General features: G+C 64.4%; 59 protein-coding genes and 2 pseudogenes (1 of these 61 running past the window's edge). 29 read left to right on the plus strand and 32 right to left on the minus strand.

The features are described 5' to 3' along the window. Positions 1-25: 25 nt before the first annotated feature. Positions 26-1,465: a YncE family protein gene (locus tag KZ820_RS17880; RefSeq protein WP_088368484.1), complete on the minus strand. Its 1,440-nt coding sequence runs from the start codon at positions 1,463-1,465 to the stop codon at positions 26-28. Between the two features lies 1 nt (position 1,466). Continuing rightward, on the minus strand, positions 1,467-1,832 hold the full coding sequence (locus KZ820_RS17885; RefSeq protein WP_206379054.1) for a DUF305 domain-containing protein: 366 nt from the start codon (positions 1,830-1,832) through the stop codon (positions 1,467-1,469). Positions 1,833-2,374: 542 nt separating this feature from the next. On the opposite strand from KZ820_RS17885, the gene KZ820_RS17890 reads away from it, so the two are divergent. Together KZ820_RS17890 and KZ820_RS22340 are read left to right on the plus strand one after the other, a co-directional pair. After that, positions 2,375-3,793: an ISNCY family transposase gene (locus tag KZ820_RS17890; protein ID WP_219750221.1), complete on the plus strand. Its 1,419-nt coding sequence runs from the start codon at positions 2,375-2,377 to the stop codon at positions 3,791-3,793. A 416-nt stretch (positions 3,794-4,209) separates the two neighbouring features. Further along, positions 4,210-4,566, plus strand: coding sequence for a phosphatase PAP2 family protein (locus KZ820_RS22340; protein ID WP_373369039.1), 357 nt, complete (start codon positions 4,210-4,212; stop codon positions 4,564-4,566). A 112-nt stretch (positions 4,567-4,678) separates the two neighbouring features. Here KZ820_RS22340 and KZ820_RS17900 read toward each other — a convergent pair whose 3' ends face one another. Then, positions 4,679-5,401 (minus strand): XRE family transcriptional regulator, encoded by a 723-nt coding sequence (locus KZ820_RS17900; protein ID WP_219750223.1) that lies wholly within the window; start codon positions 5,399-5,401, stop codon positions 4,679-4,681. A 104-nt stretch (positions 5,402-5,505) separates the two neighbouring features. On the opposite strand from KZ820_RS17900, the gene KZ820_RS17905 reads away from it, so the two are divergent. From KZ820_RS17905 to KZ820_RS17925, 5 genes are all read left to right on the plus strand, one after another. Continuing rightward, the gene (locus KZ820_RS17905) at positions 5,506-5,913 is read left to right on the plus strand and encodes a hemerythrin domain-containing protein (protein WP_219750224.1); all 408 of its coding nucleotides are present in this window, start codon (positions 5,506-5,508) and stop codon (positions 5,911-5,913) included. A gap of 133 nt (positions 5,914-6,046) precedes the next feature. Beyond that, positions 6,047-6,442, plus strand: a complete 396-nt coding sequence (locus KZ820_RS17910; RefSeq protein ID WP_219750225.1) for a hypothetical protein — start codon at positions 6,047-6,049, stop codon at positions 6,440-6,442. Between the two features lie 110 nt (positions 6,443-6,552). Next, on the plus strand, positions 6,553-6,915 hold the full coding sequence (locus tag KZ820_RS17915) for a hypothetical protein (RefSeq protein WP_219750226.1): 363 nt from the start codon (positions 6,553-6,555) through the stop codon (positions 6,913-6,915). Between the two features lie 119 nt (positions 6,916-7,034). Then, on the plus strand, positions 7,035-8,144 hold the full coding sequence (locus KZ820_RS17920; RefSeq protein ID WP_219750227.1) for a hypothetical protein: 1,110 nt from the start codon (positions 7,035-7,037) through the stop codon (positions 8,142-8,144). Between the two features lie 14 nt (positions 8,145-8,158). Then, positions 8,159-8,554 (plus strand): hypothetical protein, encoded by a 396-nt coding sequence (locus tag KZ820_RS17925; protein WP_219750228.1) that lies wholly within the window; start codon positions 8,159-8,161, stop codon positions 8,552-8,554. Between the two features lie 37 nt (positions 8,555-8,591). On the opposite strand, the gene KZ820_RS17930 is transcribed toward KZ820_RS17925, so the two are convergent. Then, the gene (locus tag KZ820_RS17930) at positions 8,592-9,737 is read right to left on the minus strand and encodes an MBL fold metallo-hydrolase (RefSeq protein WP_219750229.1); all 1,146 of its coding nucleotides are present in this window, start codon (positions 9,735-9,737) and stop codon (positions 8,592-8,594) included. Between the two features lie 36 nt (positions 9,738-9,773). Between KZ820_RS17930 and KZ820_RS17935 the strand changes: the two genes are divergently transcribed. Further along, on the plus strand, positions 9,774-10,925 hold the full coding sequence (locus KZ820_RS17935) for a hypothetical protein (protein WP_219750230.1): 1,152 nt from the start codon (positions 9,774-9,776) through the stop codon (positions 10,923-10,925). 15 nt (positions 10,926-10,940) lie between these two features. Here KZ820_RS17935 and KZ820_RS17940 read toward each other — a convergent pair whose 3' ends face one another. From KZ820_RS17940 to KZ820_RS17965, 6 genes are all read right to left on the minus strand, one after another. Beyond that, on the minus strand, positions 10,941-11,366 hold the full coding sequence (locus tag KZ820_RS17940) for an ion channel (RefSeq protein WP_219750231.1): 426 nt from the start codon (positions 11,364-11,366) through the stop codon (positions 10,941-10,943). 138 nt (positions 11,367-11,504) lie between these two features. Then, the gene (locus KZ820_RS17945; RefSeq protein WP_219750232.1) at positions 11,505-12,053 is read right to left on the minus strand and encodes a hypothetical protein; all 549 of its coding nucleotides are present in this window, start codon (positions 12,051-12,053) and stop codon (positions 11,505-11,507) included. A 166-nt stretch (positions 12,054-12,219) separates the two neighbouring features. Further along, positions 12,220-12,771 carry a lysozyme inhibitor LprI family protein gene (locus tag KZ820_RS17950; RefSeq protein WP_219750233.1) on the minus strand — a complete coding sequence of 184 codons (552 nt, stop codon included), beginning with the start codon at positions 12,769-12,771 and terminating at the stop codon, positions 12,220-12,222. 11 nt (positions 12,772-12,782) lie between these two features. Continuing rightward, a complete protein-coding gene (locus KZ820_RS17955; protein ID WP_219750234.1) occupies positions 12,783-13,460 on the minus strand; it encodes a hypothetical protein in 678 nt (225 codons plus the stop codon). 101 nt (positions 13,461-13,561) lie between these two features. After that, positions 13,562-14,425, minus strand: coding sequence for a hypothetical protein (locus KZ820_RS17960; RefSeq protein ID WP_219750235.1), 864 nt, complete (start codon positions 14,423-14,425; stop codon positions 13,562-13,564). A gap of 47 nt (positions 14,426-14,472) precedes the next feature. Continuing rightward, a complete protein-coding gene (locus tag KZ820_RS17965) occupies positions 14,473-15,471 on the minus strand; it encodes a L,D-transpeptidase family protein (RefSeq protein WP_219750236.1) in 999 nt (332 codons plus the stop codon). Positions 15,472-15,568: 97 nt separating this feature from the next. Here KZ820_RS17965 and KZ820_RS17970 point away from each other — a divergent pair, with 97 nt between their 5' ends. Beyond that, positions 15,569-16,240 carry a hypothetical protein gene (locus tag KZ820_RS17970; protein ID WP_219750237.1) on the plus strand — a complete coding sequence of 224 codons (672 nt, stop codon included), beginning with the start codon at positions 15,569-15,571 and terminating at the stop codon, positions 16,238-16,240. 505 nt (positions 16,241-16,745) lie between these two features. On the opposite strand, the gene KZ820_RS17975 is transcribed toward KZ820_RS17970, so the two are convergent. The 7 genes from KZ820_RS17975 to KZ820_RS18005 form a co-directional block, all read right to left on the minus strand. Continuing rightward, positions 16,746-17,096: a DUF3147 family protein gene (locus KZ820_RS17975; RefSeq protein WP_219750238.1), complete on the minus strand. Its 351-nt coding sequence runs from the start codon at positions 17,094-17,096 to the stop codon at positions 16,746-16,748. A gap of 93 nt (positions 17,097-17,189) precedes the next feature. Beyond that, positions 17,190-18,137: a cation diffusion facilitator family transporter gene (locus KZ820_RS17980; RefSeq protein ID WP_219750239.1), complete on the minus strand. Its 948-nt coding sequence runs from the start codon at positions 18,135-18,137 to the stop codon at positions 17,190-17,192. Further along, on the minus strand, positions 18,134-21,358 hold the full coding sequence (locus KZ820_RS17985; RefSeq protein WP_219750240.1) for an efflux RND transporter permease subunit: 3,225 nt from the start codon (positions 21,356-21,358) through the stop codon (positions 18,134-18,136). The genes KZ820_RS17980 and KZ820_RS17985 overlap by 4 nt, the downstream gene beginning before the upstream one ends. Positions 21,359-21,362: 4 nt before the next feature. Continuing rightward, on the minus strand, positions 21,363-22,526 hold the full coding sequence (locus KZ820_RS17990) for an efflux RND transporter periplasmic adaptor subunit (RefSeq protein WP_219750241.1): 1,164 nt from the start codon (positions 22,524-22,526) through the stop codon (positions 21,363-21,365). Beyond that, complete coding sequence (locus KZ820_RS17995; protein WP_219750242.1) at positions 22,523-23,785, minus strand: TolC family protein; 1,263 nt, start codon at positions 23,783-23,785, stop codon at positions 22,523-22,525. The genes KZ820_RS17990 and KZ820_RS17995 overlap by 4 nt, the downstream gene beginning before the upstream one ends. A gap of 54 nt (positions 23,786-23,839) precedes the next feature. Next, positions 23,840-24,172, minus strand: coding sequence for a hypothetical protein (locus KZ820_RS18000; RefSeq protein WP_219750243.1), 333 nt, complete (start codon positions 24,170-24,172; stop codon positions 23,840-23,842). 80 nt (positions 24,173-24,252) lie between these two features. Then, a complete protein-coding gene (locus KZ820_RS18005) occupies positions 24,253-24,885 on the minus strand; it encodes a cation efflux transmembrane domain-containing protein (RefSeq protein ID WP_219750244.1) in 633 nt (210 codons plus the stop codon). Positions 24,886-24,952: 67 nt separating this feature from the next. On the opposite strand from KZ820_RS18005, the gene KZ820_RS18010 reads away from it, so the two are divergent. Continuing rightward, positions 24,953-25,366, plus strand: a complete 414-nt coding sequence (locus KZ820_RS18010; RefSeq protein WP_219750360.1) for a MerR family transcriptional regulator — start codon at positions 24,953-24,955, stop codon at positions 25,364-25,366. 31 nt (positions 25,367-25,397) lie between these two features. Here the strand turns inward: KZ820_RS18010 and arsH are convergent, their stop codons facing one another. From arsH to KZ820_RS18035, 5 genes are read right to left on the minus strand one after another with little or no spacing between them, the layout of a single operon-like run. After that, on the minus strand, positions 25,398-26,144 hold the full coding sequence (gene arsH, locus KZ820_RS18015) for an arsenical resistance protein ArsH (protein ID WP_219750361.1): 747 nt from the start codon (positions 26,142-26,144) through the stop codon (positions 25,398-25,400). Further along, a complete protein-coding gene (arsN2, locus tag KZ820_RS18020; protein WP_308462273.1) occupies positions 26,144-26,578 on the minus strand; it encodes an arsenic resistance N-acetyltransferase ArsN2 in 435 nt (144 codons plus the stop codon). The genes arsH and arsN2 overlap by 1 nt, the downstream gene beginning before the upstream one ends. Next, complete coding sequence (locus KZ820_RS18025) at positions 26,575-27,861, minus strand: arsenic transporter (protein ID WP_219750246.1); 1,287 nt, start codon at positions 27,859-27,861, stop codon at positions 26,575-26,577. Before KZ820_RS18025 ends, arsN2 begins: the two co-directional genes overlap by 4 nt. Beyond that, entirely contained in the window at positions 27,861-28,289 is a 429-nt protein-coding gene (gene arsC / locus KZ820_RS18030; protein ID WP_219750247.1) for an arsenate reductase (glutaredoxin), read from the minus strand. The genes KZ820_RS18025 and arsC overlap by 1 nt, the downstream gene beginning before the upstream one ends. A gap of 11 nt (positions 28,290-28,300) precedes the next feature. Further along, the gene (locus KZ820_RS18035; RefSeq protein WP_219750248.1) at positions 28,301-28,633 is read right to left on the minus strand and encodes an ArsR/SmtB family transcription factor; all 333 of its coding nucleotides are present in this window, start codon (positions 28,631-28,633) and stop codon (positions 28,301-28,303) included. Between the two features lie 434 nt (positions 28,634-29,067). On the opposite strand from KZ820_RS18035, the gene KZ820_RS18040 reads away from it, so the two are divergent. Next, positions 29,068-30,498 (plus strand): ISNCY family transposase, encoded by a 1,431-nt coding sequence (locus tag KZ820_RS18040; protein WP_219750249.1) that lies wholly within the window; start codon positions 29,068-29,070, stop codon positions 30,496-30,498. Positions 30,499-30,617: 119 nt separating this feature from the next. Here the strand turns inward: KZ820_RS18040 and KZ820_RS18045 are convergent, their stop codons facing one another. After that, positions 30,618-32,192, minus strand: a complete 1,575-nt coding sequence (locus KZ820_RS18045; RefSeq protein WP_258048321.1) for an MFS transporter — start codon at positions 32,190-32,192, stop codon at positions 30,618-30,620. A 139-nt stretch (positions 32,193-32,331) separates the two neighbouring features. Further along, positions 32,332-34,032, minus strand: a complete 1,701-nt coding sequence (locus KZ820_RS18050) for a chloride channel protein (RefSeq protein WP_258048322.1) — start codon at positions 34,030-34,032, stop codon at positions 32,332-32,334. Positions 34,033-34,153: 121 nt separating this feature from the next. Here KZ820_RS18050 and KZ820_RS18055 point away from each other — a divergent pair, with 121 nt between their 5' ends. Then, positions 34,154-34,555, plus strand: a complete 402-nt coding sequence (locus KZ820_RS18055; RefSeq protein ID WP_219750252.1) for a MarR family winged helix-turn-helix transcriptional regulator — start codon at positions 34,154-34,156, stop codon at positions 34,553-34,555. Between the two features lie 107 nt (positions 34,556-34,662). Here the strand turns inward: KZ820_RS18055 and KZ820_RS18060 are convergent, their stop codons facing one another. Then, the gene (locus tag KZ820_RS18060; RefSeq protein ID WP_219750253.1) at positions 34,663-35,052 is read right to left on the minus strand and encodes a winged helix-turn-helix transcriptional regulator; all 390 of its coding nucleotides are present in this window, start codon (positions 35,050-35,052) and stop codon (positions 34,663-34,665) included. 91 nt (positions 35,053-35,143) lie between these two features. On the opposite strand from KZ820_RS18060, the gene KZ820_RS18065 reads away from it, so the two are divergent. The 5 genes and pseudogenes from KZ820_RS18065 (at position 35,144) to KZ820_RS22030 (ending at position 38,155) form a co-directional block, all read left to right on the plus strand. Further along, positions 35,144-35,869: an SDR family NAD(P)-dependent oxidoreductase gene (locus KZ820_RS18065; protein ID WP_219750254.1), complete on the plus strand. Its 726-nt coding sequence runs from the start codon at positions 35,144-35,146 to the stop codon at positions 35,867-35,869. A 12-nt stretch (positions 35,870-35,881) separates the two neighbouring features. Next, on the plus strand, positions 35,882-36,517 hold the full coding sequence (locus tag KZ820_RS18070; protein WP_219750255.1) for a DsbA family oxidoreductase: 636 nt from the start codon (positions 35,882-35,884) through the stop codon (positions 36,515-36,517). Positions 36,518-36,721: 204 nt separating this feature from the next. Next, positions 36,722-37,195 (plus strand): annotated as a pseudogene (locus KZ820_RS22370) (transposase); the annotation flags it as partial. Between the two features lie 141 nt (positions 37,196-37,336). Beyond that, positions 37,337-37,705, plus strand: a pseudogene (locus KZ820_RS22375) (transposase); the annotation flags it as partial. 9 nt (positions 37,706-37,714) lie between these two features. Continuing rightward, a complete protein-coding gene (locus tag KZ820_RS22030) occupies positions 37,715-38,155 on the plus strand; it encodes a transposase (RefSeq protein WP_258048337.1) in 441 nt (146 codons plus the stop codon). A 23-nt stretch (positions 38,156-38,178) separates the two neighbouring features. On the opposite strand, the gene KZ820_RS18080 is transcribed toward KZ820_RS22030, so the two are convergent. The 5 genes from KZ820_RS18080 to copC form a co-directional block, all read right to left on the minus strand. Beyond that, positions 38,179-38,823: a recombinase family protein gene (locus KZ820_RS18080; RefSeq protein ID WP_219750256.1), complete on the minus strand. Its 645-nt coding sequence runs from the start codon at positions 38,821-38,823 to the stop codon at positions 38,179-38,181. A 406-nt stretch (positions 38,824-39,229) separates the two neighbouring features. Beyond that, positions 39,230-41,062, minus strand: a complete 1,833-nt coding sequence (locus KZ820_RS22260; RefSeq protein ID WP_219750257.1) for a putative bifunctional diguanylate cyclase/phosphodiesterase — start codon at positions 41,060-41,062, stop codon at positions 39,230-39,232. A gap of 155 nt (positions 41,063-41,217) precedes the next feature. Next, complete coding sequence (locus KZ820_RS18090) at positions 41,218-43,911, minus strand: hybrid sensor histidine kinase/response regulator (RefSeq protein WP_308462274.1); 2,694 nt, start codon at positions 43,909-43,911, stop codon at positions 41,218-41,220. Positions 43,912-44,133: 222 nt separating this feature from the next. Then, positions 44,134-45,063, minus strand: a complete 930-nt coding sequence (copD, locus tag KZ820_RS18095; protein ID WP_219750259.1) for a copper homeostasis membrane protein CopD — start codon at positions 45,061-45,063, stop codon at positions 44,134-44,136. Continuing rightward, positions 45,064-45,435, minus strand: coding sequence for a copper homeostasis periplasmic binding protein CopC (gene copC, locus KZ820_RS18100; protein WP_219750260.1), 372 nt, complete (start codon positions 45,433-45,435; stop codon positions 45,064-45,066). Between the two features lie 120 nt (positions 45,436-45,555). On the opposite strand from copC, the gene KZ820_RS18105 reads away from it, so the two are divergent. The 9 genes from KZ820_RS18105 (at position 45,556) to KZ820_RS18145 (ending at position 52,395) form a co-directional block, all read left to right on the plus strand. After that, a complete protein-coding gene (locus tag KZ820_RS18105) occupies positions 45,556-45,828 on the plus strand; it encodes a hypothetical protein (protein WP_219750261.1) in 273 nt (90 codons plus the stop codon). Continuing rightward, positions 45,825-46,265 carry a periplasmic heavy metal sensor gene (locus KZ820_RS18110; protein WP_219750262.1) on the plus strand — a complete coding sequence of 147 codons (441 nt, stop codon included), beginning with the start codon at positions 45,825-45,827 and terminating at the stop codon, positions 46,263-46,265. Before KZ820_RS18105 ends, KZ820_RS18110 begins: the two co-directional genes overlap by 4 nt. Further along, positions 46,262-46,831 (plus strand): RNA polymerase sigma factor, encoded by a 570-nt coding sequence (locus KZ820_RS18115; protein ID WP_219750263.1) that lies wholly within the window; start codon positions 46,262-46,264, stop codon positions 46,829-46,831. The genes KZ820_RS18110 and KZ820_RS18115 overlap by 4 nt, the downstream gene beginning before the upstream one ends. Positions 46,832-46,902: 71 nt before the next feature. After that, on the plus strand, positions 46,903-48,870 hold the full coding sequence (locus KZ820_RS18120) for a copper resistance system multicopper oxidase (protein WP_219750264.1): 1,968 nt from the start codon (positions 46,903-46,905) through the stop codon (positions 48,868-48,870). After that, the gene (locus KZ820_RS18125; protein ID WP_219750265.1) at positions 48,867-50,078 is read left to right on the plus strand and encodes a copper resistance protein B; all 1,212 of its coding nucleotides are present in this window, start codon (positions 48,867-48,869) and stop codon (positions 50,076-50,078) included. The genes KZ820_RS18120 and KZ820_RS18125 overlap by 4 nt, the downstream gene beginning before the upstream one ends. A gap of 71 nt (positions 50,079-50,149) precedes the next feature. Further along, on the plus strand, positions 50,150-50,812 hold the full coding sequence (locus KZ820_RS18130; RefSeq protein ID WP_308462275.1) for a hypothetical protein: 663 nt from the start codon (positions 50,150-50,152) through the stop codon (positions 50,810-50,812). 35 nt (positions 50,813-50,847) lie between these two features. Beyond that, positions 50,848-51,450, plus strand: a complete 603-nt coding sequence (locus KZ820_RS18135; protein WP_219750266.1) for a DUF305 domain-containing protein — start codon at positions 50,848-50,850, stop codon at positions 51,448-51,450. A 74-nt stretch (positions 51,451-51,524) separates the two neighbouring features. After that, entirely contained in the window at positions 51,525-51,890 is a 366-nt protein-coding gene (locus tag KZ820_RS18140; protein WP_219750267.1) for a DUF305 domain-containing protein, read from the plus strand. Positions 51,891-51,987: 97 nt separating this feature from the next. After that, the gene (locus KZ820_RS18145) at positions 51,988-52,395 is read left to right on the plus strand and encodes a DUF411 domain-containing protein (RefSeq protein ID WP_219750363.1); all 408 of its coding nucleotides are present in this window, start codon (positions 51,988-51,990) and stop codon (positions 52,393-52,395) included. Positions 52,396-52,435: 40 nt separating this feature from the next. On the opposite strand, the gene KZ820_RS18150 is transcribed toward KZ820_RS18145, so the two are convergent. Next, positions 52,436-52,651: a hypothetical protein gene (locus KZ820_RS18150; RefSeq protein WP_219750268.1), complete on the minus strand. Its 216-nt coding sequence runs from the start codon at positions 52,649-52,651 to the stop codon at positions 52,436-52,438. Between the two features lie 405 nt (positions 52,652-53,056). Beyond that, the gene (locus tag KZ820_RS18155; RefSeq protein WP_219750269.1) at positions 53,057-53,824 is read right to left on the minus strand and encodes a glutaredoxin family protein; all 768 of its coding nucleotides are present in this window, start codon (positions 53,822-53,824) and stop codon (positions 53,057-53,059) included. Positions 53,825-53,887: 63 nt separating this feature from the next. Here KZ820_RS18155 and KZ820_RS18160 point away from each other — a divergent pair, with 63 nt between their 5' ends. The 3 genes from KZ820_RS18160 to KZ820_RS18170 all read left to right on the plus strand — a co-directional run. After that, positions 53,888-54,292: a MerR family transcriptional regulator gene (locus KZ820_RS18160; protein ID WP_219750270.1), complete on the plus strand. Its 405-nt coding sequence runs from the start codon at positions 53,888-53,890 to the stop codon at positions 54,290-54,292. Positions 54,293-54,440: 148 nt separating this feature from the next. After that, on the plus strand, positions 54,441-55,853 hold the full coding sequence (locus tag KZ820_RS18165) for an ISNCY family transposase (RefSeq protein ID WP_219750271.1): 1,413 nt from the start codon (positions 54,441-54,443) through the stop codon (positions 55,851-55,853). A gap of 42 nt (positions 55,854-55,895) precedes the next feature. Next, positions 55,896-56,117, plus strand: the 5' end (the start) of a protein-coding gene (locus KZ820_RS18170; protein ID WP_219750272.1) for a hypothetical protein. The gene runs 240 nt beyond the window's last position; 222 of the gene's 462 nt are visible here — the first part of the coding sequence; the start codon lies at positions 55,896-55,898; its stop codon lies beyond the right edge, outside the window.

The raw sequence follows: 56,117 nt of genomic DNA on the forward strand, positions 1-56,117 counted from the left end.
GATCGCGGCGGCAAGCGGGTCCATCTCAGTCGCGCTGCACCTGCACGATGCGCCCCGGCGCGCCGTTCACCACCTCCGCAACCGCCAGAAAGCGCCGGGGTGTCGCGGTGCTGCCCTGAACGATCTGCCGGATCGGACCCGATGCGTTGACGATCGCCGCACCTGCCGGGTTGCTCATGAAGTTCGCAAGCGGCTCTACCGCACCACTGCCGTCCGCATTGGCGGTCAGCACGAGCATGTAAGGCTTTTTGGGCTGCAAACCGGTAACGGCACTTTGCACGACCTGAATGATGCCCTGGTCGAAGAGGGTGATGCTGCTTGCTGTACCTTTGCCGCCGATCGGCCCCATGGTCAGATGCAACGCCTTGCCGGCCGTGCCGAGCGGCTGGAGATTGTCGGTGCCGGGGCCTGTCGGAACTGCGTTCGACACATAGGCGATCGCCTGCGGTGCCTGTCCGACCGGCACGGTGGCAACGACCGTGTTGCCAGCGGTGTCGATCGCGGCGAGCTCATCGGCATTCTCCAGCCCGACGTAGATGCGCCGGCCGTCGCCCGATGGCCAGACACCGTGCGGCATCTTGCCGACCGGGATGGTGGCGACGGGCGCGAAGTCGGATGTGCGGAACACCTTCACCGCATTCTCTCCGCCGACCGTCACATAGGCGAACTGCCCCTTGGCCGTGCGGGCGAAGTTGACATGGTTGGTGATCGGCCCGGTATCCAGCACCTTCAGGATCGCGAAGGGTGGTCTCGCATCGAATGCGACCGTCTTGCCGATGTCCTTCAGCGTGAACCACACCTGCTTGCCGTCCGGCGTCGCGGCAATATTGGGACAGAACGGGCTTGGCTGTGCCACCTGTCCGACCTGCGCGTGGGTCGCGACATCGAACACGGCCAGCACCGGATTGAACGACGAACAGACATAGCCGTACCGGCCATCGGGAGAGAAGATCGTCATGCCCGGACCACCGGGCGTCTTGATGCGCCCCGTCTCCTTGTACGTCGTAGGGTCGAGCACGGCGATATAGTCCTCGCCGCGTACCGTAACCCACACCTCCTTGCCGTTTGGCGTGAAGAACGCCTCGTGCGGACTGCGCCCGACATAGGTCGTGTGCTTGACGGTGTTGGTGGCGGTGTCGATCCACGACACGGCGTTCGATCCGATCGACACGACCGCCAAGGTCTTCCCGTCCGGCGAGAAGCCGAGGCCGTGGACCAGCACCTGTCCCTTGTAGAGCGGCGAAAAGTTCATCGGCTGGGGATCGCCCAGCTTGATGACGCCGAGCAGCCGGTTGTCGGCCGGGTCCGTCACCGACACCGTGTTGGAGAATTGTTCGGACGCATAGACGCGGTCGCGGTGGCTGACGGGTACGTCCCTGGCGTTCCATGGCGCCTGCTGGGCCATGGCGATCCCCGGTGCGGCGCTCATCAGCAAGGCGGCCGAGCGCAGGATGGTCCGGATCATGTCAGTGCTCCATATGGCTGTGGTGGTCGCCGCCCTGCGTCGGGGCTGGCGTCGAAGGGGGTAGCGGCTGACCGATCGCCAGCTTCATGGCGGCGATCTCCTGCTGCTGATCAATGATGATCTCCTGCGCGATGCGCTTGAGCTGCTCGTTGTGGCCGTAGCGAAGCTCCGCCACCGCCATATCGATGGCACCCTGATGATGCGGAAGCATCATCGTGACGAAGTCGCGGTCGACGTCGCCGGACGGCTTGACCATCATGCCCGCCATCATCCGGTCCATCGCGGCAGCCACCATGCTGGCGTAACCACCGGCAGGGGCGGCCGCGACTGCGCCTGTGAGCAGGGCCGAAGCAGTCAGACCGAGCATCCAATATCGTCTACGCATAAGCCTCCGGCGCATCAGTCCTGAAAGCATAGACGACGCTCGTCCGGGTTTATTCCATGGGTGAGCCGGTTATCAGCCTTCCCGATTGGGAAGGTCAATCGAGATCCTGGGCCGCAAACCGGCTACGCCTCGCGGATCGGGGGCTGATTTTCCCGAAATATGCTCCCGATTGCCTTTTCCCGAAATGCGGCATCGGAGACGGAGTTTCGGGAAAGCTCGAGCGCTCGAAAACTGGCGTGACCGAGCCCGCTGCTGGCGCAGCGGGTCCGGGGTCAGGAGCCGAGAGGTGATCGCATCAGCGGGGGCAGCGCTGCGCTGTTTGGATGGCTCCACGCTGCCCCCGCTGCTACCAAGGGGTGTCATTTCTATCTGGCGCAGGATGTGCCTTTTCTAACTAGCGGCAACACGTAGTGTAAGCGCTAAGTACAAATGGCACCAGCCCGCTAGATAGAAATGGCACTCTGCGGTGCTCTCAGCGGGTCGCCGGTGTCATAGCCGTTCTCGGCAACGAGGACGCGCATTGTATGACGGTGCTGGCAATGAGTGCTGCTGAGATCACCCGCTTCGACACGCTGATGCGGCTCGACCGCGGCGAGATCCGGGTTACGGGCGCAATGGAGCTGCTCGGCTTGGCCAGACGGCAGGTGTACCGGCTGCTGGGCCGCCTGCGAGAGGACGGCGCCAGCGGCCTGGTGTCGCGCAAGCGAGGACGCCCGAGCAACCGGCGCTACAGCGACGCCTTCCGCGCCCAAGTGGTCACGCTGGTGCGTGAGCACTACGCCGACTTCGGACCGACGCTCGCGCGCGAGTACCTCGCCGAGCGCCATGGCATCGGCCTGTCGTGCGAGACCCTGCGCCGCATCATGCTGGAGGCGGGACTGTGGCAGGACCGTGCGGCCAAGCGCCCTCGCCCGTACCAGCCGCGCTACCGGCGCGACTGCCGCGGCGAGCTCGTCCAGGTCGACGGCTCCAAGCACTGGTGGTTCGAGGGCCGCGGTCCGCAATGCACGCTCCTGGTCTTCATCGACGATGCCACCAGCGAGCTTATGCACGTCGAGATGGTCGAGAGCGAGAGCACCTTCTCCTACATGCGCGCGACGAGGACCTATCTCGAGCGGCACGGCAAGCCGGTGGCCTTCTACACCGACAAGCACAGCGCCTTTCGCAACAACACGGCCTCGGCGAAGGGTGACGGCATGACCCACCTCGGGCGTGCGCTGGACCGGCTCAACATCGAGCTGATCTGCGCAAACTCGCCGCAGGCGAAGGGACGCGTCGAGCGGGTCAACGCGACGCTGCAGGACCGTCTGGTCAAGGCGATGCGGCTACAGCGCATCTCCACCATCGACCAAGCCAACGCCTTCCTCCCCTCCTACATGGCGCAGCACAATCGACGGTTCGCCAAGGCGCCGTTCGACCCGCGCGACCTTCACCGGCCGCTTGCCATCCATGAAGACCTGGAAGCGGAGCTGGTCTGGCGCGAGCAGCGCACCGTCACCGGTGCCCTCACCTTGCACTACAACAAGGCCATGTTCATCCTCGAGCCCTCCCCTGCGTCGCAGGCGCTCGCGCGGAAGAAGGTCGACGTGTGCGAGTACCCGGATGGCCGGCTCGAGATCCAGCACGAGGGCACGGTCCTGCCCTATCGCATGTTCGACAAGATGCGCCGGGTGAACCAGGCCGCCGTGGTCGACAACAAGCATCTCGACGCGGCGCTGGCGCTCGCCCGCGTGATACAGCAAGCTCAGCCACACCATGCCAAGCGCAACAACAACGAGCCGGCGCGCACCGCGCAGCCCGTCGGACCGTTCAAGGCGCCCTCCCCGGCTTCATCCGCCCAGAAGCTCGACCGTCGTACGCTCGGCAACGGCAGGCTCAAGCGTGGGCCGCGTCTCTCCAACGAGGACCTGGTTGCGCGGGGCCTTAGTGAGTACGCTCGCTAGCGTCCGGACCCGCCCAAACACGGTCGCTCAAGGGTTTTCAGCCACGTCCCGAAACCTGCCACTCGTTCATGTGACACTATCAGACTTGTGCGTGGCGTGGTCGCCATGGAGCCGTTTGCAGCTCGAACTGCCTTCGCGGTGGACGCTTGACGCACGATCAGCCCTTCCCTTTCCGCACAGACAGGTCTCAAATGTAAGAGCACACTTCAGTGAGAGTGCAGTGGATGCGAGGCAATCTTAGATTTCCAATTTGCTCAGCGGCAGGTGCAACGCTGCTGCTCTCCACCCCGGTGTATGCTGGGCCAAGCGGTTGGGGCGCCGCGAGCGATATCGGCAGAGATGGGCTTGTAGTCGCAGCTTTGCTTACGCCTGCGATCAAAGCAGATTGGCGAGGCGACTTGGAGAACGGCGGCGCCATGCTTGCTGCGGGTTCGGCCACCTGGGCTCTTAAGGAGCTCGTTCACGAACGGAGGCCCGATAAGTCGGACAATCTTAGCTTTCCATCAGGGCACACCTCTGTTTCTTTCGCTGCGGCGATGGCCCTTAAAAGGAGATATGGCTGGCAGCTTGGCGCTCCAGCACTGGCTGTGGCCAGCTTTGTCGGCATTGCACGCGTGAGGGCGAACAAGCACTTTGTACATGACGTTATCGCCGGCGCTGCGCTAGGCAGTGCGAGCAGCCTTCTCATAGTCTCCAAAAGAAGCGACCCTATCTTAGTTTCGCCCTGGATCGAGCGCCGAGGCGGGGGGGTCGGCATCTCGGTAGCCTTCTGAGGATGTTGCGGCTCGAGCGAGCCGACGGGAACTACACCGACTTGGCGGTTGGTCTGTCGCGTTGCCAGGCAGCAAACGATGCCCCATGGTCAACCTTTTCAAGCGCCGATCTTCAGATGGAAGGTTTGCGGTCGAGCGCTCGAAGCAGATCTTCGTCCTCCGACCTCAACCACTCTTTGATAGTGTGATCAGGAACTTCATAGTGCGCGGCGAGCTGGTCCAATGACAGGCTGGTCGCTCGGTCGATGAAGTCTGGAGGTACAGATCGCGCACGATCGTCATCGTTAAGCGGGGCTGCTGCCACAGACGATGACCCGACCTCATGCGCGAAGGTCTCGCGGAACCAGCGCCGGGTCGCCGGCGGGGCGGCCTCAAGGCCGGGCTCCGCCAGCGTGATGAGAAGATCCAGCGCAAGCCTGGCATCGCGCAGCTCACGCAGGATCGCCAGCAGCTCCTGCGGGGTGATCAGATAGCCATGGTCGCTGTCGGCGTGCTGGGCTTCTACCAACCGGTGCAGCGCCGCCACGACGTCCAATATCGGATCCACGTCAGGCAGGCTATCCAGGAGCGGCGTCGCGCGCGAGCCACCCAGCGCCAGGAACGGATCGAGCGTCCCGGCTCCGAAGCGATGTTCCAAGCTCGCCAGCGTGACCGCATCGAGATTGCTGTGCTCCAACCTCGCATTTCGGACCGTGCCCGCGGAGCATCCGAGCCGGTCGGCCAAGTTGACGTCGTTGAGACCGTATCGCCGCTGTATGGCGGTGACGATCGCGCGGACGGCGGCGCGGTAAGATCGCGTTGACGGCAGGTGTCGAGTGCTCGGCATGACGCTCAACACTTTGCGCCCGGTCTGCCGCTGCTGACAAGACCTTGAACTGCTTCGCCGCGATATCGCGTCCACCACCAACGCGCGGAGACGAGATGACCATAGCGAGAACCATGCTGGACAAGCAGCACGCGTCGCTCAAGGAAAGTGCAGCCGCCCTACGCTTCGAAGTGGATCGACCAACGCCAGATATGGAGGCGCTTGCGCGCGCCAAATGGAGGCTCGGCTACAGGCTCGCGGTACACCTCGCCCATGAAGACCGGCACGTCTACCCTATCCTTATCGCCCACGCTGACCATCGGATCGCAAGCTTGGCTGCTCTATACGAGCGCGAGATGGGCGATCTGGATCAGCGCTTTCGAGACTATATCGCACGATGGTCCTCGGATATGGTCACCAGCGAATGGCCTGCGTACCGGCTCGCTACCTACACCATCCTTGACGCTTTAGCACAGCGGATCGATCGCGAGGATCGCGAACTCTACCCCCTTGTCGACGACGAACGAGCAAGTCGCAGGTAGGTGCAGACGGGCCAAGCCGAGGTGGAGCGATCGGATGCCCTCCGAGCTAGCTTTGCCTCCAAGATCCGAACACGGCTAGCTTTGCCGCCACCTTTGAACATGTTACGCTGATCGTCGGATTGGGAGAAGCCTTATGAGGATGCTCACCAAAGTCGTGCTGCATGTTGCCGCTGCCGCCGTCGTGACTCCGTCGCCCGCTGTGGCGCGAGGCAGGGACGATTGGCACCGCGGGCATGATCACCATCGCGATCGCGACGACACGGCCGCTGGCGTGGCGCTCGGTGTCGGCCTTCTCGGCATCGCGGTGGCAGTGGCTGCCAGGAACCGGCAGCGAGAAGCGGACCAGCGCGATACATATCGTTATGGCTATGGCGGCGGCTATGGCGGCGGCTATGGCGGAGGCGTCTACTCGCCGGGACGTGACGTAAATTGTTACCGTACTCAGCGCCGCTGCTATGTGCGCGGCCAATTCTCCTACGGCTGGACCGACCGCGAGTTCGCCTATGATCCCTACAGAAGGGGGTACTGACCATGCGCCACGGGATCGTCGCGATCCTAGCCGCGACCGCGCTCTCCTCCTCGCTTCCGGCCAGCACTCCTCCGGCCGCTGCGAGGAAGCCGCCTCCGGCAGCCGTCACCATGGACCTCGCCGTCACCGACGCGGTTCGCTCGGTGCTCACCGGACGGTTCGACGAGGGCCACGTCGCCATGCTCCAGGCGCTGGGTCATCAGCAGGCGGTGGCTGCGACGTGCCGCGGCTTCTCGATCGACCCCAAGGCCTACGCCGACGAATTTGACCTCATCTACGACGGCGTCGACGGTAAGCCGCGGGCGCTCTCGCCGGCGCAGAGAGTCGAGGTGGAACGCACGGCCACCTTGGCGCTTGGCATGATGTTCGGGGGACAGGTCGCCATCGCGGCGAACAGTCATGAGGCGTTCTGCTCGGCGGCAGTGCGGGAACGCGCGAGCGGGGCTGCCAAACATCTGGTCTGGAAGAGCTAGCCACGGTTCGTTCGGCTCCGCGCCGGAGACGAGGCTTCGTTCGGGAGGATCGGCTAAAGCAGCCAAATTCTACCTGACAGAATGCCACTTTCCCGACGCAGTGCGGAGACTGACCAAGGATGGCCTCATCGGGAGAACCGGCGGTGTCCACGGCAAGAGCAGGATGGTGGACGCGGCTGACGACGATCCTCTGGTTCATCGCGGCCCTGGCCTTTCTGCTGGCCGCACCGGTGCTGCTTCAGGCATTCTGGCTCGCCCTACCGCTGACGGTCCTCCTGGCTGCCGTGCTGTCGCTGCCGATCGCCTGGCTGTGGCGCCGCTTCGTGACGACGGGGCGCTTGTTCACGGCGTGGCTTCCTCTCTCCATCGCAACCTCGATACTGCTGGCAGCGCTCCTCGCCGCGCCGGTCTATTATCTCGCATCGATCACGCAGGTGGCGCCCGCTTTGGTGCCGCAGGTGACGTTGACCAACGGCGAGAAGCGCATCGTCTTCCAGGGCATGCAGCACGTCGCCGCGTCACGCTTCTTCAAGGGAGTAGCGTTCGACCTCGAGGACGCGCTGGCGCGCGGGTACGTGCTCTACTACGAGGGTGTCGCGCCCTCCACTCCGGCGAACGATCGCTGGTTCGAGCAGGTGGCGACGCATGGACGCGATCTGACGACCGCCTATCGCGAACTCGGAGAGGTCTGCGGCCTCGACTTCCAAAGCGACTATCTGCGCGTGGTGGTCAACGACTCGCTGGTGCATCCTCGAAACCACGTAATCGCCGACGTGGACACGACGCAGCTTCGTGCCGAATATGGCCGCCTGATCGCCAGCGATCCGAAGTTCGCCGCGGGGACGGCCGAGGCGGCTGATGTGCCCGATACCGGTGGGCTCGATCGCATCGTCGGCTGGCTGCGCCGCGGGACGGACGGACAACGAGAGATGGCCGGTGTCCTGTGCCGCGGCTTCATGACGCGCGCGATGACGCGATCGAACGATGCCGGCAACCGGCTACCGCTCGACCCGTTGATCCTAGACTATCGCAATCGCGTCCTCTCGCAGCGTTTGTTGGCGGAGCCGCGTCGACTGATCTATGTCACCTACGGCGCCAAGCATCTCCCAGGCACCTTCGCGCTGCTGAGGCATGCGGACCCACGCTGGCGGGTCGCGTCGGTCAAATGGCTGCGGACGATCGACAGTCCAGAAAGCTACTCGGCCAACCTACCGGGCATCACCGATTGAGCGAGGGACCAGACATGAGAACCTTGATGCCCCTCGGCGCCGCGCTGCTGCTCGTATCGCCGGTGATCGCCGACGAGGGCAGCCGGACCATAAAGGTGCAGTTCACGAAAGGTGCAAGCGCGAAGGTCATCAAAGGTAGTCTACGGGGCTATGAGAGCGTCAACTACACCGTATCCGCCCGCGCCGGGCAGACGATGACCGTTCGGCTGACGACCGCCAACGGATCGAACTACTTCAACGTGACAGAGCCCGGCAAGGACGAAGCACTGTTCAACGGCTCGGTCGCTGGCAACAAGTTCGGCGGCACGCTGCCCTCGACTGGCACCTACACGGTACAGGTATACCTCATGCGAAACGCCGCGCGGCGCGGCGAGACCGCAGCGTACACCCTGACCATCGCCGTGCGCTGATCCTCGCCACCGGCGCCTGGACGAATGACCGTCGCCCTCACCGCGACAGCGGCGAATTGTCTACGTCGAGCTCGCAGCAGGTCTCGTCGGCCGGGCGCGGCTCCTGGATCGTCGAGCCAACATCCCATGAGTCGCCCGCCTCGATCGTGCGGAACCGATCCTGCGGTCGGCCATGCTTTTTGATCAGTAAGTGGACCATGTCGGGAGAGCCGTTGATCTCCTGATCCGTCATCTCGATCGTTCCCCAGTGAACGCCAAGCGCGAAGGGCATCCCAAGTTTCTCCCAGAGCGCCTCGGCCTGCGGCGCGGTGATGTGCGACTCCGGCTGGCGCGAATGTACGTGCGTCGGGCCGATCGGCAGGATCGCCAGCCTGATGGGACGTGCGCGCAGCGCATCGGCGACCCACGCCCAGTCGCCAGGACCAGTGTCCCCGGCATAGTAGATGTTTCCGCCAGGCAGAACGATGGTGTATCCGGCCCAGAGAACGAGGTTGTGGTCGTTGATCCAGCGCCCGCTCCAGTGGTGCGCGCGGTTGACCACCACGTCGACTCCCGTCTTGATCGGGATCGTCTGACCCCATTCCCCGCCGATGGCCTTCATGCCGTTCCGGCGAAGCAGATTGTCGATGCCGAGCCCGCCGATGATCTGCGTTTTGTCGCGATCGTAGATGTATCTGAGCGCCTGCATGTCGAGGTGGTCGATGTGCGTGTGGCTGATCAGCACCAGGTCGATTTTCGGCAGATCCTCGAGCCGCACTCCCGGGCCCCGTGGTCTGGGCCGCACCCTGACCTGGATCGGCGAGTTGAAGTGCGCCCACACGGGGTCGATGAGGATGTTGAGACCCTGCGTCTGGACGAGGGTGGTCGCGTGCCCGATCCAGGTCACGCGCAGCTGGTCGCCGTCGACGCGCGGGGCGGGCACCGACCGGTTGATCGGTACCGACCGCGGCCACTTGCCGCGGTGCTTGATCAGCGAGAGGATCTCGCCGTCCTGCATGCGCCCTCCGCCGGGGTTCGCCAGCGCGGTCTTGTCCTCCGGGTTGAAGAACTCACGGCCGTCGAAGTGCGGGGAGGGAGGGCCGGCATAAAGCGGCGCCGGCGCCTTCCCCTTGGTCGAGGCGCAGCCGACGAGCAGCATTGCGAGCATGCCAGCCAGCAGCAGCGACGTGGGTCTGATCATCATCCTGTTCCATCGATCTCGGAGAAGAGCGTTGATCGAGTGAAGACTGCTGCACCTTCGCTGACAAGCGTTTTGTACTGGCGCAAGGCAGTCCGACTGACCATAACACATCCGATGTCTCTCGATAGACGCTCGTCTTTTCGCGCCCTGCCGCAGCGTCGGCCATCAGCGACACCAGTCACGCGTGGTCTGACGCGCCTGGGCCTGCTTCTTCTCGCCGTGGTGGGGAGTGCCGCGGGATCCGGGTCAGTCGAGGCGCAGACCCTGTCGGATGGGCAGACGATCGCGGACGGCCTGCGTGATCTCGCGGCCTCGCTGAACCTCGGGCGCGGCCTTGAGACGCTGTCCCTCATCAGCCAGACCCCCGGCGCCGAGGAAGCGACATTCTCCTCCGAGGACCAGAGGATCAAGTCGAGCCGCCTGCACGCCTCCCATGTCTTCAGCCGGTGGGACGATCAGGGCAACCTGCTGACCTCGCCCTATGTCGAGTTCACCCTCGGCAAGACCAACTCGACGCAGCGCGAGGAGTTCGGCACCGGCTCCGACTTCCTCCGCACGGATCTGCGGTATCGAAGCCGATCGATGGTCCTTGGCGTAGGTGCCGCCATCCCGGCGACGCACAACGTCAGGATCGTGGCGCTCGCGCTGGCGGGTCGATCGAGACTTCGCATCGACAGCACCTTCACGGGGCCCGACGCGGCGCGCTTCTACGATCTCTACGAGGGCTTGCTGAACAACGCCGAACTCAAGAGCACGTTCATAGGCGGAGCGGTGCGCATCGACTATCGCACGCTGCTCTTCAAGGATACGTGGCTCACCCTCGCGCCGCGCTACAATTATTATCATTCCATCGACGACACGGTCACTGATCGAGGACTGCAACCGCGTGGATCGGCCGGGGTCGCCACGTTCAGGGCGGGCATCGAGCGGGCGACGAAGGTCTATGTCGGCGAGCGCGAGTTCTTCGCCGGCGTCTTCGGCCGCGCTACCGAGCTGTTCGGGGACAAGAGCAACCAGTTCGGTTTCCAGCGTCTCGGCGAGATCGGCGGCACGCTTCGCCTCGACTATCCGGTCGACCCCGGGGTCGGGATCGGTGCCTACGCCTCCCTGATCCGCGGTTCCGGTGTGACCGGGCACACGCTGGGCATCACGCTTACCTTCAGCCAGCTTGGTTGGCGCAGCGCACGCTGATGTCCTCCGTCGGCGTCAGCGATGTCGCAGGCGTTGCAGCTCCGACACGAGAAAGGCGACCGACCAGCCGAGCAGCAGCACCCCGTTGATACCTTCGATGGCACCGACCAAGTGCCACGGCGCCGCGAGCGACGAGTCGGAGAAGCCGATCGCGGCATAGGTGATCGTCGAGAAATAAACCGCGTCGGCGAGCGGACTTGCCGCCCCGATCGCGAGATAGACGAAGGCGTAGAACCAGATCTCCAGGCCGGAGAGCGCGAGCAGGCCGAGCACCACCGCGCAGATGTAGGCCGCTCCCGTCACCGACAGCGGCGACAGTTCGGCGTCTCGTTTGCCCCGGTCGAGAGCTCGCAACGAGCGCCCGATCACGAGCAGGCCGAGTCCGTGAAAAATCGACGTCGCGACCACGAGAACGGTCGAGAGGGCAAGCTCAGCGAACAACGAACCAGTCTCGCCGGCTCTGCACAGTCAGGTTCCGTACTCGAGCGAGAAGCTCGAGCGCGCTAGCCAGGGTACTAGCTGGTCGAGGCCTATCAGCGGTCAATCGGAGGTCGAGGTGACCGTAAAGCATCCACGTCGTCAATTGACACTGACGAAGCGGCCAGCCTGATCGAACCGGCACGTGAAGAAGGTTGTGCCACGATCACCGTCGAACCACCCGGACACGGTAGCGCCCTCCGAGCGGCGAATGGGTAGGTTGGTCGTGATCTCGCCCGGCCGTCGATTGAAGGCAGCAGCAGCCTCGCCCTTGCACAGGCGCGGCAGGTCGCCTGGCGCGGTGCTGCCGGTTGTGCGAGGCGCGTCATCGGATCGCGACCGGTTCCGACGTGTCCGCGACGGCGCCGTGCCGCAATCGGGTGCCGGGGTCGGGGTGACCGACACGTAGCGACCATCGGCGGTCGCGATCGTCACGCATTGCCGCCGATCGGCGCTCCACCAATTGGCGTAACTGCGGTCGTCACCCTGCGAGCCCCCAGACTTCACATAGCCGCGTCGTTCCAGTTCGCCCTCCGCCTGGCCCGCGCGAGCGCCGACCAGATCGTCGAGGCCGGTGGATTGCGCGTGAACGACCGCTGGAACAACGATCGCGGCGGCGCTGATCAACGCGGTGACGACATATCGACGCATGACGGCTTTCCTTGGCGCTGGATCAATCACGCCTAGGTCAGGGCCGAGATCGCGTCCAGAGCGGAAACAGTGGTTCATCGGGGCGCCGGCTCAGCGACGCCGGGCGAATAGAAGAAGCGGAAGAACGGTGGGGGGTTACGCGTGCGCTCTGCCGCACAGGCCGGGATCAGCGCGCTCGGCTAGGCCTGGCAGTTCGACAGTGTGCCATGGCCCGACCTTTAAGATCCCGGATCGTCACGCTCGTGTTCGTGCGCTGGTAGGTCATGAAGGTATGCCACTCGTCGCGCATCCGAAAGGCCACTGCGATTACCGCTCCATCTCGCCATATGATCAGCCTTTCTCCGTCCACCAGAAGACGGGCGTGACCCTTGTCTCCAAGGCGGCAGGTGCCGGCTTCGATCGCCGACGTGGACGGAGCGGTCAGAACGGCGAGCCGCTCCTCATAGGCTGCCTCGACACAGTCACGCTGATCCCGCTCGAAAGCACATCGTCGGCTGCGCTTGAACCACTCCTCCTGCGCCTCGATCAAGCTAGACGAAGCACCTGTCGCCCCCGGTACCCCGCTCGTCAGCCTCGACAGCAAGCGCTGATCGAGCGCGCGCAGCGTCGGGTCGCCGCAGACCAACATGTCGGTCGCGTAGGTTGGTCGGTCACAGTCGGCCGTCTGCTGCGGCAAGGGAGGCGGCACCGGCCCGACGAGCTGAGCGATCGGCAGCAAGCCCGCCCAGATCATCGAAAGAGCAGCCCCAGGCCGATCGTCAGCGCGATGCTCACCATCATGCCGATCGCGGCGTCCGCCAGCGAGCGCAGGAACGACTGCCGGAGTTCGCGGCTGAACCAACGAACCTGAAGGACGCCGTAGTACAGGAAGGCCGTCAGGAAGGCCGCGGTCCCGAGGATAGGCAGGACCACGCCTTCGGCCGGCGCGGTGATGATGGTCAGGCCGCCACTCGCCAGCATGGCAAATGGCGCGATGGCATAGCATTGCGCGTAGAACGCCGGCTTCAGTGTATCACGGTCGAGCTCTACGCCGCTGCGATGCACCTTACGTGTGGCCAGCACCAGTGCGAACAGGCCGAATAAGACCAGGCGCAGCAGCAATAGCGTGGTGTCGTCGTTCACCAGCGCGGCCAGCCCGTGCCCGCTCCCGACGATAGGGCTCGTGCCCTCGCCGACCACGATCCCGACCCCCTGCACCAGGACGATCGTCAGTATCAGCATGACGGGCGGACTGACGGCCCCACGAAACTGGCGCTCGGGCTCCAGCAGCAGCTGCTGCTCCGCATAGGCCATGGCGTCGAGCGGATGGCGGATGATCTTCCACAGCGTGAGTGGGAAGAAGATAAGCCAGTCCATCAGCTCGTACAGCAGGGCGTCGAGCGAGGCGAGCCACTGCACGAAGTTCATCCGCGCCGATCTCCCTCGTGTGACGATCGCACGCGGTGCGGTCGATCTGCCGCGATGCCAGGGGCGCTAATGTGCGGCAACGAGCCGGCCGGCATGCGGCGCTAGAAGCGCCGCGCCTCGTGCCCGATCATGTCACACGTGCCGCGAAAGCCGTAGGTTCCCGCACCTTCCACCGTAATCCGGCCGGTACGGCGATCGATCACCAGCTTGGGCTTGTTGAGCCCGTTCAGCCGGTAGCTTGCGCGGATGATGTCAGGACCTTCGACCACGTCGTAGAGGTCCCACCAGCCGTCATGCCCGCGCGAGTTGAGCGGCGGGATCAGCGACCGCGGGAGCCGGATGCGCCCTCCGCCCTCCCACGTCTGGACCATCAGCGAGGCATCAAACACCTCGGTGGTTGTCTCGTTGTAGCGGCCGTAGTCGTACCGGTTCTTGTCTCGATTCCATGTCCAGGTGGTTCCGCTAGCGATGCCGGCTTTGGTGCCGTCGCCGAAGCAGACGAGGCCGAGGTCAACGTCACGGCCGTCGACGACGGGCGGCACGCCGCCGACGTAGCTGGGCGCCGTCTGCTGGCGCTCCGGGGGACGCGCATAGCCACGGTCGGGTTCGTAGCCCGCGGGCGGGCGCGTGGCAGGTTGTCCGGTGTAATTGGGGTTGGGACGTAGATTGGCCGGCTTGCGGCAGTCGGGCGGCAGCGTCGGCTGGATCGAGCTGTACCGTCCGTCCATCGTCGCGATGGTGACGCATTGCCGCCGGTCGGCGTTCCACCAATACGTATAGCCGCGGTCGTCGCCCTTCTCTGTTCGGATGTCGACATAGCCGCGGCGTCGCACCTCCATCTCTGCCTGGCCGGCGCGCGCGCCCACCATGTCCTCGAGACCGGTCGTCTGCGCCGCCGCGGTGCCTGGTACCGCGGGCAATAGCAGCGTGGCGGCGAGGAGCGGCGCGACGCGATTGATAGACATGGCAGTTCCCCTGTTCGCCGGCCTGTAGTTGACCGGGCGGTTGAGCGTCATGGCTGCGGCACCACCGCATCCATGACCGTCAGCGGCTCGCCGCCGCTCGACCCGACGCGCGACTGCGTGATCAGGATCGTCGTCCCCGGCCGCAGCGCGACTCGGACCTGTTCGTAGAAGCCGCGCGGCAGCCGCAGGCGATTGATCACCGCCTCGTCGAGCGAGCGTCCTGCCTCCTCTTCGTGGCCGGGTAGCCCGATATAGACCCAGCGCGGCGCTCCGTCGGCGCCACGTGTCAGCGTGATGACGTGGCTGCCGGGGTCGTCGTCGTTCACGGTCGCGACGCTGCGCCCGATCTCGACGCCGCTGCGCATGACGACCACCTGGCGATCGGATTTAGACACGATCACCGTCATCGGACCGCTCGGCGCGCGCTCCGGCCGCCAGCTGAACTCCTCGCGATCGAGCAGCGTGGGCTCGATCGGGCGTCCCTTGGCATCGAACGGTGCGAGCAGGCTCGTGTCGGAGGTGCGGACGTGCCGCGCGGCGTCGCCGTCGATGACGACGGTCGCCCCGAGCGACGTGATGCCAAACAGCTCGCGCGAGAAGCCATAGGGCAGATGCACGCAGCCGTGACTCTCGGGATAGCCAGGCAGCCCGCCGGCATGAAGCGCGACACCGTCCCAGGTGAGCCGCTGCTGGAACGGCATGGGCGCGTCATTGTACTTGCTCGACCGATGCTTCGCGTCCTTCTGCAGGATCGTGAACACGCCGGTCGGTGTCTCGTGGCCCGGCTTGCCCGAAGAGACCGAGCTGACCCCGATGCGGACGCCGTTGCGATAGACAGTGGCGAGTTGGCGTGAGAGGTCGACATAGACGACGATCTGACCGTTGGGGGCCACGCCGGGCGCCCAGACCCATTCGCCCGGCTTCAGCCGCTCGGCCATGCGCGCGAACTCGGTGGCCGAACTGGCGCGGGCACCCTGCGCTTGCGCCGGCACGATGGGCGCCGTGACCGCGATCAGCGCGAGCGCTGCGATCCATGATCTGCGCATGCCGTTCATCCCTGCCGCTTGATCCGGATCAGAGAGGTTCGCCCTTTGATTTGCAAGCGGATATTGCACCGGCAGGCGCGATGGCCGACGGTGCACCATGGATTTCATGAAGTGGCTCAACTCGCTCGACGAGCTCCTCTACGAGGTCATGAGCTGGCTGCTCTTCTTCCCTCTCACGCTGTGGCGCGCCCTCTTCACTCCGCTCGGCATCATGATGCAGATCGAAGCGGAAGCTACTCTACCCGACGAGAAGCGCTATGGCTCCGTGCTCAGCCCGCCGCTCTTCCTCGCGCTGGCGCTGCTGCTGGCCCATACCGTCGCCACCGCGCTCGGACAGACCGACAAGATCATTGCCAATCACCACGGCCTCGCGGACCTCGTGAACGACAATGCTAGCGCCTTGGTGCTCCGCGTCGTCGTATTCGCGTCGTTCCCGCTATTCCTCGCGGCACGCATGGTGCGCCTTCTCGGTAGCGGGCTCAATCGGACGTCACTGCAGCAGCCCTTCTACCAGCAATGCTACCCTGCGGCGATCTTCGCGCTCGGAACGGGACTGAGTGCCAGCCTCGGCACCGATCCTCATCCAACCGCTCGTGCCATCGGACACTGGCTCGCGGCGGCGACCATCCTGAACTATTGGGTCGTCGAGACGCGTTGGTTCGCTCGAGTGCTGCACGTTGGATTTTTCCGCGCAGCTGGCCATGTGCTGCTCGGATTGATTGAGGGAGCCATCTTTCTTATTGTAGTCGGCTTTTTATTCACACGATAGGTCAAGAATCGTCGGCATCCTGGTCACAGTTTGATCAGCTCCGGGGTGAGCTCGGCGTATTCACGCGCATGATGGAAAGGCTGGAGGCGGCGACTGCCACCACATCAACACCTCGGGGCAGAATTGGCGATCTAGGCAGGGCGGCGCGCAGAGAGATGCGCTAGTCCGCCTAAACGGCCCTTCGGGAACGCACGACGGCCGCTGCTTACCTGATTAACGATCGTCTGCATGTATGGTTTTACCGCCCGAAAGCAGCCAGACGGCTTTCCTGCCAGACCCGGACGGTCAGGCGGGCTAACTCGCTTCCCGCAAGCAGCCATTCGTTCAGCGCGATCATTCCCGTTTCCTTATCCTCAACGGCTAGTTTCGGGAAAGAGCAATCGGGAACAGCTTCTGGGAAAGCGGACGTCTCGGACGCCTTTCGGCGCGATCGGCAGTGCCGCCTTCCCGCTACGGGTTCGTTTACGAGAAGGCCATCTACGCGGAAACGACCTCGCCGTCGCCACTACAGCCGGAGACCGAACTTTGGTGCGATGAACGTCATCGCGGAATAGAGGACGATCGTCAGCAGGCACCCTAGACCCAGCGACAGCCAGAAGGGCAGACCATGGCGCAGCAGAACAGGAATGGCGAGAAACATCGGCAGTGATGGCAGGACGTACCAGAACGTCGCCGCAGAGTGCGCAGCCATGTTATCTGCATCTGGCTTCGCGTTCCACAGCCAGATCATGCCCAACACCGATACGAGGGGGAGCGACGCGATCAGCGCCCCAAAACCAGGATAGCGTTTCGCCAGCTCCGAGGCGACGGCGATAAGCACCCCAGAGATTGCCGCCTTGATGCCCAAATAGATCATGATCTGCCCGCCTGATCGAGAGACTACGTCTGCGCCAGTTTCGTCAGTCTGTGGGGCAGATTCCGAAACTCGATCCTTCCAAGAATGAGGGGATCATATCCGCTTGCCGAACCAATGAGGAGTCACGTCGGCTTCCATCAACTCATCGTCCGTATCGACATGGCCCTCAGGATCGAGGTGGATCAGCACCTCCGTTTTGGGGAAGGCTCGATGCAGCGTCCGTTCCATGGCCTCAACTAGGTCATGCGCGGCAGCAACCGTCAGGCTTGGGTCAACTTCCATGTGGAACTGCGCGAAATCACGGGTGCCGGCGTGACGAGTCCGGAAATCATGAATGCCACGAAGCCCCGGCTGCTTTGCGGCAACCTCCAGAAAGGCCGCGCGCTGCTCCTCCGGCCACTCGCGGTCCATCAGCATGTCGATCGCCTGGCTGGACGCGCGGAAAGCACCGAACGCTAGCCATAATCCGATACCGATGCCGAACACCGGATCGGCACCCTTCAGCCCGGCATATTGATCCAGCACCAATGCGACGATCACGGCGCCGCTTAGCGTCACGTCAGCCTGATAATGGACGTTGTCGGCAACGATCGCGACTGACCCCGTTTGCCGGATCACGCTACGTTGATAGGCGAGCAGCACGAGCGTCGCGCCGATCGTTATGACGGACACGAGGATACCGGTTCCGGCTTCCTGTGCCGGCTCCTGACCGCTGAAAGCCTGCACCGCTCGCCATAGAATCGCCATCGCGGATGCCGCGATGAGGGCGACCTGGAATAGCGCTGCCAGTGCCTCCGCTTTGCCGTGCCCAAAACGGTGCTCTTGGTCAGCGGGCTCAGCAGCAAGCTTGACCCCGTAGAGCGTCACCAGTGATGCCAGCAGATCGAGGGCGGTATCGGCGAGTGACCCGAGCATCGACACCGATCCCGTGCGCCAGGCGGCATAGGCTTTAAGCAACAGCAGAAAGCTTGCCATGCTGACGCTGGCCAGCGCAGCACGCGCAGCCAGCGGAATGATCGTCTTCTTCTCGTTCTGGGTCATAGGTGGATTCCCGCAGGCACGATGCCCGGTTCTTCAGCGTCATTCTCAACCGGGCGCCATCCGCCGAAGCGTGCGTAGAGCGTAGGTAGGACGAACAAGGTCAACAGAGTAGCCGAGATCAGGCCTCCGATCACAACAGTGGCGAGCGGCTTCTGCACCTCGGCCCCCGCGCCGTGGCCCAGCGCCATCGGTACGAAGCCGAGGCTTGCGACGAGCGCGGTCATGGCAACAGGTCGCAACCGAAGCAACGCCCCCTCGCGGGCGGCCCGCGCGCGGTCCATTCCGGCCCGCATCAGGTCGTGGATGGATGACACCATAACCAGGCCGTTGAGCACTGCCACACCAGACAGCGCGATGAATCCGACTGCGGCAGAGATCGAGAACGGCAGACCGCGAAGTACGAGCGCGAGGATACCGCCGACCAGCGCCAGCGGCACGCCGGTGAAGACCAGAGCCGCGTCGCGCACCGATCCGAGCGCACCGTAAAGCAGCAGCATGATGACGGCGAAGCATATCGGCACCACGATCGTCAGGCGTGCCCGGGCGCTGGCAAGATTCTCGAACTGCCCGCCCCAGGTGAGGTAAGTGCCGGCCGGTAAGGCAACTTGCTGCGCTATCCTGGCCTGCGCCTCCTCGACGACCCCTGCAACGTCTCGCCCACGCACATTGGCCTGGACGACGACACGCCGCTTGCCGTTCTCCCGGCTGATCTGGTTCGGCCCATCGCCGAGCCCGATGTCCGCAACGCTGGCGAGCGGCACGAACGATCCGCTCGCCGTTGGCACCGGTATCTGCCCAAGGGTCTGCAAATCGGCGCGTGCCGTCTCGCTGAGACGGATCACGACCGGGAAGCGGGCGTCGCCCTCGAAGATCACGCCGGCCTGCTTGCCACCTACGGTTGCCGCAACGACGTCCTGGACATCGCCGGCAGAAACACCGACCCGCGCCATCGCGTCCCGGTTGGGACGAATGTCGAGAAGCGGCAGTCCTTCGGTCTGCTCCACCCGGACATCCGCTGCGCCAGGCACCTTGCGCATCGCGTCCGCGATCTGGATCGCGGTCGCATTCATGCTGGCAAAGTCGTCGCCGAACACCTTGACCGCAATATCGCCGCGCACGCCGGCGACGAGCTCATTGAAGCGCATCTGGATGGGTTGCGTAATCTCGTAGCCGTTCCCCGGGATGGTCGAGACCTTCTTCTCGATGCGCTCGACCAGCTCCTCCTTGGGGAGGCTGGGGTCCGGCCATTCCTTGCGAGGTTTCAGCATCACAAACGTGTCGGTCGCGTTGGGCGGCATCGGATCGCTGGCGATCTCGGACGTGCCCGTCCGCGAGAAGGCATATTGCACTTCGGGCTCACGGCTGATCGTCTTCTCGACCGCGAACTGCATACGCTGGCTTTGCTCGACCGACGTGCCGGGCGGACGCCAGGCTTGGACGAGGATGTCGCCCTCATCGAGCTGCGGTAGGAACTCCTGACCCAGCGTCGTGAAAGCGAGTGCCGCCACCAAGACGCCGGCAAGCGCCCCGCCGATGGTGACGCTTGGACGCCGCATGGCGGCGTCGAGGCTGGGTTCGTAGCGGTGCTTGAGCCAGACGACGATCCGGCTTTCCTTCTCTTCGACCTTGCCGGCGAGGAAGGCGGCGATGGCCGCCGGTACGAAGGTTAGGGACAGCACGAAGGCGAAGACGAGCGCGATGATGACGGTGAGCGCCATTGGCTCGAACATCTTGCCCTCCACGCCGCTGAAGGTGAGCAGCGGTGCGTAGACGAGGATGATGATCGCCTGCCCATAGACCGATGGCCGGATCATCTCACGGGCGGACGCCGCCACGATTGAGAGACGCTCCTTGAGTGGGAGTACACCCCCGGTTTCGTGCTGGCGCGTGCCGAGGTGGCGCAGTGCGTTTTCGACGATGATGACCGCGCCATCGACGATCAGACCGAAGTCGAGCGCGCCGAGGCTCATCAGATTGGCCGAGACACCGGCACGCAGCATCCCCGTGGCGGTGAGCAGCATCGTGATCGGGATCACCATCGCGGCGATCAGCGCCGCCCGGAAATTGCCGAGCAGCACGAACAGCACCACGATGACCAGCACCGCGCCTTCGGCGAGGTTGCGGGCAACCGTCGCGATCGTGGAGTTCACGAGCTTGGTACGATCGAGGACCGGCTTGACCACGACATCGGTCGGCAGCGATCGGCCGATGGCCTGAAGCCGTTCACCGACGTCGGTCGCGACGGTGCGGCTGTTCTCGCCGATACGCATCACGGCTGTGCCAACGACGACCTCGTGACCGTTCTCGGATGCCGAGCCGGTGCGGATGCCCTGCCCGGCCTTCACGGTCGCCACCTGATTGAGCACGATCGGTACGCCCTCGCGGCTCGCGACGACGGTGCGTGACAGCTCATCAGCGGTGCGAACGCGCGCGTCCGAGCGGACGAACAGCCCTTCGCCGTTCCGATCGACCGTGCCTGCGCCAATGCTGGTGTTGCTGCGCTCGAGCGCGGTAGCGAGGTCCTGGACCGTCAGCTGCATCGATGCCAGGCGTTGGAGGTCGGGAATGACCAGATATTCGCGGTCGAACCCGCCCAGCGAGTCCACGCCGGCGACACCTTCGGTCCCGCGGAGCTGCGGCGACACGATCCACTCCTGGACGGTGTGGAGGTAGGTCGCCTTGTCGCGTTCGCTGACGAGGTGTTCGCCTTCGGGAGTGATGTAACTGCCGTCGCGCTGGAGCCCGGGTTCGCCATCCCGATGCTTCACACGGTTGAGTTCCTGAAACTCGACGGTCCACATGAAGATGTCGCCGAGGCCGGTCGCGATTGGCCCCATCTCGGGCATGACGCCCTGCGGTAGCCGTTCCTCGGCCATCCGCATCCGTTCGGCGACCTGTTGGCGGGCAAAGTAGATGTCGGTCGCGTCGGTGAAGACGGCAGTGATCTGGGCAAAGCCGTTGCGGTTGAGCGACCGGGTATAGGCAAGACCCGGAATACCCTTGAGCGAAGTTTCGATCGTGAACGAGACCTGCCGCTCGATCTGGTCGGGCGACAGCGAGGGTGCGAGGACGTTCACCTGCACCTGATTGTTGGTGATGTCCGGGACGGCATCGATGGGGAGGCGCTGGAGGGCGAAGACGCCCGCGAGCGCGGCGACAAGGGTCAGCAGCAGGACCAGCCAGCGCCGCTCGACCGAGAAGGTGACAAGGCGGGAGATCATGGGCTCAGTCCATGTCCATCCCGCCACCCTTGCCGAGTTCGGCTTTGAGGGTGAACGAGTTCGTCGTGGCGATCCGCTCCTGGCCGTTGAGGCCGGAGCTGATGATGACCTGATCGCCGTTGCGGCGACCGGCCGTGACTGGGGTCGCGTGGAAGCCGGTCGGGGTGCGGACGAAGACGACGGTGCGGTTCTCGATGCTTTGCACTGCCGTGGAGGGGACCGAGACGCTACGATCGCCGTTGGCGGGCAGCATGAAGCTCGCCGTCACCGGCTCGCCCACCCGCCAGGTGTTCCCCGCATTGTCGAGCGTGGCGATGACAGGCACGAGGCGCGTGCTGTCATCGAGCGCCGGGGACACGAACGACACCCGTCCTTCCTGTCTACGACCGGCTGCGGTTACCTCGACCCGCGTACCCGGCCGAATACGGCCTGCATCCGCGGGCGAGACCGAGGCGGTGATCGTCACCCGCGAGAGGTTCGCGACCCGGTAGAGTTCGGCGTTCGCATCGACGGTCTGGCCGAGGACGGCCGGACGGGCGATTACCTGACCTGAGATCGGCGAGCGCATGGCGATGCGGTTGAGGGCACCACCACCGCCCCCCGTGGCACCGAGCTGCTGCTGCGCGAGACGCAGCGCGATTCCCGCCTCCGTCGCCGCGGTCCGCGCAGCCACCAGGTCCTGTTCGGGCGAGACACGCTCGGCAAACAGCCGCTGTTCGCGCCGTAGGTTCGACTGCGCCAATGCGGCGCGGGCGCGAGCGGCCTCGACTTCCGCCTTCAGCGAAGCGGCCTCGCGGCTCTCGATCACCGCCAGCGGGTCACCCTGCCGGACAGGCTGGCCGAGGTTGCGCGTGAGCGCGACCAAGCGACCGCCGATGGTCGCGGAGACGACTTGGACGCCTTGGGAATCGCCCTGGACGAGCGCGGGCAACTCGATGGCGCCGGCGACCCCGCCCACGGTCGGGCGGGCGACCTCAATGCCGGCATCGGCGATCTGCCGAGCCGTGAGCGTCACCGCATCCTTATCCGCCTTCTTCTCGGCCCCTTCACCCTTCTCCATGCCCTCCATACCGGCCATGTCGTCGGTCTTCTTTTCGGCCCCGCCGCACGCAACGAGCGCCAGCGGAAGCAAAGCGGACAGCATGGTCCGCGCGTGCTTGGTTTTCATCGTGCGTCCTTCGCATCGGTAGGCGCCGGGGCGGCGAGCCGTTCCAGCCGGGCTTGTGCGTCATGATAGGCGGCCAGCGCGTCGATCGCGGCCGCACGGGTGTCAGCGAGTGTGCGCTCAGCCTCCAGGAGATCCAACTGTCCGAACTTGCCCTCGCGGTAGCCGATACGCGCGATCCGGGCGGCTTCCTGCGCCGCGGCAAGCGTCGGTCCGGTCGCATTACGGGCGGTCGTCGCTGCATTCGCAACGTCGCCCTGTGCCGAAGCGATGGCCTGTTCCGCATCGAGCAGCGCGAGGCGGCGCTGCGCGTCCGCCTGAGTTCGTTGGGCAGAAGCCAGATCGACGGCCGCGCGGCCATTGTTGAAGAGCGGCAGCGGCACTGACAGGCCAACCACGGCAGCCGTATCGTTGGTCATCGCAAGCCTGCGTGCGGACGCGCTGATCGTCACGTCCGGAACCCGCTGGCTTCGGGCAAGGCGGACCTGCGCCGTCGCCGTGGTGAGATCGGCCTGAACCGCCGCGGCCGTCAGCGTGCCTTCACTGCGCACCGGCAACCGTGGCCCTGCGCCTTCGATACGGGCGAACCAGGCTGTATCCAGCGAGCTGGCGCCGCGCCCGATCAGCCGGGCAAGATTGCCGAGCGCCACTTGGGCGGATCGCTCCGCGCGCTCGGCCGCCCCTTCCGCATTCAGCCGAGCTACGTCAGCGCGCTGCTCTTCGAGCGGTGAGGCGCGGCCGGCTGCAACGCGGACCCGTGCTGCACGCAGTACCTCGTTTGCGATCCCGACCTGTTCGCGGGCGGTGACTACCCTGCGTTGCGACGCCGCTGCATCATTATAGGCCTGCGTGACCCGCAACCGGAGATCGGCCTGAATGATCGCCGCTTCGAGCGAAGCGCGGTCGAGTTGCGCATTGGCGACCGCGACGCGCGCCGACCGCTTGCCGCCGAGTTCGAGTGGCAAGGATACGCCGACCGTCGTTTCGGCCGAGCGCAGTCCCTTGTAGATACCGGTGCCGGCGACGTTCTCGCTCATCGTGTCGAGCGACGGATTAGGCCGCAATCCGGCGATCGAGCGTTGCGCTTGTGCCGCCTGAATGCCCGATCGGGAGACCTCGACCGCCGGCGATATCGCGCCGGCCGCGGTAAGTGCTTCATCAAGGGTCAGCGGCGGTGCCGACACCTCCGTGTCCTGTGCCTGTGCCGAGTTGCTCGACGCACAGGCTGTCGCGACCAGCACGGCCGCTATCATGCGCTTCATTGTAGATGCTCCTGACGAACCAGTCTCAGGCGCCGGGAGGCGCCCAGTGCGTCGTCAGGCCTGTGGCGGTCGAAGCGCCGGGTCGCTCTGATGCGCAAGCCAGAGCGGAACCTTGTGGCTCGCAAATTCGGCCCAGTTGTCGATCAGAGCGACGTCGACACTATGCTCAGCCGGTGCAGCGACATGGTGGCCGTGACAGACGGTGTGATGGTGAGGATAGCCCTTGTCCGCATCGGCGGGCACCTCGTCGCAGTCGCCAGCCATGTGCATGATCGTATTGACCTGAGAGGTCTCGACGCACCCGACGCTTTCCGTAGCCTGCGCCATGCCCGCCCAGCCGGTCAGGACCAGCATCAGACAGGCGAGAAAGGGCAGCAGCTTGCGCATGAGCTTGCTCCTTATCATTCCATGAGCACTGCGTAACCCGCGATCATCGGACGCTACCGAGCTAGCGTTGCTTTCGACCTTCATGAGCGGCCACCCAATTCTGCCAACGCACCTCGGGTGATCTCCCAAGCGGAGTGCAGGAACAGGATCGCGATGACGCCGGCGACCGCGAGGTCGGGCCATGCCTTTCTGGTCCACGCCACCAGGCCGGCGGCAATGATGACGGCGATGTTGGCGAGCGCATCGTTCCGGCTGAACAGCCAGATAGCCCGTACATTGGCATCGCCTTCACGAAACCGCGACAGGACGAGCGCCGCACTGACGTTGACGATAAGGGCAACGATCCCGATGCCGCCCATCAGATCGGCGACGGGTGCCACGGCGTTCATCGCGCGCCAGATGGCAAAGCCGATGACACCCAGCCCCAATGTTCCGAGGAACAAGCCTTGGGCAAGAGCGACCCTTGAGCGGGCTGCCGCAGCCCAGCCCAGCGCGATGAGGCCGAACAACGAGATGGCGCCGTCGCCGATGAAGTCGAGGGCATCGGCCTTGAGCGCCTGACTGTCGGCGATGAACCCACCGACGATTTCGATCAGCCCGAAGCCGAGGTTCAGGAGTACGACGATCCATAGGGCACGACGATAGGCAGGGTCGCGCTCCGCACGTTTCGTATCGCCCGTGCAGCCGCACGTAGAGGATTCGCTTGCGCTCATCCCGCTCCGTTACGATCTACAGTCACTGTAGGAGCAACCGGAAAATCGCGAGGATCGCAAGGTGTTGATGATTGGCGACATAGCGAAAAGGACCGGGACCAAGGTCAACACGATCCGCTTCTATGAAGACATCGGCCTGATGCCGGAGGCTGCGCGCACGGCAGGTGGGCGCCGCACCTACGGTGATGCGGAGGTTCGCCAGCTCGCCTTTATCCGGCATGCCCGTGATCTGGGGTTCTCGACCGACGAAATTCGATCCCTGATCGCCTTGTCGGCCAACCCCGATCAGGATTGTAAGGAAGCAGGCTCGCTCGCCCGCCGGCACCTTGCGAGCGTGGAAGACCGCATTGGCCGCCTGATGGCGCTCAGGGACGCGTTGGCGGCTGCGACACGGGATTGTGAGGGCGGCAGGATCGCGGATTGCCGGGTTATGGAAGCGATCACGTCGCCGCCCGATTTGGCCGGCGGAAGGCGGGTCTAGGCTGCATGTACGCAACTCTTGGCGAAGCCCGTCAGGATTGCGGCACTGTCGCGATGCTGGAAAGGTCCTTAGCGGTGTCGATCGGCACCCCGACTTCCTTGCGCTCCGAATAGCGATCTACGAGTTGGGCAGTGTGCGGGCGCAGCAGCACCGTGAAGCGCACGAGCTCCTCCATCACGTCCACGATCCGGTCATAGTAGCTGGACGGCTTCATGCGCCCGGCGTCATCGAACTCGTTGAACGCCTTGGCGACGCTCGACTGGTTCGGGATCGTCACCATACGCATCCAGCGACCCAGCACGCGGAGCGTATTGACGCTGTTGAACGACTGCGAGCCGGCCGACACCTGCATCACCGCCAGCGTACGGCCCTGCGTTGGGCGCATCCCGCCCATCGCCAGCGGCAGATGATCGATCTGCAGCTTCATGATGCCAGTGATCTGGCCGTGGCGCTCAGGGCTGCACCACACCTGACCCTCCGACCATAGAGACAGCTCGCGCAACTCGTGGACAGCCGGATGGTCGTCGCCGGCATGTTGGTCGGGTAGCGGTAGGGTCGATGGATCGAAGATGCGCGTCTCGCAGCCGAAGAACCGGAGCAGGCGCGCCGCTTCCTCGACGCACAGCCTGGAGAAGGACCGTTCACGCAGCGAACCATAGAGCAGAAGGATACGCGGCGCGGAATCGAGCGGGCCAAGCCCCAGCGCCGGCCGCTGTATGACATAGGCGGGATCGAGCGCCGGCAGGGTATCGGGATCGGCGAGTGTGCGGAGCGGCATCAGAGAGCTTTCACGAGATAGACGGCCGACGCCGGGCATAGCGCGGTAAACTCGCGCGATCGGGCGATGGCCGGGGGAGCCGCGCCGCGATCGGCGTGGGCATAGCCGAGCGTCCGGAAGAACGGCGCGGCCGTCGTCGTCAGGAGGTGGAGGCGACGTACCCCAAGGGTGTGCGCCTGTCGTTCGAGGGTGGTGACCAGTGCCCGGCCCAGGCCATGCCCGCGGCGATCGGCGAGGACGACGATCGAGCGGAGCAGGCGGTCGGCCCCTTCGCCCTCCAGCCCGCCATAGCCGACGAGGCTATCGGCCTCGACCCGGAAGAACAGGCGGTCAGGTTCGGCGAGGTCGGCGCTCGGCAGGCTCGCGGCGTCGAGAAACCATGCCAGCTCGGCCAGCTCGGCAGGTTCGAGCGTAGTGATGGTCAATGCCGTCACGCGATGCTGATCCTGATCGCGAGCGCCGCGAGCGTGATGAGCAGCACCGGCACGGTAAGCGTGACGCCTACCCGGAAGTAATAGCCCCATCCGATCCTGACGCCCTTTTGTCCGAGGACGTGGAGCCACAGCAGCGTCGCGAGCGAGCCGATCGGCGTCAGCTTGGGGCCGAGATCGCAGCCGATCACGTTGGCGTAGATCATTGCTTCCCTGATCGCGCCTGTCGCGTGGGTGGCGTCGATCGAGAGCGCGCCTACCAGCACGGTCGGCATGTTGTTCATCACCGATGACAGGATGGCCGCGATCACTCCCGTACCCAATGCGGCGCCCCACACTCCGCCTTGCGCGGTACGATCGAGCAGCGCCGCCAGATGATCCGTCAGACCTGCGTTCCGCAGGCCGTAGACGACGAGGTACATGCCGAGCGAGAAGATCACGACCTGCCAGGGTGCGCCGCGCAGCACCTTGGCCGTCGAGATCACATGGCCCCGCCCCGCGATCACCAGCAGCAGGATCGCGCCGGCAGCGGCCACGGTGCTGACCGGCACGCCGAGCGGTTCGAGCAGGAAGAAGCCGGCGAGCAGCAGCGCAAGAACGATCCAGCCCGCGCGGAACGTCGTGGTATCGCGGATCACCTCACCCGGCGCGCGCAGCGCCCCCACGTCATAGTCCGCCGGTATGTCGCGCCGGAAGAACAGCAACAGCGCCCCCAGCGTGGCCGCGATCGACACCAGATCGACCGGCACCATCACGGCCGCATAGTCGCCGAACCCGATCCTGAAGAAGTCGGCTGACACGATGTTGACGAGGTTCGATACGACCAGCGGCAGGCTGGCAGTGTCGGCGATGAACCCGGCCGCCATGACGAAGGCCAGCGTCGCCTTGTCCTTGAACCCCAGCGCGCGCAGCATGGCGATGACGATCGGCGTCAGGATCAGCGCGGCCCCGTCGTTGGCGAACAGCGCGGACACCGCAGCGCCGAGCAGCACGATCAGAACGAACAGCCGGCGACCGCGCCCCCCGCCCCAGCGGGCGACATGCAGCGCGGCCCATTCGAAGAACCCGGCTTCATCGAGCAGCAGGCTGATGACGATGATCGCGACGAACGCGGCGGTCGCGTTCCAGACGATGCCCCATACCACCGGCACGTCGGACAGCGTGACGACGCCTGCGAGCAGCGCCACGACCGCCCCGCCCATCGCGCTCCACCCGATGCCGAGGCCCCTGGGTTGCCAGATGACGAGCGCGATCGTCGCGACGAAGATCAGGACGGCAAGGAGCATCAGGCGACGCGCTGGCCCGAAGCATCGACCACCTGTTCCCCGTCTTCCTTGGCAAACGCGCCGAGCTGGCCGCTCGGCAGCAGATCAAGGACGGCTTCGGACGGCCGGCACAGCTTCACGCCGAGCGGCGAGACGACCAGCGGCCGGTTGATGAGGATCGGATGCGCCATCATCGCGTCCACCAGCGCGTCGTCGGACAGCGACGTGTCGCCCAGGCCCAGCTCCGCATAGGGTGTTCCCTTCTCGCGCAGCAGCTTGCGGGGCGTCATGCCGGCGCGGTCGATCAGCTCGACCAGCAGCGCGCGCGAGGGCGGGGTTTTCAGATATTCGACCACATGCGGCTCGATGCCGGCATTGCGGATCATCGCCAGCGTGTTGCGCGACGTACCGCACTCGGGATTGTGGTAGATGACGATATCGACGGCCACGGGGCGTCCTTTCAGCAGCAGGGGGCGAGCTCGGCGATGAGCGGGGCGCACAGTTCGGGCGAGCCGGCGCAGCAATCCTTGACGAGGAACAGGGTCAGCGTCCGCAGGCCGTCGAGGTCGGCGCGGTAGATGATCGATCGGCTATGGCGTTCGGAGCGGACCAAGCCCGCGCGGGCGAGAATGCTGAGATGCGAGGACATGGTGTTCTGCGGCACGTCGAGCTGACGGGCAATATCACCCGCAGCCATGCCGTCCGGCTCGTGCCGCACCAACAGGCGGAACACATCAAGGCGCGTTCCCTGCGCCAGCGCACCAAGCGCAGCTATAGCCAAATCCTTTTCCATATATCCAGCATAGCAGATATATGGTTCCGCGCTACCTGTTCGGTTGGATTGAGCCAGTTTCAGATTTCTCAAAATCGGCTTCGAGATGGGATTTGGGAACGCCTGCGCATTTCCATCTACCGATCCTCGTGGGAAAGCGCGCGCGGTGTGACCGAGCCCGCCGCTGTCGCAGCGGGTCCAAGGGCGCAGGAGCCGAGAGGACAATGCCTCAGCGGGGGCAGCGCTGCGCTGCTTGGGGGGCTCCACGCTGCCCCCGCTGCCACGAAGCGGTGTCATTTCTATCTGGCGGAGAATGTGTCTTTTCTAACTGGCGGCAACACGTAGTGTAGACGCAACGTACAAATGGCACACTCCCGCTAGTTAGAAATGGCACAGCGGTTCTGCAGCGGGCCTCCGGTGTCATAGCCTTCCTCGGCAACGAGGACGCGCATGGTATGACGGTGCTGACGATGAGTGCTGCAGAGATCACCCGGTTCGACACGCTTATGCGGCTCGACCGCGGCGAGATCCGGATCCCGGACGCGATGGAGCTGCTGGGCCTCCAGCGGCGGCAAATCTACCGGTTGCTCGATCGCCTGAGACACGAAGGTGCTGCGGGCCTCGTGTCGCGCAAGCGTGGGCGGCCGAGCAATCGGCGCTACAGTGATGCCTTCCGCGCCGAGGTGGTCGCGCTGGTGCGAGAAAATTATGCCGACTTCGGGCCGACGCTCGCGCGCGAGTACCTCGCCGAGCGCCACGGCCTCGGCCTGTCGTGCGAAACACTGCGGCAGATCATGATGGAAGCCGGGCTTTGGAAGGATCGCGCCGCCAGGCGCCCTCGCCCGTACCAGCCCCGCTACCGGCGCGACTGTCGCGGTGAGCTGGTCCAGGTCGACGGCTCGAAGCACTGGTGGTTCGAGGACCGCGGGCCGCAATGCACGCTGCTGGTGTTCATCGACGACGCCACGAGCGAGCTGATGCACCTGGAGATGGTCGAGAGCGAAAGCACCTTCTCCTACATGCGCGCGACGCGGACGTATCTCGAACGGCACGGCAAGCCGGTCGCCTTCTACACGGACAAGCACAGCGCCTTCCGTAACAACACGGCCTCGGCGAACGGCGACGGGATGACTCATCTTGGGCGTGCGCTGGACCGCCTGAACATCGACCTGATCTGCGCGAACTCGCCGCAGGCCAAGGGCCGCGTGGAGCGCGCCAATGCGACGCTGCAGGACCGGCTCGTCAAGGCGATGCGGCTCCACCGCATGGACACCATCGACCAAGCCAACGCCTTCCTCCCCTCCTACATGGCGCAGCACAACCAGCGGTTCGCTAAGGCGCCCTTCGACCCGCGCGATCTGCATCGGCCGCTGGCCATCCACGAGAACCTTGAAGCGGAGATGGTATGGCGCGAGAAGCGCACCGTCACCGGCGCCCTCACCCTCCACTACAACAAGGCGATGTTCATTCTGGAGCCGACCCCGGTCGCTCAGGGGCTCGCGCGCAAGAAGGTCGACGTGTGCGAGTACCCGGACGGACGGCTCGAGATCCAGCACGAGGGAGAGGCCCTGCCCTATCGGATCTTCGACAAGATGCGCAGGGTGAACCAGGCGCCGGTGATCGACAACAAGCACCTCGACGCGGCGCTGGCGCTTGCACACGCCATCCAGCAGGTGCAGCCGCACCACGCCAAGCGCAACAACCACGAGCCCGCGCGTACCGCTCAGCCCGGCGGGATGTTCAAGGCCCCCTCGCCCGTACCACCCGGGCCGAAGCTCGATCGCCGCAAACTCAGCGATCAGCGCCTGAAGCGAGGCCCTCGCCTCTCCAATGACGAACTCATTGCGCGCGGCCTGGGCGAGTATGTCCGCCAACACACTGGATGACCGAAGGCTGTGCCTGCCGGCGTTTCGAAAACGATCAGTTTCGAGAACGATCAAAGCCAACTGACAACGCTGGTCGGCTTATCACCCACAGCGGTTTGAATGGACGCGCCATGCATTTTCTACCGCTCGACAGAAATGGAAGGGCCATTGGTCGCGTCGAGCTCCCGAAGGTCGCGCCCGCGCGTTTCACGCCCGAATACGGCCACGAGCAGGAGTGAAAGCGCGGTCGGCACCATGACCAGCAGCGAGGAGCGTCCCATCGACAAGGTTATGCCGCTGATCGTCAGACCCTGCGCCAGCAGTCCGCCCCCCTTCGTGCAAGCGGCAACCCAGCCCGTCGCACGGGCACGCACCCGGAGCGGAAAGCTTTCCGCAGCATAGGGCAGGACGATCGCAATGATACCGTTCGTCCCGACGATCAGCAGCGCTACCGGCAGAACCGGACTGCCGACCCCAGCGAGTTCCAGGCGCAGGACCAGTAGCAGTCCGGCCAGCGTGATGGCCGTCATCGCCAGGAGCGCCCCCTTCGTACTCCACCGACTGTACAGCAGCGCGGCGACGAAGACCGTCGGGAATGCGATCAGCGCGCTCTCGGCGAGCAATCGGCTCGACACGCCGACCGAATAGCCCTGTGCGACCAAGTCGGCCGGCAGCCAGAGCAGCAGGCCGAAGTTGATAAGTCCCCATGACAGGGCGCACATGCTGAGCGCTGCCAGCTTGCCGTAAAGGCTGATTCCGGTCAGCGCATCCGACACGCCCTTTTGCGCATGTTGTGCCGGACCCGCCCGCTGCGCCTTCGCGCCGAAACGCCGCATCACCTCTTCCGCCTCGCTCGTCCGGCCACGCGCCAGCAGAAATTTGGCGGACTCCGGGATGAAGGCGCCGAGGACGACGAGGGTCAAGCCGGTCGGCAAATTCGCCAGCCAGAGGATCCGCCAGCCGAAGATCGGTTGCAGCACCGCCGACATGCCGCTGGCCGCGAAATAGCCGCCGACCGCCCCCAGTCCGCCGACGAGGACGAGGCTCCAGCCCCGATGGCGGCTCGGCATCATCTCGGCGAGCAGCGCATAGGTCACCGGCAGCATCCCGCCAGCCGCGGCACCCATCATGAAGCACATGGCGATATTCCAGGTGAGGCTCGGCATCGCGCCACAGATCGACGTGCCGACGAACATCACCGCCGATAACAGGATCGACGCCTTGCGACCGTACAGGTCGGCGATCCAGCCCCACAGTACCGATCCGACGACCGTGCCCGCCAGCGCGAAGAACGGGACCAGCGAGACGGTTTTCTTCGGCACGCCATATTCGCTGACCATGCCGGGGACGGTAAAGCCGAGCGAGGCGGGCTTCATGACGTCGATCACCAGCGCGATGACCAGCACCGCCATCAGCCCCCAATGCGCCGGACCCAACGCCGCGTCCTCCGGCGGTGCGACGATGATGTCTGCCGCCGCAGTACGCTGGGCCGCTACGTTGCGAGGCAGGAGGCCATAGGCGGCCGTCAGCGTCCCCAGCACGATCAACGCCATGCCGACCAGCATCATGCTGTCCATCGGCATGCCGGCGAGGCGATAGTGCATCGACCGGGCCATAGCGAACATGGGCAGGTGCGCACACACGCCGAAGGTGACGGCGATGCAGCCCAGCACAAACGCCCAGACCGCCTGCCGGTCTGACAGCGTACTTCTCATCGCCCGCATCGTGCTCCATACCCCTCTAAGTGACCGGCATCAGGTGACATGTCGTCATCTCGGCCTGCCGCGTCATGCGGCGTCTTTTCATACCTCGGCAAAACCGGACAGAGGCGCGCTGATGATCCGGATAGCGCGTTCACTGCGCTTTTCGACCGGTAAACCGCATCCGGTCGCGCTCGTCGCTGTGCCAGCCAGTTCGCGCAAGGAGCAGATCACGGCGGGCAATCAGACCGACGAGCATGCCGCCGTCATCCACCACCGGTACCCGGCCGATGTCCTTGGCCAGCATCAGTTCGGCGACGCGATCGACCGGCAGGGTCGGCGGAACGGTGGAGAGGGAAGCATCCGATACCATATCGCCCAGCGTCGCAGCCGGATCGGGCGGCGAATCCATCCAGCGTAGCGCATCGGCGCGCGATACGAGGCCGACCGGCCGTCTATCGCCATCTACGACTGGGTAGGAGCGATGCGGGGCATCTCCGAAAAACACGGCAGCGTCCGCAACCGACATGGTGGCGAGCAGCGTATCGGGATCACGCGTCATGATCTCCCCGACCCGGACGAGGCTCAGCGGATCGACGGCATATTCCTGGCTAAGGTGACGGCCACGCCGGGCGATCTTCTCAGTCAGGATCGACCGGCGGAGCACCAGCACCGCGATCGCATAGCCCGCTATGCTTGCCGCTGCCGCTACCGGCAGCGCATCGAGGCGACCCGTCAGTTCGACCGCGAAGACGGCTGCGGTCAGCGGTGCGCGCATCGATGCGCTCATCATCGCCGCCATACCCGCCAGTGCATACAGGCCTACACCGCCCGGCAGCCAGTGCCCCGCCAGCGCACCGACCGCGCCGCCCAGCATCAATAGTGGCGCAAGGATGCCGCCGGACGTACCCGACCCTAGCGCGACCAGCCATACCATCGCCTTGATGACCAGCAGCAGCACGATCGCGCGTACCACCATCGATCCGTCGAGCAGCGCTTGGATATTGTCGTAGCCCGCGCCGAGCACGCGCGGATCGATCAGCCCGCCGATCCCAACGACGAGCGCCCCCAGTGCCGGCCACCACATCCAATGGACCGGCAGGCGATGGAAGCCGTCCTCGATCTTGTACAGCGCCGATGACAGCGACGAGGCCAGAACGCCGACGACGACGCCCAGAGCTGCCGCACCGACCAGCGTCGTCGCATCGATCGTCATCCGCGCGACGAGCGGGAACATCGGCCCGCTGCCGATCATCAACGGGCGCCACGCGATCGCGGCCAGAGCGGCGACCGTCACCGGCACGAAACTGCGCGGCTTCCATTCGAAAAGCAGCACCTCGATCGCGAGCAGCATCGCTGCGACCGGCGTGCCGAAGATCGCGGTCATCCCCGCCGCGGCGCCCGCCACCAGCAGGGTCTTGCGCTCAGCGGCGCTCAGGTGAAAGCATTGCGCCAGCAGCGAGCCGATCGCGCCACCGGTCATGATGATCGGCCCCTCTGCACCGAACGGACCACCCGATCCGATCGAGACGGCCGCCGACACCGGCTTGAGCACCGCGACCTTGGGCGAGAGCCGGCTCTGCCCAAACAGGATCGCCTCGATGGCTTCGGGAATGCCGTGGCCGCGAATCTTGTCGGACCCGAACCGCGCCATCAGCCCGATGACAAGGCTGCCCGCAATCGGCACCAACAGCGTGCGCGGGCCGTGCGCCGCAGGCACGATCGACACCGATGCGAACGACGCGCGGCCATACCAGGCGAGGTTGGTCGCCAGCGCGATCAGCTTCAACAGCAGCCAGGCTGCTGCAGCACCACCGCTGCCGATGACGAGCGCCAGACCGGCGAGCATCAGCATGCGGCGGTCGGCGGTGTGGTCGGCGAGGCGGAGCGGACGAGACGGATGAAAAATCATTACCGGCAGTTATATCGTACTACGATATTTCTTAACCGGTCGTTTTCATGCCATGATCGATGCCATGGACGATCTGATCAGCGACAAGGACTATCGCGCTCTCGCCGGGTTTCGACGGCAATTGCGCACGTTCCTGTCCTTCAGCGAAGACGCGGCCGTAGCCGCCGGCATCACCGCGCAGCAGCATCAGGCTCTCCTGGCGCTGCGCGCATCGCCCGATCTTGCATTGCCGGTCGGAGAACTCGCCGATCAACTCCGGCTACGCCCGCACAGCGCCTCCGGTCTCATCGATCGATTGGAAAAACTCGACTTGGTACGGCGAACGGCCGGCACGACTGATCGCCGAAGCGTGACCGTAGTGTTGACTCCGGCCGGGGCAAACAAGATCGCCGCGCTTGCGCTTACTCACCGTGGTGAACTTCGCCGCCTGCGTCCACTGCTGCTGAATATGCTCTCAGACTTGTGATCGTATGGCGCAGGCGGAAGAGGCAACAACGGAAACCGCCGGGACATTCCCTTTGGGATGGTGAAACGGGACAGGCTGCGCCACGGGCAGGTCCGCAACCTCCTTTTTCAAAATATCTCATCATTATGAATTTTGAGGCTCGCCCTTTTACTTTCTATTTGCTCAATATTTTTGAGTACCCAACTAGCTAATTGTAGTAGCGGCTCGGACAGAGATTGACCCATAGTCGTCAAGCTGTATTCTACTTTAGGTGGAATGGTAGGATATACCTTTCTCAAAACCATTCCATCCTGCTCTAGGGATTTGAGAGTCCGCGTGAGCATCTGTTGGGATATACCACCAATTAGTCGCTTAAGCTCGTTGAAGCGCCTCGGGCGTTCAACAAGCATCGTGACGGCGAGTATCGTCCATTTGTCGCCAAGCCGACTGAGAACAGCGCTGACCCTGCGGCAGTTTGGGTTATCGCCGGGCTGATCCGGCGAAACAGTCATATCCATGTGACCTAGCCTCAAAAATATGCGTCCTTGTGAAGACTGCTGGTCAGGATAGATGGTTTGGTCACTGAAACATACCAGCGACAGGGGCATCATGACCGCTAGCAAAACTCTCGCCGTTTTCGGTGCTGGACCGGGCCTCGGTAACTCCCTTGCCGAATACTATGGGCAAAAGGGGTATCAAGTGGCGCTCGTCGCTCGCGACAGCGCAGCGCTCGAAGAGCGCGCTGCGAAGCTGGGGAAAGCCGGCATCACTGCCGCAGCGTTCCCCTTCGACCTGACCGATATTGCCGGCATTCCAGCACTGGTCCACTCCATCGAGGAACGCTTCGGCTCGGTCGACGTCGCTGTTTATTGCCCCTTGCCGTCTGATGGCAGCTTCGTTGCCGCCGCAGACCTCGATGCGGCTACCCTTCAGTCGATGGCGAACATCTTCGCCTTCGCACCGATCGAAGTGTCTCATACTCTGTTGCCGGGGATGCTTGCCCGCGGCGGAGGCGCCATTGTCCTCGTAGGTGGCTTGGGTGCCGTGTTTCCGACGCCCGGTTTCAGCGGCGCGGCGCCGCTGATGGCAGCAGCCCGCAACTACACCCATACCCTTCATGCCGAGTTGGGCGAAAAAGGCGTCTTTGCCGGTACCGTCAGCATCGGTGCGATGATCAACAACTCGACCGGGATGCGTGCCGCGACGGCAGGAGGTCGCAAACTGGACCCCAGGTTCCCCATCATCGAACCGGCCACCATCGCTGACGCCATCTGGCAACTCACCACGAAGCGTGACCGGAACGAGGCGATCCTTCCGCCGCTGCCCAGTGCTTGATGGGGAAAGGCCATGTTGAAGATCGATCTATATACCGACGTCTCATGCCCTTGGTGCATTTTGGGCATGTATCGCCTTGATAAGGTCTTGGCCGAACGGTTCTCCGAACTAAAGGTTGATATCGAACATCACCCGGTGCTGCTGATGCCGGATGCGCCGGCAGCGGGGGTTCACATCCCAGATATGCTTCGCTCACGCTATGGTGTGACCGATCCCCGGCAAGCGTTTGCAAGACCCGAGATGGAGGCCCGCGCGTCCGGCTTGGGCCTCGACCTAAGCCGGCAACCCTGGGCCTATCCTACACAACCCGCGCACGCGCTCATCTCGGCAGCTCGCGAGCGTGGCACGCAACACAAGCTCGCGGTTGCCATCAGCAACGCCTACTTCCTCGAGGCGAAAAACACCTCCGATCCCGATATCCTCGCGGAAATCGGTGCAGCCAACGGCTTCGATCGCGATGAGGCGCGAGCAATTGCCCTCAATCAAATCGAGCACCACCGTGTCGAGCAGGAATCTGCGGAAGCCAGTCGAAAGGGCGTGCGTTCCGTGCCCCACTTCATCTTCGATGATCGATTGGCGATCAACGGTGGCCGCAGCGAGGATGAAATCGAGCGCGCCATACGACAAGGATTGGAGGGCAAACCTTAGCTTGGGCTTGTCCGATTAGGATCGAATTTCGGGAAAGCTAAGGGCTTCCTGAAATCGCAGCAACAGCATTAAATGGGAATACGATGCTGCCGGTTAGCCACGTCGACCGGCGCTGGTGAGTGTCACAACCGTTCGGGCCTGTTGAAAAATGCCGGACATGCCGGGTTGCTCCTTCGTTTCACCCCTACCGTGAGGAGCGCCGCTATGATGGGACCAGCGTGTCGCAGTGGGCGGGGAGGGGCGTCCAGCCGCACCATAGAAGCCTTGTTGCCCGCCGACCACCTCTTGCGCCGCATCGACCGGTGTCTCGACACGTCCGAATCTAGGGAAGCGTTGGCCGGTCATTACAGCACTCGAGGGCGGCCATCGATCGACCCCGAACTGCTCATCCGCATGACCCTGATCGGCCGCATTTACGCGATCACATCCGAGCGGCGCCTGTGTGAGGAACTGCGCTACAATCTTGCCTATCGCTGGTTCTGCCGTCTCACGCCGGGAGATAAAGTCCCGCACCACTCGACCTTCAGCAAGAACCGGCATGGTCGCTTTCGCGATGCCGGCGTCTTCCGGCAGCTGTTCGAGGCCACGGTGCGCCGCTGCATCGGGGAGGGTCTGATCGGAGGCAAGGACGCCGCGATCGACGCCTCGTTCATTGAGGCCGATGCGTGCTGGCAGCGCAAGACCGTGCCCGGCTATTTGCCCTATGTAGCGAACGCCGGTCGTCCCGTCCGGGAGTGGCTGAGCGATCAGGGCAGTGTCAGCACGAAGCCCGGCGGGTCGAAGGATTTCGAAGGCGTCTCGCGAACCGATCCCGCCGCAGCCTGGTCGGCGCGCCCGGGGCGCGCGCGGTTCGGCTATGCGCTGAATGCGCTGGTCGACACGCCGAGCGGCGTGGCGCTCGACGTCGAGGCGACGCCGGCTCGCTTTGCCGAGGAGGTCGATGCCGGCCGGGTCATGCTCGAGCGAGCCGCCGATCGCTTTGACTACCGCCCCAAACGGGTCGCTGCCGACAAGGCCTACGGCAGCGCCGGCTTCCTTGGCTTCGTGCGAGATCAGGGCGCGATCCCGCACATCCCGGTAATCGACCGCACGCAGCAGACGAAGGGCAAGCTGCCGCGAACGGCATTCAGCTATGACCGTGACACCGACAGCTTCACTTGTCCGATCGGCAAGACGATCCGGCACTAAACCTTCCATCTGCCTACTGGCGTACACCGCTATGCTGCCGATGCACGGGACTGCGAAGGCTGCGTGCTTCGGAAGACATGCACCAAGGCGCGACGTCGCACGCTGGTTCGTCTCGACAATGAGGACGCCCGGGATCTCGCCAGAGCCGAGCTGGAAACCGGGCTCTTCAAGCGATCCATGCGGTTGCGGCGCGGGGTAGAGCGGTTCTACGCCGACGCCAAAGGCAAGCATGGCATGCGGCGGCTTCACCTGCGCGGCATTCGGGGAGCGGAGGAAGAGTTCCTGATCGGCGCGGCGGTGATGAACCTGATGATCCTGGCACGACCACAGCGCCTGACCGGCAAGCCTAGGCGAGGCAGGTGCGTTCCCGCAGCGTTGACCCCGGCGGCCATATCGGCCCGGTCGATCGAGCATGACGTGATCGTATCGCCACCGCGACAATATGCCTGATCGCTGACGGGCTTCGCGCACGGTCACGCGGCGCGCACTCGTTCTTTGCGGTACGGCACACCGTCGATCAGTGCTTGGCCCGGCGCCTTGGGCGTGCCGTCACCATTCACGTACATATAGAGCGTCGTGGTCGTCATGCCGAGGCGGCGAGCGACGTCGGCAGCGACTGCGTTGCGATCGGACATCGCAGCCATCGCCATCGCAAGGGTAGCCTTGTCCATCTTGCGCGGCCGCCCGCCCATACGTCCCCGCGCGCGTGCCGCGGCAAGTCCTGCCTGTGTCCGCTCGGCGATGAGCTCGCGCTCGAACTCGGCGAACGCTGCGAAGATGCCAAAGGCGAGGCGGCCGTTGGCGGTCGTGGTGTCGATCTGCGCGCCGGCGCCCGCCAGCACCTTCAGCCCGATGCCGCGTTCGCGCAGCGCCTCGGCCGTGATGACTAGATGGCGGAGGTCGCGCCCAAGACGATCGAGCTTCCAAAGGACAAGTGTGTCACCGGGTTGCAATGCCTTGAGGCAAGCGGTCAGGCCGGGGCGGGCGTCGTGCCGACCTGACGCGAGGTCTTCATATATCCGCGAGGGATCGACGCCGGCAGCGAGCAACGCATCGCGCTGAGGTGCCAGCGTCTGCGAGCCGTCAGCCTTGGACACCCTCACATATCCGATGAGCATTGTTACCCCGCCAGAAAAGACATCCGACCCCCTGCAATGTGCCGGTGGTTTCCGCAACGGGTTTTCCGATTGCCGGAATGCGCTGAGGAGGCAAAATCCTCGGTCGCCAGAAAACCGGTCGTTTTTCTTGCGGACGCGACCGAAGGGCCGCCCCGTTTTTCCGTGTACAATGGCCAGTTTTGGGAAACGGCAATCGGGAACAGATTTTGGGAGACGGCCCCGGTCTTGCCATCGATCGTGCGGATCTCCCTCTGAACGGCCCGACGCTCGTCCAATTGGGAACGCCCGATCTTGCACCTGCCACAGCCGATCAGGGTCGTTTGACTGGCTTAACCATGATTACCATACCCCCTCTAAAACCGCTGCCTTATCGCCTTCTTCTCCACCGTCGTCCTCGCTGCTACGGTCATCTTCTGGTTGTTATCAATGAGTCCTGATCACAATGGGCGCCTCGATCAGCCGCCTGCTCGACCGGGCGCAAATATCGCCCGGCGAGCGCCTCAGCCGTCATGGGTCGTCCGTAGCGATAGCCTTGGGCCTCGTCGCAGCCGAGCGAGATCAGGACATCTTCCTGACCGCCGGACTCGACACCTTCGGCGATGACGGTCAGCCCAAGACTTCGCGCCATAGCGACCACGGCACCGACGATCGCAGCATCACCCGCTTTGCGGTCGATTTGCGCCACGAAGCTCCGATCGATCTTTAAGCGGGTCAGCGGGTATTTCTGAAGGAGGCTCAGCGACGCGAACCCTGTACCGAAATCGTCGAATGCCACTCCTACTCCTCTTGCCTTCAGCTTGCGCAGGGCTTTGGTCGACTGCGTGCTGTGGCGCAGTACCGTGGTCTCGGTAATTTCCAGCTCGAGCTGATGCGCTTGCAGATCGTGACGGGTGAGCGCCGAGGTGACCGTCTCGAACAGGCGATCTGAGCGAAGCTGCGCCGGGAAGAGGTTTACCCCCATCCTGACATTGCCGAGCCCGCGACGTTTCCACTCGGCTGCAGTTGAGCATGCCGAATCGATGATCCAGTCACCGACGCTTTCTGCAACCGTATTTTTCTCGAGAACGTCGATGAATGCATGAGGCTGCAGCAACCCGTGAACGGGGTGGCGCCAACGCAGCAGAGCCTCGACACCGACCAGATGCCCGTCAGCGAGCGACACTTGTGGCTGGTACCAAAGCTCGAATTCATGCCGGGCCAGAGCCGCTCGCAGTTCGACGCCGAGGCGCACCCGCTGTTCGGAGCGAGTTTGCATTGCTCGTGCGAAGAACGTTCTCGTCCCGCCGCCTTCGCCTTTCGCATTGTAAAGCGCGAGATCCGCACTCGATAGCAGCTGTCCGGCGCTAACGGCATCGTTCGGCGTCATGGCGATACCGATGCTTGTCTCGACAAAGACCGATTGTCCTGCAAGTTCGAATGATGTTTGAAAGCTCGCGAAGATTCGTGCGGCAATTCGATCGAGCAAAATGGGGTCTGCGCAATCGGTGATAAGGATCGCGAACTCGTCACCGCCCAGCCGTGCGACGAAACCACCATCCCCTAAAGCATTGCAAAGCCGGGTAGCGACGGCAGCGAGGAGTTCGTCACCGATAGCGTGACCTAAGCTATCGTTGACGTGCTTGAATCCGTCCAAATCCAGCATCATCAGCGCGCACGGTGACGTGCCGATCGCGTCGGTCAGCCTCGCCTGCAGCGCGTTGCGATTGGGAAGTGACGTTAGCATGTCGCAATGGGCGAGATGCTCCAGGCGTCGTCGCGCTCGGCTCCGGTCCGTCACGTCACGGATGAGAGCGCCAAACATCGGCTTTCCCGCCTCGAACCACATCGACAGGGATAGATCGATCGGAACCTCATGCCCGTCCGCGTGCAGAGCAAGGATCTCGACAGCCTGTCGCGCAAGTCGGGCCCTTCCCGCTTTGACCGCCCGCGCGAGACCCGCATTATGCGCTGCGCGGTGCCTCTCGGGAATGATGATTGAAAGCGGCTTGCCGACAGCCTGCTCAGCCTCGTATCCGAACAGCTCTTCGGCGGCGGCGTTCCAGGAGATGATCAGGTTGTCGGATCCCGCACAGATCGCGGCAGTGGCTGAGTTCGAAAGCATTTGCGCGTAGCGGTTGTGGGCATCATGCTGACCTAGATTATCAATATTCTGATGCACCTTTAAACCTTCGATATCGCGGTCGTGGCTTCTGGCGACCTTGCTAGCACGGATTACCTTAACTAATTGCTTCTCCGGCACTTAGCCGTTACTCACCGCGCCGGCGGTCTCCGACTTCTCTGGCTCGCTTGTCGCTACGTCGCAGCTGTTGTCGATTTATACGAATGATCCGGCTTCCGCCGCATCACGTGTTACGATATCTCTGTTGCGGGCCCCGTAGGAATCACATGGCGGCGTTACGCTTCGCGGTTCGAGATCGTAATCCGAGCAAGGCATGCCGCGAGTTCCGCGCTCCTGAACGGCTTCGTGAGGCGCGCTAGTCCGGGTGATAAGTCTTCCACATCCGCATAGCCGGATACGATAAGGACCGGCAGATCCGGCAAGGCGGTTCGCAACGTCTGGGCGAGCTCCACCCCGCTCATGCCGGACATGAGATGGTCGGTGACGAGCAGATCGGGGACGGTGCCCTGCGCAACCAACGCCAGCCCTGCCTCTCCAGATTCTGCCTCCAGCACCTCGTATCCGAGTTCCTCGAGCATATCTGCCGTGCTCGCGCGAACGACTTCTTCGTCATCGACCAGCAGCACCAAGCCTCGATCGACGCTCGTCGGCGTCGAATTGGACGGCGCAATGTCGCCTTCGGGGATCGTGGCGCTGATCGGCAGCCACAACTCGACGTTAGTGCCGACACCTTCCCGGCTGCTGAGGGTTAAGGCGCCCCCAAGCTGCGCGGCGAGCCCATGCGCCATCGAAAGGCCCAAGCCCGTCCCCTTGCCGATGCCTTTGGTTGAGAAGAACGGTTCAACGGCGCGGGCGATGGTCGCCTCGTCCATGCCCATCCCGGTATCGGCTACCGAAAGGCGGATGTAGTGACCACGCTTGAGAGCGCCGCGGGGCACGCGTACGCTCTCGCGCGTGGCACTGATCCGAAGCGTTCCCCCTTGCGGCATGGCGTCGCGCGCATTCACGCCGAGGTTCAGCAACGCCATTTCAAGCTGATTGGCGTCTGCTCTGGCAGGCGGCAGATCATCGGCCACCTCCACGACGACGTGGACCTGAGGCCCGGTTGTGCTGGCGAGCAGATCGGCCATGCCCTCTACCAGTCCGGCGATATTTACCGCAGCCGGTTGCAGTGGCTGCCGGCGTGCAAAGGCGAGTAGGCGCTGCACCAGGACCTTGGCACGATCGGCCGACTGGATCGCCCCTTCGATGAGACGTTGTTCGCGTTCGCCGCCCACGCCCTTGCGCTGGAGCAGATCGAGCGATCCGACGATCGGCGTCAGCAGATTGTTGAAGTCGTGCGCGACCCCACCGGTCAGCTGGCCCATCGCTTCCATTTTCTGGCTCTGCCGCAAGGCTTCCTGCGCCTGCATCAGTTCCTGGGCCGCCTCGCGTTCCGTCGTGACGTCTCGCCCAACGGCGTAGAACACGTCGCCCTCGGGCACGAGGGTCCAGGAAATCCACCGCCAGCTGCCATCGGCATGCGCAAGCCGGTCCTCGAACCGTTCAATCTTTTCGCCGCGTTGCAGGCTTTCCATCACGGCTTGCACGGCCTGGTGATCGTCTGGATGGACCTGTTCGCGGAATGACATAGCCAACAACGTTGCGGCATCGCGCCCGAGTGTCGTTTCCCAAGCGGGATTGATCGCCTTCAGGAACCCGTCAAAGCCCATGATCGCCAACAGGTCGGGGCTCATTTCCCAGACCCGGTTGCGTTCCGCGGTCTGCTGCGCGACCTCATGCTCCAGTTGTTCGTTCAACTGCTGCAAGCGGATCTCCACCGCCTTGCGGACGGTGATGTCGATCGCGGTGCCGATCACCCGGTAGCAGTGACCCTGCGCATCGAAGAGGCCGCGACCCTTGGCCGCGACCCAGCGAATAACGCCGTCCTCCTTGCCGATCGTGCGATATTCGACGTCGTACAAGGTGCGAAGATCGGGATCGCTGGCAGAGGCGTAGGCGCTGAGGGTCTTTTCGCGATCGTCGGGATGCAGGCCGTCGCGGTAATCGTCCAACGTTACCGGCACGTCGGGCGAAATGCCGAACATGGCCTTGATGCTTGGTGGCCAGAACATGCGACCGGTGGACTGATCGACGTCCCACTGACCGATCTCCGCTACCTCCAGCGCCAATCGCAATTGCTCTTCGCTGAGCGCCAGCCGCTCTTCCGCCTCGCGGCGTTCATGGATGTCGATGACCGAACCGATATAGCCAAGATACTGGCCGTCATCCCCGAAGCGGGGACTCGCGGCATCGATCGCCCAGCGGTAGCCGCCGGAGACATGCTGCAGCCGATATTCCACACGGAAGGGTCGACGTTCCCTGTTCGCCGCCACAAAGGCGTCATGTGCTCGCGCGCGGTCATCCGGATGCGTCGCCTCGAGCCAGCCAAAGCCTTCGGCCTCGGCGGGCGTCTGACCCGTGAAATCATACCATTGACGGTTCAGGTAGGTGCAGGAGCCGGACGGGTCCGTCACCCACATCATCACTGGCGCGTGATCCGCCATGTTGCGGAACCGGCTTTCGCTTTCTCGCAAGGCGGACTCACGCGCCTTTTCTTCGGTGAGGTCCCGGACTTCGATGATCGTTCCGATGGGACGGCCGTCATCGCCAATGATCGGGGAGGCGGTGAAGGCGACGGGGTAGAAATGCCCGTCCTTGTGAACGAACACCTCCTCGCCCTGCATGCGATCATGCTCGGGGAAAGCCCGATCTATCGGACACTCTTCCAATGGATAGTGGCTTCCATCCGGCCGCTGATGATGGACCACATCATGGAGGGGACGGTTTTGCGCTTCGTCGAACCGGTAGCCCGTCAACGCCTCGGCCGCTGCATTCATGAAAATGCAGTGCTGGCGATCATCCATCAGAAAGATCGCCATCGTCGAGTTCGACACGATGGCGTTTAGTCGGCGCTCGACGGAATTCACTGGTTCGGCCCTCCAGCCCAAGATTGCTCCGGCCAGAGCCAATCATAACCCTCGCTAATTGAAGCGTATATCAGCGGATTGGACCAGTGATGAGACTATCACTGCCTCGCCCCTGTCGGCTAGCTTCAAAACACCACTCCAGTGGCGAGGGGGTCAGCGTACGAGAGACTTTTTCAACAGCCACGTTCGGTTGTGACACCTCTCATGCGGCACAAGCGCCGGTCACATCCCCGAGGCGGGGGGTGCGAGTGTTCCAAGCCAGGCGACGAGTGCGAGGATCACAACGGCGCACCCTGTTTCGACGGCAAGGCTGCGACGGAGCTGTCTGATCGCGCCTTGATGATCGGATGTCGCAATTGACTGGCCGAATGCGGGCGTGAGGCAAAAGCGGTTTAGCGACGCCAGCCCCAGCATCACGCCGAACAGCGCGAGTTTTGCGAGAAGGAGGCGTCCATAGAGCGTCGTGACGAGGCTCGACAGGTTGCCGATGCCGACCAGCAGCCACGCATTGACCAGCCCCGAGACGATGATCGTCGCGACGAAGATCGTCCCGGCCAATGAGAAGCCATCGAGAGCCCGATGCGTCAGCCTGAGATGGGCAGCGTCAACGCGGTGTGCGGGGCACGCTATCATCAGGCCAAGCGCCAGAAGTGCTCCGATCCACGCGCCTGCCGCCAGCAGATGGGTCGCGTCTGCCACCAGATGCACCCAACCGGTCACGGCATCGTCCATCGCACCGTGTCCGGTCCAGGCCAGCGTCGTCAGGGCAATGCCTGCCGCAACAGTCGCGGAGACGAGCGCGAGGGGACGTTTCGGTCCCCACCAGGCGACGAGGGAAGCATAGGCCAGCGCAACCATGCGCGCTTTCCAGGTCGTCCCGATCGAGGTGCCAGACAGGATCATCGAGATCGCATCATGGTCGATCGGCCAGGCAGGCGTTCCAGCCATCGCGGCAGCAAGCAGGGCCATGGCGACACACGACAGGATGAGGCCGGTTATTCCCAACCCGATCAGCCAGGCCCGCAGGGCGAACGCGTTGCCACGCTCGTCTCTCCGAAGCCCATAGAGGCTGAAAGCCGAAAGGCCGAACAGTCCGCCCAGCGCCAGATAGAGGGCGAAACGGATCGCGATCAGCGGCCAGTCGGCTTCCACCTACTTCACCGCAAAGGCGATATTGCCAGTGACGCGATGCGTGTCGGCCGAGACGACATGCCATGCGACGCTATAGCGACCCGCGGCGAGCGGCGCCCTGGGCGTGACGATGAGGGTACGGCCGTCCCCGCCGACCGTCGCCACTGCGGCGACCTTCATCGGCGCGTGTTCGGTGCCGCCATGCCCGGTCATAACGAGGTCGGCGCCCGAGAACTTCGGCATCAGCTTCTCGCTGAATTGCAGCGTCACGCGCGCAGGCTTGGTGACGGTCGCGTTCGGCGCGGGCGAGGCGGACAGGAGCTTGGGATGAGCCTGGGCAACGCCGGCAATGCCGAGAAGGGCCAGGGCAGCAGGGAGGAAGACGCGACGCATAGGGCTACTCCGTGGGGTTCGTGCCCTATTTACGCGGCCCGATCGCCGACCCCTCATCGGCGACATGAGGGATGATGGGCAGCCATGCGTAACGGATGTTAGAGGGGTGGAGTGGAAAACATGGACGATCTGGACAGAGCATTGGCGAGGCTGGCGGACGCACCCGCCCCGGCAGCGCTGGACGGTATCGAGGCGCGGGTCCTCGCCCGTATCGGCACGCGGCCGGTCGTGCATCAGGCCGGGCTCGGCCTTGGCGTGGTAACGGTTGCGGCAATGGCGATGGGTATGATCGGCGCCGAGTTGCCCGCATCCGCCAGCTCGGCGGTATCGCTCACCCCGCTTGGCGGCGCTTCGCCGCTCGCGCCCTCAAGCCTGCTGATCGGCGAGCCATGACCTCGACGCGTCGCTTCGTCTTTTGCGTCCTTCTCGCCTTCCTCGCGGCGATCGGGGGGGTGTTCGTCGGGCGTGCGCTGTTGCCCCAGCCCGAGCAGCCCGGCACGGCGCTCCACGAGGTGTTGCACCACAAGCTCGCGCTCGATGCCGACCAACAAACCCGATTGAAGGCGCTGGAAGATCGGTTCGCGGTCCAGCGGCGCGCGCTGGAGCTGGAGCTGCGGGCCGCCAACGCCCGCTTGGCCGAGGCGATCGAAGCCGAGCACGGCAATGGGCCGCGGGTCACAGCCGCGGTCGATCAGAGCCATGCTGCGATGGGCGAAATGCAAAAGGCGACGCTCGCCCACATTTTCGCGATGCGGCAGCTTCTACGCCCCGACCAGACCTCCCAGTTTGACGACGCGGTGGTGAAGGCGCTCACCGACGGTCAGGGGTGAGCCTCGATTGGACCGCGCTGTCTGACGGAGAGCTGGCGACGCTCAGCATCGCCGGTCGACAGGCTGCTTTTGCCGAAATCGTCCGCCGCTATCGTCAGCCGGTGTTCCGGCTCGCACGGGCCTGCGTCGGCGAGCCCGACGAAGCATTGGACCTCGTGCAGGAGACCTTCGTCGCGGCGCATCAAGCGCTGCCGCGGTACGACGCGCAGCGCGCGATGAAGGCGTGGCTGTCGACGATCGCGATCAACAAATGCCGTGATTGGGCGAGGAAGCGCACGGTGCGGCGCTTCCTCTCCTTTGCGCTTCCGATCGACAGCCAGGCCGATGCGATCGTGGACGATCAGGTGCCGATCGATGACAGTACGGCCGACCGCCAGGAGCTGGACCGCGTTACGCGGGCCATCTCCACCCTGCCGGCGAACCTGAAGGAGCCGCTGGTGCTCCGAACAATCGAGGGGTTGAGCCAGGCGGAGACGGCCGAGGTGTTGGGGATCAGCCAGAAGGCTGTGGAAACGCGGCTGTATCGCGCACGCGCGCGCCTCATGGAAAAGTTGAACGCGGACTGAGGGATGCCCAGCGGGCACGCGTAGAAGGGATGAGACGGGCCGATATCGGCCCCACCCTACGAGGAGTTTCCATGTCGCGCGTTCTCGACCGCCGCCAGATGCTGCGCGGCGCCGGTCTGGCAGGAGGCGGGCTCGCGCTGTCGGCCTATATGCCGGCATGGGCGCAGCCCGTGTCCGCCGGTATTGCCAAGCCGTTGCCGACCGTTTCAGGTGCCGACATCACGCTCAAGGTCGCGCACCAGATGATGATGATCGACGGGCGGCAGAGCCACGCGATCGGCATCAACGGCACGGTGCCCGCGCCGCTCATCCGGCTGCGCGAGGGCCAGAACGTGCGCCTCCATGTCGTCAACGAGCTGGACGAGGAAACCTCAATTCACTGGCACGGCCTGCTCGTACCGTTCCAGATGGACGGCGTGCCCGGGATCGCCTTCCCGGGCATCCCGGCGCGCTCGACCTTCACCTACGAGTTCCCGATCATCCAGAGCGGGACCTACTGGTATCACAGCCATTCCGGGCTTCAGGAGCAGGAAGGGCATTACGGCCCGATCCTGATCGATCCCAAGAACCCCGACCCGGTGCAGTTCGATCGCGAGCACGTCGTCGTGTTGTCCGATCACAGCTTCCACCACCCGCATTACCTGTTCGACCGGCTCAAGAAGGAGTCGGGCTATTTCAATCGACAGCGCCAGACCCTCGCCGGCCTCCTCAACGGCAAGGACCAGTCGCTGAAAGAGCGGTTGGAATGGGGCAAGATGCGGATGGACCCCGCCGACGTCGCGGACGTTACGGGCTCGGTCTACACCTACCTCGTCAACGGTTACGGTCCGAAAGACAACTGGACCGCACTCTTCAAACCTGGTGAGCGGGTGCGGCTGCGCTTCATCAACGCATCGTCGATGACCACCTTCAACGTCCGCATCCCGGGCCTGCCGATGACGATCGTCGCGGCCGATGGCCTGAACGTCCGTCCGGTCGAGATCGACGAGTTCCAGTTCGGTCCTGCCGAGACCTATGACGCGATCGTCACCCCTCCCGACCTGCGCGCCTATACGCTGGTCGGAGAGAGCGTCGATCGCTCCGGCATGGCGCGCGCGACGCTCGCGCCGCGCGAGGGTATGGCGGCCGAGGTCCCCCCGCTCCGCAAGCGTCCGCTTGCGACCATGAAGGACATGGGCATGGGCGGCATGGACCATGGCACGATGGACCATGGTGCGATGAACCACGGCGCTATTAGCGGCGCTGCGGGATCGATGGCCGGCATGGACCATGCTGCAATGGGGCATGGCACTAGCACCGACACGATGCCGGGCATGGATCATTCCCAGATGAATCACGGGGCCGGTGCAGCAGCGAGCGGCATGGCAGGCATGGACCACGGCCAGGCCCAGGGCGGCGCCATGGCGGGAATGGACCACGGCTCCGGCGCGATGCCGGCGACGAACGGCGATCAGATGGCCGGGATGGACATGGGCGGCATGAGCCATTCCATGCGCGACTTCAGCAATGCCCCCGAGGTGAAGAAGGGGCCAGGCGTGCAGACCATCTCGCCGATGCCGGTCGATCGCACCGGCGATCCCGGGCAGGGACTGGAGAACGTCGGGCATCGCGTTCTCACCTATCGCGACCTGATGGCGCTCGACCGTAATCCGGACACGCGCGCGCCAGAGCGCGAGATCAAGCTCCACCTCACCGGCAACATGGAGCGCTACATGTGGGGCTTCGACGGCGAGAAATTGTCGGAGAACCCCGATCCGATCACCCTCCTTCACGGCGAGCGGGTGCGGGTGACGCTCATCAACGACACGATGATGGGCCACCCGATCCACATTCACGGCCATTTCTTTGAGCTGGTGACTGGAAAGGGCGACCATGCGCCCCGGAAGCATACTGTGATGGTCCAGCCAGGCGGCACCGTCAGTTGGGATGTGACCGGGGAGGAAGGCGACTGGGCCTTCCACTGCCACATGCTCTACCACATGCACGCCGGCATGATGCGCGTTGTCCAGGTCCGCAAGGCCGGGGAGGCCGCAGCATGATCCGGGCGCTCCTCCTCGCCGGTTTGGCACCGCTTTGCCTCGCCGCTCCCGCATTCGCGCAAAGCATGGATCACTCCATGATGCCGGGCATGAAGATGCCCGGGATGACGATGCCCGCCAAGAAGCCGGCTGCGAAAGCGAAGCCGACAGCGAAGAAGCCGGCGATTAAGCGCAAGGCGCCGGTCCGGAGCACCGCTGCACGTCGAACGCAGCCGGCAAGGACGCCGGATGCCGACCCTCATGCCGGACACGACATGAGCGGGATGCAGGGAATGGATATGGGCGGTCAGCAGGCCACGCCCGCTCAGGACCCGCACACCGGGCACGATATGTCGGCCATGCCTGGTATGGGAGCATCGACGGGTGCAGCCCAGGACGCACACGCCGGTCATGACATGAGCGCGATGCCGGGCATGGCGATGCCAGGCGATCAGCCCGCCGCGAAGGTCGGAACCGACCTACCCCCCGGCAACAAGCCCGCTCCCGCGCCTGCCGGGGATCACCTCGCCGATCGCTTCTGGGGGGCGGACGCCATGGCCAACTCGCGCGAGAACGATCTGCGCCGCGAGCATGGCGGGATGACCGTCTATCAGATCCTCTTCAACCTCGCCGAATATCAGGCGCGCAAGGGAGGCGACGGCTATCGCTGGGACGGCGAGGCATGGATCGGGGGCGACATCAATCGCTTCACCCTGAAGACCGAGGGCGAGGGTACGTTCGGCAAGCCGCTCGAACAGGCCGAGGTGCAGGCGCTCTACAGCCGCGCGCTTGATCCCTATTGGAATCTTCAGGCGGGCGTCCGCCACGACTTAAAGCCCAATCCCTCGCGCACCTATGCGACGGTGGGGATCGAGGGCTTGGCCCCGGGCTGGTTCGAGGTGGAGGGAGCGCTGTTCCTGTCCGACAAGGGCGGCGTGCTGGGTCGCGCAGAGGGCTATTACGATCAGCGCATCACCAATTGGTTTGTGCTCCAGCCCCGGGTGGAAGCCAACTTCTCCGCCCAGGATGTGCCGGAAACCGGCACCGGCTCGGGACTCACCGACCTCGAGGCCGGGCTTCGTCTCCGCTACGAGGGCCGTCGCGAGTTCGCCCCTTATATCGGCGTGTCATGGGAACGGCAGTTCGGGGACACGGCACGCTTCACCCGCGCACGCGGTGACAACACGGGCGGCTTCAGCTTCGTCGCGGGCGTGAGGACCTGGTTCTGAGGCCGCGGCTGCGCCTCCATATCGGTGCGAGCAAGGTCCACCGTTGGCTTGCTCTCCTGATCGGGGCGCAGGTGATCGTGTGGTTCACCAGCGGGCTCATTATGAGCCTGCTGCCGATCGACACGGTACATGGCGACCACCGCATCGATCGCGATGCCGAGCCCGTGCTCTCGGCCGCCCAGGCATTCGCACCCGTCCCCGCGCTGTTGTCGGCTGCCGGCGCGCCAGTTCGCCAGCTCCAGCACCGCGTGCTGCTCGGTCGACCTGTGGTGGAGGCTCAGCTTGCGGCCGGCGGTGTTCGGTTGCTGGACGCCCGCACCGCGGCCGTGCTCCCGCCGATCGACGCGGCTACCGCCGGCATCATCGCCAAGAGGGCGTATCGCGGCAAAGCCGTTGCCCCGACAATGGAGCGGATCGAGCGGGCCAGCACCGAGTATCGTGGTGCGCTGCCGGCATGGCGGGCGTCATTCGCCGATGACGATGCCACCCGCATCTATGTCGCAGCCGAGACGGGCCGGCTGACGTCCGTGCGCACCGGAACGTGGCGGCTGTACGACTTCTTCTGGGGCCTCCACATCATGGACTGGACCCAGCACGAGCGTTTCAACACGCCATGGCTGAAGGCGTTCGCCGCCGGCGGTCTCGTGTTCGGGGTGGCGGGCGCGATCCTCTTGTTCATGCGCTGGCCGCGTCGTCGGCGAAAAGCTCAAGGGGTGCGGCAGGGAGCCGCGTAATACTCTTTGGGCGAGGTTCTACAGGAGTGTGTGCGATGGACCCCCATGACCACCAGTCCGGCCAAAGCGGCGGGATGGGAATGAGCTACGGACGGTTCGCCGCGATGATCGCGACCTCCACCGTCGTCATGTTCGGACTCATGTACCTGAACACCTACGCGTTGAGCCACGTCGAATACAGCCAGACCAGGACATGGATGGCGATCGTCATGGGCGCGGTGATGGCGATCATCATGCTCGGCTTCATGTGGGGCATGTACCCCAACCGGCGTGCCAACCTCGGCATCGTCGCCGGTGCGATCGTCGCCTTTGCCGGCGCTCTATGGCTTGTCCGCAGTCAGGAAACCGTGGGCGACGTCGCCTACATGAAGGCCATGATCCCGCATCATTCGATCGCGATCATGACCAGCGAGCGCGCGCACATCAAAGACCCCGAGGTGCGGAAGCTGGCGGACGGGATCATCGACGCCCAGGTGCGTGAAATCACCCAAATGAAGCGGGCCATTGCGCGCCTCGATGCGCACCCTGTGCCTGACAATGCACCCGATCTTCCTTCCTATCGGGACAAGCAGGTTGCTCCTCCCCCGCCGGAGACGGACGAGAGTGTCGGTGTAAACACGCTTCAGCCGATCCGTTAATCTCAGCCGCCTTGAGGGATGGTGCGTCGGGGCGCGTATCATTTTCACGGGCGGGGGCCACGTGGAGAATCCAGATGAAGATGATCGCGACCATGACCGCCGCCCTGCTTGCCGCCTCACCGGCGCTTGCCCAGCAAGCCGGGCATCAGGGCATGAACCATTCGGGCATGATGCAGCCGACCGCGGCTGATCCCTACGGCCCGGACATGATGAAGATGCACGAGCGCATGATGGCGGCGAAGGGCGCCGACGCCGGCGAGACGTGGATTCGCCAGATGATCGAGCATCACCGCGGCGCGGTCACGATGTCACAGACGGCGCTCCGAAGCACCCAGAACGTAGAAATCCGGCGCGAGGCGCAGAAGACCATCGACAGCCAGAACCGCGAGATCGCGACATTGAACGCGATGCTTCGCAAGATGGGCAAACGCCCCCAATAATGGACGCGAGCCCGGCCCCGTTTCACCGGACGGGGGGCAGGCTTTCGAGGAGTTGAGGATGAGCCGTTCTTTCCGCGCCGCTATGGCCGTGTTGTTGATGGGTGTGCCTGCGGCAGCGATGGCAGCGGCCGACATCACCATGCATCGCGATCCGGGTTGCCCGTGCTGCGAGAAATGGGCGCAGCAGGTGAAGGCGCAGTTCGGCCGTGCCGTGCGCGTCGTGGACGATGCAAATCGTCCAGCGCTGATGAAGGCCCGTGGTGTGCCCGGCGACCTTGCGTCATGCCACACCGCGATCATCGACGGCATGACCTTCGAGGGCCATGTGCCGATCGTCGATATGAAGCGCGCTCTGGCGACCAGACCCAAGGGCGTGACCGGACTTGCGGTCGCGGGGATGCCGATGGGATCGCCGGGGATGGAGATGCCCGGCATGAAAGCCCAGGCCTATGACGTGATCGCGTTCGGACCGGGTGGACGTCGCGTTTACGCCCACCACGGGTAAGTAGCGGCGGGAGCGGTCTTCCGCTCCCGCCGCCCCTGTATCAGTGCTTCATGCCCGACATGTCGTGGCCGGCATGGTCGCCGTGCTTGCCGTCCTTCATGCCGGCGCAGCAGTCGCCCTTCTTGCCGTCTTTGTCCTTGCAGCAGTCCGCACCGTCCTTGCAGCACGCCATGTCGGCACAGCACGAACCGGCCGCGAACGCGACACCGGGGATCGCCAGCGCCAGAGCGGCGCCGATCAGCTTGAACTTGGTCATCAGTAACTCCGTCGATTGAATGTGTGGGATCGGGATCGTCACACGGTTCGCGGAGGAGGCGTGGCCGGGGGGATGGGCATTCCTGCGAGGCCAACGACAGGCAGAGGGCGGAAAGCCATGCGTACCGGAGGGGCAGCATCGACCGGTGCCAGCGCACCGGTCTGAACGGCCGTGCATGGGGTCGAGCAGGCCGCCTGCTGCGGCGCCTTCCCCGGCTTCGGCTTGCCCTCGCAACCTGTCATTTTCGACGCGACCGGCGAGGCGTTCGCAACCGCCTCGCAGATCGGCCCCAGGCGCATGACCAGCACCACCGCCAACACGGCCAGAGCCGCGAGGCGGAGCATACCGGCAAGACGGGGCAGTCGGCGTTCCATACTCGCTATCGGCCCCGACAGACGATCGATGTCAATGTGCGATCGAGAGCGCTGCCGGTGCAGCTACCATCCAGAGCGCCATAGCGACCATCATCACGTTCTCGGTGAGCGACAGGAAGCCCAGCGGCACGTTGCTGTCCCCGCCCACGCAGGCACACTTCAGCTCGCGCTTGTCGACATAGACCGCCTTGATGACCGACACCGCGCCGATCGTACCTATGACGAGCGCGATCGGCACCGACAGCCAGGTCAGCGCACCCGCGGCCATCAGGACGCCCGCCGCCCCTTCCGCGTAGGGATAGACATACGAATAGGGCACCCAGCGCTTCGCCAGCAGATCGTAGTTCAGGAACATGCTCGAAAAGCTCTCGACGTTCTGGAGCTTGAGCAGGGCCAAGACGCACATCGAAAAGGCGATGAACCATTCCCCCGCGCGCACCGTGAACGGCGTGCCGAAAGCGGCATAGCTGGCGGCAAGCGCCATCAGCGCCGTCATGGCGAACACCGCGATCACCGGCCGATAGGTGACGGCCTTGGGATCGCGAACCGCCTTGCCAAAGAAGCGGCGCAGATCGTCATAGCCCCCTACCCGTTCGCCTCCGATGAAGGTTTGCGGGGTGGTTTTCACGCCGTGCTCCGCCTTGAAGGCGTCGGTTTCCTCCCGCGTGCGCAGCCAGTGGTCCTCGACCTCATAGCCCTCGCGGCGCAGCAGGTCCTTCGCCTTGAGCCCGTAGGGGCAGGTGTGCGTCGGCATCACCATTCGATAGATCGTCGCCTTCTTCGGTGCCAACGTCGCCATTCGTCTTCTCCGGCCTTTATGCCGGACCTATATGGCGTCCGTACCATAGTACGGAGTCAAGACATGGCCGGCATGACGATCGCGGGGCTCGCGCGGGAAGGCGACGTCGGGGTTGAGACGATCCGCTACTACCAGCGCCGAGGCCTCCTCGACACGCCCGATAGACCAAACAACTCCGGGTCGGGCGGCGGTATCCGTCGTTACGGTCCGGATGAGGCTCGCCGGCTCCGGTTCATCCGCTCTGCCCAAGTCGCGGGGTTCACGCTGGAGGAGATCGCCGAGCTGCTGCAACTCGATGCCACCGATGATCGCGCGCGAGCGAGGGAGATGGCAGCCGTCCGGATCGCGGAACTGGACCGCAAGATCGCCGAGCTGGAGAAGGCGCGCAGCGCGCTTGCGCGTTTGGCGCACGATTGCAGTCGATCGGATGAAGGCCCCTGCCCCATTCTGCTGGCTTTCGACCAATAGATTTAAGCATGGTGTCAAAACCGTCCGGTTGTGATGCTGTAGACGCAACGTACAAATGGCACACTCCCGCTAGTTAGAAATGGCACAGCGGTTCTGCAGCGGGCCTCCGGTGCCATAACCGTCCTCGTACATTGAGGATGTGTGAGCGATGACGGTGCTGACTATGAGTGCTGCCGAAGTGAGCCGGTTGGATACGCTGATGCGGCTCGACCGCGGTGAGATCCGGCCGGTCGATGCCATGGCGCTGCTGGGCCTGCAGCGCAGTCAGCTGTACCGCCTGCTCAGGCGCCTCCGACGAGATGGCGCGGCCGGCCTCGTGTCCCGCAAGCGCGGGCGCCCTAGCAACAGGCGGTTCAGCGATGCCTTTCGCGACCAGGTCGTTGGTATCGTGCGCGAGCGCTACGCCGACTTCGGTCGGACGCTGGCGTGCGAGTACCTGGCGGAGCAGCATGGTATTACGCTCTCGCGCGAGACGCTGCGGCAGATGCTCATGGCGACCGGCGTGTGGAAGGCCAAGGTTGCCAAGCGAGCCCGGCTTCACCAGCCGCGCTACCGGCGCGAGTGTCGCGGCGAGCTGGTGCAGGTCGACGGGTCGGACCACGACTGGTTCGAGGGCCGCGGCCCGCGTTGCACGTTGCTGGTCTACATCGACGATGCCACGAGCGAGCTCATGCACCTGGAGATGGCGGAGAGCGAGAGCGCCTTCTCCTACATGCGCGCGACCCGGAGCTACCTCGAGCGCCACGGCAAGCCGGTGGCCTTCTATTCGGACAAGCACAGCGTCTTCCGGAACAACAACGCGACCGCCGACAGCGACGGGATGACGCATCTCGGCCGCGCGCTCGACAAGCTCGGCGTCGAGATAATCTGCGCCAACTCGCCACAAGCCAAGGGACGTGTCGAGCGCGCCAACGGCACGCTGCAGGATCGCTTGGTCAAGGCGATGAGGCTGGCGGGCATCTCGTCCATCGACGAAGCCAACGCCTTTCTCCCCTCCTATGTCGCCCAGCACAATGCCAGGTTCGCCTGCGCCCCGGCCGACCCGCGCGACGTGCACCGTCCACTCGCCGCGCACGAGAACGTCGAGGCGGAGATGGTGTGGCGTGAGGAGCGGACCGTCACCGCGTCGTTGGCGCTTCACTACAATAAAGCGATGTTCATCCTCGAGCCGACGCCCCTCACCCGCTCGCTGGCGCGCAAGCGCGTGCATGTCCGCGAGTACCCGGACGGCTGCATCGAGATCCGCCACGGCGAGCGCGTGCTACCCTACCGCGTGTTCGACAAGATGCGCCAGGTGAACCAGGCCGCTATCGTCGACAACAAGCACCTGGGTGCCGCACTTGCTATGGCTCAGGCTATCCAGGCAGCGGCGCCGCATCACGCCAAGCGCAACAACAGCGAGCCGGCACGCAGCTCCGGGTCAATCGGCGTCTTTGCCCGCCCCGCCCCTGCTCCCGGTAAGGTCGACCGACGCCGGCTGTGCACGCCGAAGCTGAAGCGCGGCGCTCGCCTCTCCAACGAGGAGTTGGTGGCACGCGGCCTTGGCGAGTACGTCCGTTAGCGCCCACTAGCAGACATGCGGATTCCCGATCATTGTGGGGCTATGCGTTACCTGATGATCGCTGTTCCGGCTCTTATGGCGAGCACCGCTCAGCCCATGGCCTCGTTGCGGGTTGAAGGCGAGCGCTCGACCTTTTCAGTGGTCGTCGAAAAAAGTGCCCAAACGGGCTACGAGATCCGGATCAGATGCGTGGCCGCGTGCGACCTACCTATCGATTTTCACGAACCTATTGATGATGTCCCCATGGGATTGTTCACCCGAGAT

This window comes from Sphingomonas citri (assembly GCF_019429485.1).
Taxonomy (GTDB): Bacteria; Pseudomonadota; Alphaproteobacteria; order Sphingomonadales; family Sphingomonadaceae; genus Sphingomonas; species Sphingomonas citri.

Bases quoted from the DNA above. Each gene is read 5' to 3' on its own strand.
- KZ820_RS17880 (WP_088368484.1), bottom strand. From the start codon at position 1,465: ATGATCCGGACCATCCTGCGCTCGGCCGCCTTGCTGATGAGCGCCGCA.
- KZ820_RS17885 (WP_206379054.1), bottom strand. From the start codon at position 1,832: ATGCTCGGTCTGACTGCTTCGGCCCTGCTCACAGGCGCAGTCGCGGCC.
- KZ820_RS17890 (WP_219750221.1), top strand. From the start codon at position 2,375: ATGACGGTGCTGGCAATGAGTGCTGCTGAGATCACCCGCTTCGACACG.
- KZ820_RS22340 (WP_373369039.1), top strand. From the start codon at position 4,210: ATGCTTGCTGCGGGTTCGGCCACCTGGGCTCTTAAGGAGCTCGTTCAC.
- KZ820_RS17905 (WP_219750224.1), top strand. From the start codon at position 5,506: ATGCTGGACAAGCAGCACGCGTCGCTCAAGGAAAGTGCAGCCGCCCTA.
- KZ820_RS17910 (WP_219750225.1), top strand. From the start codon at position 6,047: ATGAGGATGCTCACCAAAGTCGTGCTGCATGTTGCCGCTGCCGCCGTC.
- KZ820_RS17915 (WP_219750226.1), top strand. From the start codon at position 6,553: ATGGACCTCGCCGTCACCGACGCGGTTCGCTCGGTGCTCACCGGACGG.
- KZ820_RS17920 (WP_219750227.1), top strand. From the start codon at position 7,035: ATGGCCTCATCGGGAGAACCGGCGGTGTCCACGGCAAGAGCAGGATGG.
- KZ820_RS17925 (WP_219750228.1), top strand. From the start codon at position 8,159: ATGAGAACCTTGATGCCCCTCGGCGCCGCGCTGCTGCTCGTATCGCCG.
- KZ820_RS17930 (WP_219750229.1), bottom strand. From the start codon at position 9,737: ATGATGATCAGACCCACGTCGCTGCTGCTGGCTGGCATGCTCGCAATG.
- KZ820_RS17945 (WP_219750232.1), bottom strand. From the start codon at position 12,053: ATGCGTCGATATGTCGTCACCGCGTTGATCAGCGCCGCCGCGATCGTT.
- KZ820_RS17955 (WP_219750234.1), bottom strand. From the start codon at position 13,460: ATGAACTTCGTGCAGTGGCTCGCCTCGCTCGACGCCCTGCTGTACGAG.
- KZ820_RS17960 (WP_219750235.1), bottom strand. From the start codon at position 14,425: ATGTCTATCAATCGCGTCGCGCCGCTCCTCGCCGCCACGCTGCTATTG.
- KZ820_RS17965 (WP_219750236.1), bottom strand. From the start codon at position 15,471: ATGCGCAGATCATGGATCGCAGCGCTCGCGCTGATCGCGGTCACGGCG.
- KZ820_RS17970 (WP_219750237.1), top strand. From the start codon at position 15,569: ATGGATTTCATGAAGTGGCTCAACTCGCTCGACGAGCTCCTCTACGAG.
- KZ820_RS17975 (WP_219750238.1), bottom strand. From the start codon at position 17,096: ATGATCTATTTGGGCATCAAGGCGGCAATCTCTGGGGTGCTTATCGCC.
- KZ820_RS17980 (WP_219750239.1), bottom strand. From the start codon at position 18,137: ATGACCCAGAACGAGAAGAAGACGATCATTCCGCTGGCTGCGCGTGCT.
- KZ820_RS17985 (WP_219750240.1), bottom strand. From the start codon at position 21,358: ATGATCTCCCGCCTTGTCACCTTCTCGGTCGAGCGGCGCTGGCTGGTC.
- KZ820_RS17990 (WP_219750241.1), bottom strand. From the start codon at position 22,526: ATGAAAACCAAGCACGCGCGGACCATGCTGTCCGCTTTGCTTCCGCTG.
- KZ820_RS17995 (WP_219750242.1), bottom strand. From the start codon at position 23,785: ATGAAGCGCATGATAGCGGCCGTGCTGGTCGCGACAGCCTGTGCGTCG.
- KZ820_RS18000 (WP_219750243.1), bottom strand. From the start codon at position 24,172: ATGCGCAAGCTGCTGCCCTTTCTCGCCTGTCTGATGCTGGTCCTGACC.
- KZ820_RS18005 (WP_219750244.1), bottom strand. From the start codon at position 24,885: ATGAGCGCAAGCGAATCCTCTACGTGCGGCTGCACGGGCGATACGAAA.
- KZ820_RS18010 (WP_219750360.1), top strand. From the start codon at position 24,953: ATGATTGGCGACATAGCGAAAAGGACCGGGACCAAGGTCAACACGATC.
- arsH (WP_219750361.1), bottom strand. From the start codon at position 26,144: ATGCCGCTCCGCACACTCGCCGATCCCGATACCCTGCCGGCGCTCGAT.
- KZ820_RS18025 (WP_219750246.1), bottom strand. From the start codon at position 27,861: ATGCTCCTTGCCGTCCTGATCTTCGTCGCGACGATCGCGCTCGTCATC.
- KZ820_RS18035 (WP_219750248.1), bottom strand. From the start codon at position 28,633: ATGGAAAAGGATTTGGCTATAGCTGCGCTTGGTGCGCTGGCGCAGGGA.
- KZ820_RS18040 (WP_219750249.1), top strand. From the start codon at position 29,068: ATGACGGTGCTGACGATGAGTGCTGCAGAGATCACCCGGTTCGACACG.
- KZ820_RS18045 (WP_258048321.1), bottom strand. From the start codon at position 32,192: ATGAGAAGTACGCTGTCAGACCGGCAGGCGGTCTGGGCGTTTGTGCTG.
- KZ820_RS18050 (WP_258048322.1), bottom strand. From the start codon at position 34,032: ATGCTGATGCTCGCCGGTCTGGCGCTCGTCATCGGCAGCGGTGGTGCT.
- KZ820_RS18055 (WP_219750252.1), top strand. From the start codon at position 34,154: ATGGACGATCTGATCAGCGACAAGGACTATCGCGCTCTCGCCGGGTTT.
- KZ820_RS18060 (WP_219750253.1), bottom strand. From the start codon at position 35,052: ATGGATATGACTGTTTCGCCGGATCAGCCCGGCGATAACCCAAACTGC.
- KZ820_RS18065 (WP_219750254.1), top strand. From the start codon at position 35,144: ATGACCGCTAGCAAAACTCTCGCCGTTTTCGGTGCTGGACCGGGCCTC.
- KZ820_RS18070 (WP_219750255.1), top strand. From the start codon at position 35,882: ATGTTGAAGATCGATCTATATACCGACGTCTCATGCCCTTGGTGCATT.
- KZ820_RS18080 (WP_219750256.1), bottom strand. From the start codon at position 38,823: ATGCTCATCGGATATGTGAGGGTGTCCAAGGCTGACGGCTCGCAGACG.
- copC (WP_219750260.1), bottom strand. From the start codon at position 45,435: ATGCGTCGCGTCTTCCTCCCTGCTGCCCTGGCCCTTCTCGGCATTGCC.
- KZ820_RS18105 (WP_219750261.1), top strand. From the start codon at position 45,556: ATGGACGATCTGGACAGAGCATTGGCGAGGCTGGCGGACGCACCCGCC.
- KZ820_RS18110 (WP_219750262.1), top strand. From the start codon at position 45,825: ATGACCTCGACGCGTCGCTTCGTCTTTTGCGTCCTTCTCGCCTTCCTC.
- KZ820_RS18120 (WP_219750264.1), top strand. From the start codon at position 46,903: ATGTCGCGCGTTCTCGACCGCCGCCAGATGCTGCGCGGCGCCGGTCTG.
- KZ820_RS18125 (WP_219750265.1), top strand. From the start codon at position 48,867: ATGATCCGGGCGCTCCTCCTCGCCGGTTTGGCACCGCTTTGCCTCGCC.
- KZ820_RS18135 (WP_219750266.1), top strand. From the start codon at position 50,848: ATGGACCCCCATGACCACCAGTCCGGCCAAAGCGGCGGGATGGGAATG.
- KZ820_RS18140 (WP_219750267.1), top strand. From the start codon at position 51,525: ATGAAGATGATCGCGACCATGACCGCCGCCCTGCTTGCCGCCTCACCG.
- KZ820_RS18145 (WP_219750363.1), top strand. From the start codon at position 51,988: ATGGGTGTGCCTGCGGCAGCGATGGCAGCGGCCGACATCACCATGCAT.
- KZ820_RS18150 (WP_219750268.1), bottom strand. From the start codon at position 52,651: ATGACCAAGTTCAAGCTGATCGGCGCCGCTCTGGCGCTGGCGATCCCC.
- KZ820_RS18155 (WP_219750269.1), bottom strand. From the start codon at position 53,824: ATGGCGACGTTGGCACCGAAGAAGGCGACGATCTATCGAATGGTGATG.
- KZ820_RS18160 (WP_219750270.1), top strand. From the start codon at position 53,888: ATGGCCGGCATGACGATCGCGGGGCTCGCGCGGGAAGGCGACGTCGGG.
- KZ820_RS18165 (WP_219750271.1), top strand. From the start codon at position 54,441: ATGACGGTGCTGACTATGAGTGCTGCCGAAGTGAGCCGGTTGGATACG.